Below are 50,962 nucleotides of genomic sequence, written 5' to 3'. Positions count from 1 at the left end.
CCGCTAGGTTATTTAGAAGCAAGCTTCTAAATAACCCCGCTCGACTTGCATGTATTAGGCACGCCGCCAGCGTTCGTCCTGAGCCAGGATCAAACTCTCCATTAAAGACCAACCGAAGTCGGTTTATAGAAAGAGCGATTAGCTCATGTTGAAACTGACGAGATAAAATATCTCATTGTTGATTTTGCGAACAAAATCAGTTTACTCACTCGTTGTTCAGTTTTCAAAGATCAAAACTTCATTCTCTCTTACTTCGTTTCACCACCGCGTCTCAGCGGCGACTTAAATAATGTAACACACAACCTCATTTTTCGTCAAGCATTTTTTTTAAAAATTTATTTTCTTGCTTGATGCAACACCCTTTATCCTGCTTTAGACAGTTCTAAATTATTCGTGTTGCTTAATGGGGCGAGTTATAACTTAGCACATATTTTACATACTCGTCAAGCTAAAATAATCATTTATATCTTTTAATCTCCTGTAAATTCTAAATCACATAAGAAAAAAGGAAGAAAAGATCATTTATCGACCTTTCTTCCTGATAAAATAACCTCCGCTCATCAAAGAAGGGAGTAGCGCAGTTCACGATTTTGTCCGCGATCCCTAAATTCCCCGACGGCTGATTCTCTAATAAGCGAACGATAAACCAGTTTACGGAGCACGACGGTAAGATCTAATTGTAGATTCTTGAGCTCAGGATGATTCATAAGTTCATCTATAGACCAAGGTTCCCGTCTGCTGCCTAATATACGGAATAGCAGAGAGGAGCACTCCTCCATTTTCGACATGACTGAAAATTCACAAGCAAGCAATACCAGTTCAACCCGTTGCTCCAGAGTCTCCGTACTTAATGTGAGCTCGTTATACAGTTTCTCAATTGTTCGATCCAGCGGCTGCACCTGAACCCATAAGTGAACCTTTGGATAAATCCCACGTTCAATGAGTTCAATAGACGCCCAATGATCCAGTGCCTTCAGAACACTTTGATAAGCGTCAATGATCCGCCCTTCCCGTACTGCTTTCTTACCCTGAACGTAATTGACTAGAAAGCGGGAGAACTCATGAAATCGCTTCTGCTCCCGCAGTGGATCGTTAAATTCAATAATTTCCTGTCTTAAAAGACGTACCCTGTCATCCCGTTCCCAGACCATACGACCTTCTAACACATAATCTATAATGTTGGCTTGTTCACCTGCGATAATCCAACCCTTCAAACAACTAAGCGTTGTGTACAACACTTGGCATTTTAATCCATTAATAAATAAGTGTTGTATAGATCGAACTGGCTCCCGGCCTTCTCCAATAATTAGAATGAGTTCATCAAAGTCATACAACATCGAACCGTGAAAATATTCTCCCGGTTTTCTGTACGAAATAACACCTATTGAATCTTCCTGCAACAATTCATCATGCATCAGGTTTAATTTGGTTAGCTGCACTTCACCCTCCATACCTGCAAGGCGGCTATAACCGCTAAATTGGATATTTGGATACATGTGATCATTTCTACATAAATAAGAGACTTCCTTCTTCAATTGTATAATTTTTTATCTTATTTAATTATTTCTTTCAGTGTTATCCAAGCGTCTTCATCTGCAAAGCTCCGACTCCACACACCAATTCCGCCCAGGTTCAGTGATTTGGCAAGTTCTACTCTTGCCTTCAGGGATATCTGATCCTCTAGCCAAATCTTTTTGACCACACCGTCTTCGGTATATTCGACATAATTCTGACCTTCAGAAGCTCTAAATTTGGGCTTCAACTTAAATTGGGCTACGATATCTGCTGCTGACTCCATACCAATTGATTTGGAGGTGACCTTAATCTTCCCTTCTTTGGGAGTCTCGGACCAAACGCGGGTATATAACGGAATACCTAAAACCACTTTTTGAGGCGGCACTTCGTCTTCCTGAATAATCCGCTGAATTGATGCTTCTGTCCATGGTAATGAGGCGACGGAACCAGCTTTTGGACTAGCCGCCCAATGCTCATCATACGCCATTACCATGAGATAATCTGTTATAGCACCCAATGCCTTTCGATCCAAGAAAACAGACCACATCTCACTTTGAGATTTAGGCGTAACATCAATGGACAGTATCAAATCATGTTCCCGGGCCATCGGTTTAAGTTCCCGCAAAAATTGGGTGACATTGGGGCCATCCTTCGTATGGACATTTTCAAAGTCAATATTAATACCATCCAGATCATTTTCTTGGGCAAGTGAGATCATCTGATCTACAATCGATTTTCGACGTTCAAAGGTAGATAGTGCCTCTGTTGTTATTTCGGGGTTAAAGCTGTTGCTCAACAAGCCCCATACCTCCATGCCCTTACGATGCGCCCAGCTGACATATGCCGGGTCCGCCTTGCTTTCTACAGTACCCTCATGATCAACGACGCTGAACCATGTAGGACTCACCACATTTACTCCAGGCATAGGGTCAAATTTGGAAGGATCAGGCTTACGATTATAGACGGCTTCCCAAGCGAGATTCACAGGTTTACCCTGCCAATGCTTCTCCGAGATTGACAAATCGTCCTTAACCGAAGGTATCACAAGTTCTTCTCCTTCAGAGATACAGTCTGACTTCATGTATCCTGCATAACCATTGTCTAACTGCACAAAATACCAATCGCCCTGTTGAGACCAGATGCGTACTTTTGTCTGCTGTGATACATCTGCCAAAATAAAAGATAGACTAGAGGCTTCTTTGCGTAAAGCAATTCTAGCATCCTGTTGCCCATCTTTCTTTTCTACACTACCTAGCTTGACCTTCTCTCCAGCTTTCATCAGAATGACAGCACCTGTTACAGGGTCTTCGTGGATGGATATACCATATACTTCACGTACAGCCTCAATGGGGATATATACCTCTCCACTGATTATCTGAGGGGCGGCGCTAAGTACATATGTTTTACCATTCAGTTCGCCTTGTGTCTTTGCAACATTCATATGGAGCAAGCTTTGTCTCGTTGCCATAATGACGGTTTGGCTGTCATCCTCATAACGAATGGTAGGGTCAATTTGACCTTGTATCAATTTAAGCGGCATCAGCATGTTCTTGCCGGAGCTTTGAGCTTCATATCCGGTCAACTTGCCTTTCATAAAAATAGGTCGGACACTCCCATGCCAATCGGGTTTCTCGTGAAGAGGATTACCATACCATACGACAGTAGTTGCGCATATAATCGCTGCGAATAATAGCAGGCTTGCCGCTCCTTTGAATCGAGAACGTTTACGGCGGCGTCTGGAATGATTTCTGGCCAATATTGAACCTCCATTGTAAGAAATTTTGATTTCTGTATTTTGTAACTTTAACAGATTACCTGAGACAAAAAACAAAGTGATTTAAACAAAAAAACGCGGTAAATCCCCACTTATGGGGAATTCCTCACGTTTCCAATCCATTACAATATATACATACCGCACTAAAAACTTTTATCCCTTATTTCGCTACGATTGTTTGTTACTACAAGCTTTGCATACTCCGTGTAACTCCATACGATGTCCATGCACCTCGAAGCCTGTTTCCAACGCGGCATGGCGTTCCACATCTGCCAAATACGGATAACTGAAATCTTCAATCTTTCCACATTTTTCACAAATGATGTGATAGTGCTCCGAAATATTGGCATCATAACGACTGGCGTTATCTCCATAGGTCAACTCATGTACCATACCCGCTTCTATAAACATCTTTAAGTTATTATAAACCGTAGCCACACTCATACTTGGAAACTTGGACTCAAGCGCACGATATATTTCATCTGCAGTCGGATGCCCCATAGATTCCATTAAATAGTTTAATATGGCATGGCGCTGGGGTGTTATGCGTACACCTGTCTTCTTCAGAAGTTCCAAAGCATGCTGGACGCGTGCTGCCATATATGTCCACCGCCTTATCCCTTACTTGCAATCCTATCAATTACCACGCATCTATTTACAATTCACTTCTAAAGCTACTCACATTGTACGGTCTACTCAAGAATCTTGTCAACGCGCCGTATTGTCGCCGGATGTCCGTACAGAAGTATCGGTCGCAGGAACTTCAGGTTCACCCGGAGAACTTCCAGTTGCATCGGGCGCAGTCGATCCTCCAGAATCATCCAAGTCAGGTAACGACGGCATCAGTAACTTTTTAATGGTTAAATTGCTGTTACCCTCTACGTTAATCACATATTTGCCATCCCCGTTTTGCCCTGAAATGCTTTTACTGTCTATCTTAAATGGAAAATCAGACTGAAGATTACCATAACTGCTTGAACCCTCTAACTGGAAATCTCCATTTGATGGAAGATCCAATACGATATCACCGACAGCACTGTATATTTTCCAATCTCCACCTACCCTCTCGCTATGCACTTTGATAGCGCCATTAAGCGAATTTGCATTCAGCTTGGCTGTAGAATTCAGCACATTCATGTCACCATTTTGAGTATCAACGGTAATATCCCCTTCCGAACGAGCGACCTGAATGTCACCTACCATAGTGTGGAGTGACAAGGCCCCTTCAATATCCCCTGCCTGCATATCGCCACGATTCGTGCGTACATCCACATCTCCGGAAATCCGATGCAATCTAATCTGACCGTTCAGGGTACCTCCTTTGACATTGCCGATAGCGTCATTAACTGTGAGATTCCCATTACCACTCTCAAGCCGGATGCTGTCGATAGCGTCTACTCCATTCAAGGTAATATTCCCGTTGGAGGTTCTAATCTGCATATTGAAGCGCCGATCCTCTGGTACGGTGATCAACATGTTCATACGAGGCTGACGTTTACTTGATGCTCCGTATGACTGTACCTCTGGACGAATCTGGATGGTCTTGCCGTCGGTAGAAGTCAGTGAAGAAGCTTGAGCAATCTTGTCCGCTTCGGCAGCAGGCGCTTGATCCACCCATAGAGTCCCACGTACCTCTATATTGGATACCGGCCGTCTGATCAGTGTTATATCTCCATTCACTGAATCAACTACTAAATCGGACGTTTGCATAGTTACCGGTACCAGCACACCGCCCATATCATACCGATTCTCTTTAGCCTGGCTAAAATCCATAGAGGCCGATGTCAGATTGAGACTAACCCGGTTCCACAGGTACATATAATGGTTTTGCTGGGTCACGATAAAAACCGAAGCAGCCACTACCAAAGCGGACAGAATCCCCTTTAAGTCAGGTCTAAAACGTCGTCCGTTGTCAGGCTTGCCCTCTTTGCGATAATACACGCCAAAAAAAATCAGATACTCCAGACCCCAAAGCACAAAGATTACAGGCCACCACACAAGGAGCTGAAGCATATATTCCGTGTTCTGAAGCACATCTACAATCAGCAAAATGCCTACAGCCATCAACAGAAGCGAAGAGGTGTAGCGGCCGACTCTTATTTTGCGGTGCACGCCTGCTTCACCCTCTTTCTTTCAACTTTTTACGTTTAAAGGATAGAAAGGCTTCCCTTAGAAAAAGGAATAAACCGATCATCATTAATATAATGGCCAGCGTCAGAAATCCATAATCTTCAAAGAAAATGCTTAACCAGCGAGGTTTCATGCGGAACAGAATCATAAGTCCACCGCCTGCCACCAGTAGCACTGCAAAAGCAAAACCTCTTTCCCATGCATAAAAAGGACTGCTTTGCTGACCTCTAGCATCCATTCGTGCATATTGATCCGGCTTGCGCCGATAACGAACCATGTAATCCGCTGACTGTAGTACATCATATACATTATAAAAATATAATACGGGTATGAACAATCCAAGCAAAATAAGTAATGGGATGTTAATCCTCAATCCATCTGAGGAAACATACAGCATCGCAAAAATATCTAGCAGGAGCAATACAATAAATGTAAGCCCCCTAATAAGTAGTCCTAAAAAAAGATGTCCCATTCCAGGTATCAGTGCTGCCATGATAATGGCAATTACTTTGCGAAATTTAGCGTATTGCAGACGCCCCCGCTGTTTCTGTCCATGTGGCTGTTCAGCCTGTCCGGACTCTCCCGACGGTAACGGTTGTTCCGAGTTCATGCCATCCTCCCCTTTGAATTCCATACGTAGCTCCGCTGAAAAATGCTTTGATGGTTACATAGTACCCCAATCAGATTTGATAGTAACTGTAAAAAAAAAGGGTTATGTTCACTCAACAGAGACTGCAGCTATATCTTCCCATTGTCGTAAATCAGCTGCAATACGTACCACATTAAAGTCATGTCGGGCCAGCACCTCTAGGGAAACCTCCATACTCTGACGATCCGGATGCAATTCATGAAATGGAACATGTTCATGTTCTTTAATCATAATTTTACGTATTTCCACTTTTTCTTGCTCTAAATAAGTCGAAATTTGATCGAGCAATCCGTGAGAGGACAATCCGTACAGTGTAATAAGATGAGGCTTGCGTCCACGCATATACCGAAGTTCTAATTTGTTGAACACCCATAAATTTAAAAATACGAGCACCGTTGCTGCTATAGAAGGTAAATAGAAGCCTGCTCCCACCCCAAGGCCAATGGCAGCTACGACCCAAATGGAAGCAGCCGTCGTGAGTCCAGTAATGGATTTACCTGTGAACATAATTGTACCTGCCCCCAAAAAGCCTACGCCAGTAATCACCGCCGTAGCCAAACGAGCTGGATCTATACGCACATTAGCTTCTTTAATAAAATCAGCAAAGCCGTAAATGGAGAGCAGCATAATCAGCGTCGAACCAAGACTGACCATAATGTGAGTCCGCAAACCAGCAGCGTGATTGGAACGTTCTCGCTCAAAGCCAATGAATCCACCGAGTAGCATGGACAGTAATAGCCGTAAAATGATATGTGAATCATCTATAATCCACGGATTATTCATTCGAGTCTCTCCTCCCGGTTGTGTCGTGCTTCCTTGTCCGGGCACGCGGTTTGTGAGTATTATTCCACGTTATGCAAATGGTAGGTGGTTAATTCCACACCTGGGGCCACTTCTGCCGCGGAAACGGGTCGAAAACCATGTTTTCGATAAAGTGTCACTGCAGGAGTGTTTAAAGTTCCTGTGGTGACGATAAACAGCGGGACATTCTGATACTCATTCAAAACATGCTTCATTAAGGAGTCCGCAATCCCTTTGCGAAAATGATCTGGATGAACCATCATACGTGTAAGGGTAAGCGAACCAGACGATTCAGACTGCACAGCTAGCGCTCCTAGCAGTTCATCATCCTCCAACCACCCATAAAAAGACTCTCCACAGCTTCTAAGTGTCTCCAATGTATCCATCAGTGGAGGAATCTCATCAAATCCAATCAGCTCAGCTTCCAGTCTATAAGCGACGTGCTGAAGACGCCATATCTGACTGACAATATCATCATCTTCCAATGAACATAGGGTAACCATGCTGTTTGCCCTCCTAAGGAAACTATAATATGTCATTACGATTCTGATACTTGTTCGATGCCCATACGTTCTCTGCACTTATGCAAAAGAGGCCTGTCCCTAAAAGACAAGCCCCTGTCATAACTATGCCATTAACGGTTCAACACTTCTGTCAGCAACTTATTAGCGAGACCCGGGTTGGCTTTTCCCTTGCTCTCCTTCATCACTTGACCGACCAAGAAGCCGATGGCCTTTTGCTTGCCAGCTTTGTAATCCTCGACCGATTGCGGGTTGGCTGCTACAACTTGCTCGACAATTGTCAGAATTGCACCTTCATCACTGATTTGCACAAGCCCTTTTTCTTCAACAATTTGCTGTGGCAGTTTATCACTTTCCAGCATTTCCTTGAAGACCGTTTTCGCTATTTTGCTATTGATCGTCCCCTTCTCCAGTAGTCCGATCATTTCACCCAAGCCCCGACCTGTCAATTTAACCTGCGACAGTTCTACACTGGCACTGTTTAAATAGCCGAGTAAATCTCCCATAATCCAGTTGGATACTGCTTTGGCATCCTTGGTGTACTGAAGACTATCCTCGAACAAATCAGCCAATGGTTTGGAGGACGTAATTACCTGTGCATCATACTCAGGTAATCCATATTCCGAAGTGTAACGTGTTTTGCGCTGGTCGGGTAATTCAGGAATCGAAGCACGGATACGTTCTTTCCACTCCTCATCAATATGCAGTGTAACGAGATCCGGGTCCGGGAAATAACGATAGTCGTGCGCCTGTTCCTTACCACGCATGGACAGGGTTTTACCCTGTGCCTCATCCCAGCGACGTGTTTCCTGTACGATCGTTCCACCTTCGTCCAGGGTCTGTTCTTGCCGGAACTGCTCATATTCCAGTCCGCGCTGTACGCCACGGAAGGAGTTCATGTTTTTCAGTTCCGCTTTGGTTCCCAGCTCTTTTTGACCATGCGGACGAAGACTGATATTGGCATCACAACGAAGCGAGCCTTCCTCCATCTTCACATCGGATACGTCACAATACTGCATAATGGCACGTATTTTTTCCAGATAAGCCTTGGCTTCTTCCGGCGAAGATATATCCGGCTCCGAAACGATTTCAACCAATGGTGTGCCGACCCGGTTAAAATCAACCAAAGACGCATAGCCACCATCAACATGGGTTAATTTCCCCGCATCCTCTTCCAGATGCAACCGGGTAATACCGATACGCTTGGTTTCACCGTTCACTTCAATATCAATCCAGCCGTTCTCGCCGATCGGTTGGTCATATTGCGAAATTTGGTAAGCCTTCGGTGAATCGGGGTAGAAATAGTTTTTGCGGTCAAACTTGCTCACATCAGCAATGGTGCAATTGAGCGCCATTGCCGCTTTCATCGCATAATCAACGGCTTGACGATTCAATACAGGCAATACTCCAGGATGTCCAAGACAGACCGGACATGTATGAGAGTTTGGCGGCGCTCCGAAGGATGTCGAGCATCCACAAAATATTTTGGACTTCGTATGCAATTCCACATGGACTTCAAGTCCAATGACCGTCTCATACTTCGATGTAGTTGTAGACATGAATAGGTTCCCTCCTTTTTGGCAAATTACAGCTGCGGACGCTGCTTGTGAAATTCAGTATTTTGTTCGAATGCATGCGCTACGCGCAGTACAGAAGACTCGTCAAAGGCTTTCCCGATTATTTGTAGTCCGACTGGCATTCCATCTGCAAGACCACAAGGAATACTGATCGCCGGCACGCCAGCTAAACTCACCGGAATCGTCAAAATATCGTTCAAATACATCGTCAATGGGTCATCCACTTGGGAGCCGATTTTGAAAGCGGTAGTCGGTGCAGTAGGTCCGATAATCACATCATATTGTTCAAATACACGATCAAAATCCTGTTTGATCAGTGTGCGCACTTTTTGAGCTTTCAAATAATAAGCATCGTAGTACCCGGAGCTGAGTGCATAGGTGCCAAGCATAATCCGACGCTTCACCTCAGGACCAAACCCTTGCGTACGGGACTGATGATACAGATCAAGCAGGTTATCTGGATTGTCAGCGCGCACACCATAGCGCACACCGTCAAAGCGGGCCAGATTGGACGATGCTTCGGATGAAGCCAGTAGGTAGTATGTCGCAACCGCATATTCCGTGTGCGGAAGAGATACCTCTTCCCATACAGCGCCCAATCCTTCCAGAGTTTTCAGTGCATCAAGCACCTTTTCCTTGACCTGTGGGTCTACGCCTTCACCAAGATACTCTTTAGGTACAGCGATACGAAGACCTTTTACATCTCCGGTTAAAGCGTTCAAATAATCAGGAATGTCTACCTTCGCAGAGGTGGAGTCCTTCTGGTCATAGCCTGCAATGGCTTGCAGGACATAGGCCGAATCCTGAACATTTTTTGTAATCGGACCGATTTGGTCTAAAGAGGAAGCAAAGGCCACCAGTCCAAAACGGGATACCAGACCATAGGTTGGTTTTAGGCCAACTACGCCGCAATAAGAAGCGGGCTGGCGAATGGAGCCGCCTGTATCGGAACCGAGCGTGAAATAAGCTTCACCCGCCGCAACAGCTGCAGCCGAGCCGCCACTGGAACCGCCAGGAACACGTTCTAAATCCCAAGGGTTACGTGCAGGGAAAAAGCTGGAGTTCTCGTTAGAACCACCCATAGCGAATTCGTCCATGTTCATTTTACCAAGTGTCACGGTTTGCGCTGCGCGTAACTTGCCAACCACTGTGGCATCGTAAACGGGATCAAAATTTTTCAAAAACTGACTGCCACATGTTGTGCGTAGCCCTTCCGTCACGATATTATCCTTAATACCAACCGGCAGGCCAAACAACAATCCTCTTTCCTCTCCTGAAATCAGCTGATCATCCAGCTGACGTGCGGATGCCCGGGCCTGTTCCTCGTCAACGGTAATATAGGCTCTGATCTTGTCTTCCCGCGCATCAATTGTCTCCAGAGCGTGCCCCACCAGATCACTCACGGAAATTTCCTTTTGATGCAGCTTGTTATGTATTTCCGGCAATGTGTTATTAAACAAGCTCAATTTGCATCCTCCTTTCAAATGTGAAATCTATTCCAGAACAGCAGGAACTTTAAACTGTCCATCTTCTTCTTCAGGTGCATTACGCATCACTTGCTCATGCGTCAAACTTTCGCGAACTTCGTCGTCCCGCATGACATTGCTGACGTGCAGCACATGAGTGGTCGGTTTTACCTGCTCCGTATCCAGCTCATTCAGCTTCTCCGCATAATGGAGAATGGCGTTTAATTGCCCTGTCATCGTTTCTTCCTCATTCTCGGTCAAATTCAACCGGGACAGCCTGGCTACGTGACGGACATCTTCCTTGGAAATGTTCATTCAAAACCCTCCTCATGTATATATAAAAATCCAATAAGCGACTGGAATCGGATTTTGCAAAATCCTGGTATCAAAAATGTTACACCGAACTTTGAAATAACGTTTTTAATTATAGGATAGAACCCTATACAATTCAATCTTTGACGCGGTACAGAAGCAGACTATACATTAATGAGGTAAATGTTACTAAAAGAATATAAAAAAAGCACCTTTCGGTGCTCTTTCAAGAAAACTATAGCAGCTGAAATCGTGCCCATTATATATTGTTAAAAAGAGTCGGCAACAGCCGATTCCTATATCCAAGCACGCAAATTAACTTGTTTGATAAAATCAGCCTGTGACAACAATTCTGCCGCGGTTTCTTCTTCCTCAGTCTCTACTGAATCATGACCACCATTCATCACATGTCTGAACAGCTTCTCATTATGAGTAGCAAGGGCGTAATCTATCAGCGCTTCACGCTCAATCCGCTCGGCTTCCAGCTTGAGAATACTTTCTTCCAGCTCGATGTCTCCGGATGGTACGAAAAAATTGCGATTCACCTTCGGTACGCGAATGACATAGTCAAAAGCATTGTCCGCATTACGGTCGTAAGCAATGATATAACCATGTTCGCCCACAGGAAGATTCTGCTCAAAAGCATCCGCGACGATCATAATTCTAGCTCCTAAATGATGCATCGTTAGCCCCCCCGTTTGTCTGAACTTATCTGCTAAGTCTACTAAAAAAAAGGTAGCTTGTCTATATCATCTATGTATCTTCATAATCGATCGTCTCCACGTCCAAATCTATGCTCATTAAGCCGTATATGCCAGTTTTGCGTAAGGGTTCTGCCCCGCCGTTTTACCTTTTTCCAAGTTATGATCTTCGGTTCGGAACCTACCACAACATCTTCAATATCTACTATTTCGGAAAGACGGAAACTGCCTTCGTTCTCACGTTGTACACCATATATATGTTTTCTTTTCATTCTTGCTCCCCCTTGTGATCTGATGGCCTCATGCCTCTTTATCCTCTTAATGGGCAAAAAAAAGAACGCAAACCGGGATTCATCCACAGCTTGCGTGCTTCGCGAGTTTAGTATGTAACTTTAATAAATTTATGTTAACAAAAATAAAAACCTTTGTCTATACATAATTTATATTTTGTTGTCGAATTGAGGCAAAACCTGTCACTTCTTTGATTTTGCCTCAATTAATTAACGTTTATCAAATTTACCGAATATACGGATTGTTGGCTTTCTCATAACCAATGGATGTTTTGGGTCCGTGACCAGGATAAACTGTAACGTCATCTCCAAGCGGAAACAACTTATTCTGAATGGAATCATACAAGTCGCGTTCCCGACCACCAGTCAGATCTGTGCGTCCGACGCCCTGACGGAATAGCACATCCCCCGAGAAAAGATCTTTGCCACACAAGAAGCTAACACTTCCGGGTGAATGCCCCGGTGTATGGAGCACCTTGAACGTGTGTCCGATTAGATTTAATTGCTGACCTTCCGCCAAATCATATTCGGCAGGTCCTGTCGAGATCGGTGGAGATGCCTCTGGCCACATCAGGGAGCCATTCAGCTTAGGAGATGTGAGCCAGTCTTGCTCCAAAGCGTGCAGATACACCGGGCATCCTTTCGCATTGCGAATCTCCTCCACCCCTCCAATATGGTCAAAATGGGCATGAGTCAGCAGAATAGCTTCAATGGTTAGAGACTCAATCGCTCTCAGCAAAGAACCCGGATTCATTCCTGGATCAATAATAACGGCGCGCTGTGGATCATCCCCTTGAAGCAAATAAGCATTCGTTTGAAGTGGACCCAGATTAAAGCTGCGAATTGATAAGGTCATAAGTTAAAATCCCGAGATCAGCTCGCGTAATTCCTGAACAATCACAGGATGGACCTCGGTTCCCTCCCCATATTTTTCAGCCATTTCTTTGCGAGCTACTGCAATTTTTTCTTGATAGTCATCGGCTTCCCGATCTGGATTTTCACGTTTGAATTCGATCATAATTTGTTGGACATGTGCAGGGCGTGGTCCCCAGTGGCCAAGTACATGACCTCCTGTATCCGCAAAAATCACAATCGGCACAGCACGTCCGCCCATTGTCAGGAAGTCGTCCATCAGCGCCTGATGATTTTCCAGAATCAATACTTCGGTTGGAATACCGCTATTCTCCAACGCGCGGAACACAACTGGCACATTGCGTACGACATCCCCACACCAGTCGGCAGCCAAAATAAGCACACGCAGATCATCACGATGGTTCAGGCTTTCAAAAAACTCCCGATCCTCTTCGCTGCTCCACACAAACTGATCGTATCCAGAGCGGAAGGCTTCTTTGTTCTTTTCCATGCCCTCCATAAATTGTTCAGGACTCAAGCCCTTGCCGAAATATTGCGATACGTTAGTACGGCTCATGTTATACACTTCCTTTTTTGTTTTTGGCTACAATCCATTTGATAACAAAATAAATGATCAAGAGCGCAAGAGCAACCAGCAAAATGGGTTTGATATAAGGTGCCGCCACTTCGTCAATTTGCTCCCACTTGTCTCCCAGCAGCATACCTAAATATATAAACAAAACAGACCAAGGTATAATCGCCAGCGTCGTCAAAATAATAAAGCGCCATACGTTCATTCGAGCCAACCCGGCAGGGATTGAGATCGCGTGACGAACAACAGGGATAAAGCGAGCTGTAAAAATGACCCCTGTGCCATATTTATTGAACCAGGCTTCAGCGTGGTCAACATGACTTTTTTTGATGAGTATGTATTTACCATACTTATCTAATACGGGTCTGCCGCCATAGCGTCCGATCCAGTAAATAAACAGCTGGGCCAGCACCCCGCCAATCGTTCCAAACACGACTGCGCCAAAAAAATTAATATGACCCGAGGACACTAAAAAACCGCCATAAGCGAGGACAATTTCACTTGGAATGACCTCCACCATCAAGCCTAGCATAATACCAAAATACCCAAGACTGCGAATGATCTCAAACAAATAATTAATGATACCAGATATATGGTCCATTTCTCTTCCCACTCCCTGCCTGTTTCTCTATTTTCATTAGTGTATCACAGCGGCAGAACACGCCGCCACTTCACGCAATTATGGAGGTCAGTGACCTCGGCTCCTGTGCCCGCATAAGTTGTGAGAGAGAGGAGGGGGTACAATATGCCTCCCGGCAAATTCCCCAAACATGACAATCCACAATCCCGTTTACCCACGGCTCGTGGTATCCGCCGCGCATGCAGCAAAGAGTTGTACCGAACCTGCAAACGTCTGCCTGTTCACATTGCCCCTGATCTGGTCAAGCAGGGCGAGGAGCTATACTGCCGCAAGGTTGCTGGACACCTCATCTGGATTGCAGAAAACCATAGTAATCGCAAACTACTGTGCGACTGGTGGGACGAAGATGTCAGCGAGGAGCTCGCGGCATTGTGGAAGGTGGATCGTGATGTCTTGTGCACAGCTTTTAGAAGTGCCTATGGCGGGTAGATGTTTGCGTACAGCAACCATGAACTGTAAACTACAAAAAAGTGGAGCCACCCTGTAGTGGCTCCACTTTTGCTATATTCTTAGCTGTGTGTCTGCTGCTGTCCCGCCCCTTCGGGAAGCAAATCCGCACAGGCACGTTCCAAATAAGGATCAGCATGTATAAAATCCCGAAATGCTGTATACTCACGCCACAGAACGGACCATTCTCCCGCTTGGCCTTTGACAGCACGAATCAGAATATTTTTAGGCGTATGCTCCATATCGATAAATTCCAAGAGCTGTGTCCGATACCCCATCATATCCAGCAGCTTGGCCCGGATTCCATCCGTTGCCAGTGCAGAAAAACGCTCTTTTAAAATGCCATGGGAGAGCAAAGGCTCCAATACCGGATTTTCCAGTTGGCTAAACAGCTCATGCTGGCAGCACGGAACTGATAAAATGACAGACGCTCCCCAGCGGACAGCCTTTTCCAGCGCTGCATCTGTTGCTGTATCGCATGCATGCAAGGTAACGACCATATCCACCTGCTCCAGTTCATTGTAGTCTGCGATATCTCCGACCAGAAACTCCAACTGTCGATATTGCAGCTTTTGAGCCAGAAGATTACAGGTTTCAATGACATCTGCCTTCAAGTCCAAACCGACAATCTGCAAAGGTCGTTTTTGCTGTACTGCCAAATAATGATATAAGGCAAAGGTCAAATACGACTTGCCGCAGCCAAAATCTACAATCGTCAATGGGCGGCCTACCGGAAGGCTGGGCAATACATCCTGCACCATTTCGAGAAAACGGTTGATTTGACGGAATTTATCGTATTTGCGGGCCAGTACCTTACCGTCCTCATTCATAATCCCCAGCTCAATCAGGAAAGGAATACGCTCTCCTTCCTCAAGCACATATTGCTTTTTGCGATTATGAGACAGATCGGCTTTACTTTTGCTCGGTGATTTTGTCAGAATGGATACTTTATATTTTTTACTGATTAGCACCTGGTAGTCTGCATCCTTGGCACATAGAAGTCCTTGGCGGAATGTGTCCTCAAACAAGGCAGTCATGCGCTCATTAGCTTCGTCAGGGGTCAGATTTTCATGAATGACTTTGTTGCTGTAATGAAAGGCAAACTGGTAATGCAGTTTGTTTTTCAATTCCACAGGTTTGATTTGTACTTTAGTAAAAGAAGCATCCTCACGTTTTCGCAGCTGACTCAGCGTTGCTGTTATGAGGGATCCTCCCGTGGTCAATTGGTATACAAGTTCGCGCAGTGAATCCAAAAGGTACATCTCACTTTCTTTCATGTAATTGGGTGATCTCGGACAAACCCTCGATGATTTCCTGGCGTGAAATTCCACCCCGTTCTAGCTCTGCATCGGTCTTATCCAGTAACTGACTGTAAAATATCTCAGCTTCTGATCTCAGCTCCGGCTGCTCCCATGCCAATCCAAACCAGACATCTGCGGCTTGGTCCAGCCTGTTTTCCCGCTCATAATGAACAGCTAACAGCTTGCTGGTTTCCGGAGAAAGTTCATATTCATGAAGCAGTTTTACGATACACGCTATTCGTTCAGGCAGGACCTGTAGATCACGAGTCGCGCCATTCAGATCGCTGTACAAATATAAATGAAGAGATTTCATTAAAATTCGTATGCCCTCGTCTAATCTGCTGGTCTCCATGTATATAACAGCTTCTTCTTCCAGAATGCGAGCCACTTGCTGAAGCTCATCCGCTTCCATCCCAGGGCCCATTCGGAAAAGCTCAATAATTTGTTCCGGCGGCAATCGTCTGAGCAAATCTGAACGAAGGCGAAACTGCTTGTTGAGTAGTTCATCTAGTTGTTTTAGCGCTTCAACGTGTTTATTTTCACGCCTCAGACCGAGCACCGATGCTACTGCTGATGTCAATTCTTCCATCATGCTAAGCAAATAATCTTTTCTAAGCAAGCCGTTCCCTTCCTTTCATCCTGATGCCTAGAGACCCAGCAACCCTGTCCCTTCTGATTGTAAGACATCCTTGTCTAAAAGCCAAATGCCGCCGACATGGCGTAAACTCATTTAGCACAATTACAAATCATTTATAGCATCAATGATCCGGCACTCAGAAAATCACGTATAACACGTAACATTCGGGTAGCACAGTGTTTTATAGCCGTCATGTGATCAACTTCAAATACAAGTATTCGAAAATTTGATATTGATTCTCCGTTAGTCTCATGTTATTTTTGTTTCATAAGAAACAAAAATAATATTTTTAAAATATTGATTCGCGAAATAAAATATAATATTTATTTTCTCTAGAAACAAAATTATGAGTTAATATTATACGGGAAGGATGTTGAAGTATGGGAAAACAATTTAGTTCGATACTACCGGAATATCAGGAGTTCATACAGCGGCAGCATATTTTCTTTGTAGGATCAGCACCTGTATCTGAGACGGGGCATGTAAATATTTCCCCCAAGGGCTACGATTCTTTTCGTATATTGTCAGATCATAAGGTAGCCTATCTCGACTTGTCGGGAAGTGGCAACGAGACAAGTGCGCACATTATAGAGAACGGACGGGTAACCATCATGTTCTGTGCATTTGAAGGCGAGCCCTGTGTATTAAGACTCTTTGGTACTGGCACAGTCGTGTTGCCCAATACAAAGCGTTGGAATGAGCTCTATCCTCTCTTCAATCCACTGCCTGGGGCAAGACAAATCATTGTTGTTGATGTTCATATGGTACAACATTCATGTGGTTTTGCAGTTCCCTTCATGACTTACACGAGCGAACGGGAAAAGCTGAAGGACGTGGCGATTCAGATGGGCGAAGAAGCACTTAAAAAGTATGCATACGAGAAGAATTTAGAGAGTATTGACGGTTTGCCGACGGCGTTTGCCTTGAACAAAAACTATATGACCTAGGCATTTTGCACATTAACCAATAGGAAGCAACAAGTCAGCAAAAAACCGGATCCCCTCTGATACCACATCAGAAGGTTCCGGTTTTTAGACTTACCTTACTCTACTTTTTCAAGTTCTGGTCTAAAAATGACAAGATGGCATTCGCTAATAACTGCGGTGCTTCGATCAAGCTCATGTGTCCAGACTGCGGTAGAGTAACCTGGGTTACCCCGGTTCGATCTGTTGTAAACGTCCGTGCTGGAGGAACCGCCTGATCCTGCTCCCCTGCTATTAAAAGAGCTGGCAATGCAGAAGCCGACAGCACATCCCGACGGTCCGGGCGCTCGCGCATAGCCAGTGATGCTCCTACGGCTCCTTGAGGAGGTGTTTTGTAGCCAATTTCTTTGACTTTTAGTAGTTGGTTCGGCATCGACTCCACATGTTCAGGAGCAAACAATCCTGGTACGAGTCCATCTACAAAGGTTGTAATCCCTTCCGTTTGAATGGTGGATACAGCCTTGTTCCGCTTTTCTTTACCTTCGTCCGTATCTGCATAAGCCGTCGAATGAATCAGTCCAAAGGCTGTAAGACGCTCTGCATGTCTCTGTACCGCGGAAAGGGCCAAGTAGCCTCCTAGGGAGTGGCCAAACCATGCAGCCTGTGGAATGTCCAACTGTTCCTGAAGTTTAAGCACATCGTCTGCCATTTGATCAATCGTGTAGGCTCCGAGTGGAGCATCGCTGCGTCCGTGTCCACGCAAGTCTGGAACAATACAACGATAGCTTGGGGATAGCAAGGGAACAACCTCATCCCAATAGGAGGAGCTTCCGCAAAATCCGTGCAATAGAATGATCGGATCTCCTTTTCCTTGTTCGGCATAGCAAATCGTCGTTCCTTCGCATAATACCTTTTCCATGTGGAACCCTTCTTTCTCTGTATATAATCTATTCGTTCTGAATATATTAGTAAGTAGAACATGCTGATGTATATTATTAAGCAGACCATCAATATCTGAAACGGTAACCCGCTGGAAAATCTTGCGAAGCTGTTTTTAAACCAAATTCACAAGCCGCTGCATCTGCAATATATGCAGCCATCGTCATGACCAGGTGAAGCGACGTCATCTGGAGTGTCCAGTACGGTTTAGCACTGCGCTCATTCACAATCGCTGCAACGCTATAATGCCCGACAGACGGCAGAGACAGACCAACCGATCGCGCAGGGGTTAGCGGTTCACGGGCAACAAGGAACATTCCCGTTGAGCCATGCTGTCCAAGACAAGCATCTATGGCGATCACATGATGATCTTGGGGAATACGCTCCAAGTATGAAACCAGATGATCCGCATCACAAGGCTCCGTCATTGTGCCAATCACATTCGGAAAGCCTTGCTCCTTGAGCATGGTGCCTACCAGTGGCCCGAGTGAGTCACCCGACGAGCGATCTGTACCGATACATACAAAAGTCAACTTATCTATAGCATGCTGATGTTGAATTTCTCGGAAAAACGGTGCGAGTCCGTCGCGATCTGTTTTCTCTACATTAGTAGGTTCTAAGGGTGAGCGACCGGATGTAGAAGCTCGATTATACAAAGACAACTTTGTCCATCCTCCTTCATTCAGTTGTATATCGGTAATCTGGCTATCAGTACATTCTACAACAAAAACATGATACAATACAGGCAACTTCCCCTGTTATGAAAGGATGGAACATTAACGATGGATTTGTCTGTACCGTCTCATGCCAACATTGAGTATATGATTGAGGGCATTAAAACCAAGCTTCGTATGGCGAGTGGTGCTGCTATGCAGGCTTCCGCTTTCTCGCTAGAGCAATACGAGGACATCCATGATGTCTACGATATGGTGATCAGCAAGCCTAACCTCAGCATTTCAGAGGTTGAAGCCATTGTCTCCGAACTGGGTAGATTGCGTAAGTCCTCCTAAACCAGCTTGTAGGACAGACAGCTTGGCTATTTTAAGTTTGTCACCATAAATAAAGCTCGTATCTCCGGTCGTCTTAACAGACGCACAAGGGATACGAGCTTTATTTTTTCGATGCATATACGTATTTTCATACACTTCTTCCTACCCATGGACACTTCAAGGCAAATCTACTAATACCAGTTCAGATATTTCCTCATTCCCTGTAGCTAGTATCTTTAATGTACAGGTTTTTTGAATTCGCGCGGCATCACCAGGTCTTAACTGAAATTCCCCATCCTGACACGTAACTTCGACATGACCGCTAATGATATAAATGTGAGTACGGCGCTCTTCTTGCTGCGGATATTCAAGCTGCTGTCCCTTTTCCAATCTACTCAGATACAGATTTATATCCTGTGCAATGGATAGCGCTCCCTCCACCTCTGAACCAGACACTACAGGCTGAAGTCGATTTAGGCGTTCACTATGCTTGAATCTTTGTACCTGACAAGAAGGCTGAAGGCCAGGACTCTCAGGTAGAAACCACATTTGCAAAAAGCGAACCGGTTTTTCATCCCCAGGATTTCGCTCCTCATGTTCAATCCCGGTGCCTGCACTCATAACCTGGATCGAGCCGCTTTTCAGATCCTGTTCGTGGCCCAAGCTGTCGCTATGATGCAGAAGACCTTCAATTACATAGGTGACGATTTCCAAATCATGATGCGGATGTCTTTTGAACCCTTGCTGCGGTTTAAGCTCATTATCATTATGGGCTAGCATACATCCAAAATGGGCATTGCTCGGATCTTCATAATCTGCAAACGAAAAGCTGAACTCACTATGAATCCATCCTTTATTTGAGGTATGTCTCTCTGCTGATGTCACTATTTTAATCATCCTTAACACCTCCATGGATTTCAGTTCCGTAAAGCAGCCCTTACTTCGTGATTCCTAATCCACTTCCGGCCCTGGCATTACAAACGCTGTAATACGATCCCTTTACCCCGCACTTATATGCGTCAATCAGCCTATTGTCTCTGTCTGATTTTGCTCTCCAGTTCATTATTCGTTAAGTTAATAGTACACAAAATCAATCTATCACAGCCATAAGGAGGCGATTTACTACATATGCTATCCCATGAACCTCAACGATTCCGATTCTTACCAAGCTATTTGCGTCGCAGTCTATCCGCATCTATGATCATGATCGCTGTCTTACTTCTCATTGCCTATTCAGTAAGATGGATTGGCACAGCTCCTTTTCTATATTGGGATGAGCGCATTCAAGATATTGTTTTTCCAGACACAGCTGCTGCTCATTACCAACTGCTACCCGTCGCCATCTTCATTACATCGTTAGGCCCATTCCGCATATCATTACTGATAGCAATCGGTACCGCAATCTTGTGCTGGGTCTATCTCCGTTCAAAAGCGTACTCCTTTGCCATCCTAAGCAGCTTTACCGCGATGTGGGTGCTAAATACGATCATAAAAGAATTTTTACAACGGGAACGCCCGTCTCTTCAACATTTGGTGGAAGTGGGGGGTTACAGTTTCCCTAGCGGTCATGCAATGATTTCCATGGGATTTTACGGAATGATATTTGCCATTTGGGCTATAGAACGAATGGTTCATAAGCGAACATTCTTCCTTCCGTGTGTTCTTGGTGCATTGCTCATTCTCTTGATTGGCCTCAGCCGTGTATATTTAGGAGTTCATTTTCCTACCGACATTGTAGGTGGCTATATTGCAGGTATGATCTGGCTGGTATTTACCGTTCCCGTGGTCTATTGGCAAGCGCGTCTGTGGCCTTCCTCCCCTTCATCTCTCCCCCGTCCATAAGCATTCTAAGATGGCTTTTTGTTTCACTTACGGTCACAACGTTTATATACGAAGTAAGCAAGGCGAAGAAATAACGAAAGCTCAGCATTCATCAAAAACATTATCGTTGTGTGAACTCAGGATAAAGGAGGCGATCCTTGTGTGGGGAATTGTCCTAAGTGTTGTAATGGCTATTATTATCGGATTGATTGGCGATGCACTAGCTGGTCATGAAATGCCTGGCGGCATTGCGGGCTCTATGATTGCTGGATTTGTAGGAGCTTGGCTCGGTGCCATGATTCTAGGAGACTGGGGCCCAGTCATCGGAGATTTTGCAGTTATTCCAGCCATACTTGGAACCGCATTGTTCGTGTTCTTGCTCGGACTTGTGTCCAAACTATTAAGAAGGGCTACCTAACATTTATATATATTTTTTATTCTATAAAAGGAGTGATATATCATGAGTAACATGGACAATCAAAATATGGCAAGCACTTCAGGTTTTGCAAAGGGTTTATTCATTGGAGGTTTGATTGGTGCTGCGGCAGCCCTGCTGTTCGCTCCAAAACCAGGCCGCGATTTGCGTAGCGATCTGTCCGAAAAAATGACCGTTGTCTCCGATAAAACCAAGGATGTCGCATCCGTAGTCAGCAGCAAAGCAACGGATTTGGCTAAAACCGTTTCCACCAAAACAGCAGATGTAGCCAAAACGGTAGCCGAGAGCAAAGATAACATCGTATCCAGCGTAACTAAAGCCTCTGCGGATGTCGCTAATGAAGCGGCCAAACCAGATAAAGAGGTTATGGATGCAACGGCTCAGGCAGCCAAGGACACTCAGAAGCAATTAAATGCAAATTCCTAAGAGGAACACATTCCGATTACAACCAAAATAAGCTCCAAACACTGAACAGCCAGCATGCAAGAAGCTGGCTGTTTTTAAATGATAGAAAGGCTGGGATGACCATGAACAAACCACACTCCTATGGAGATGATCTTGCCCGGAACAACAAGAGAACCTTTCACCCCCTGCAGACACAAGATCAACCAGACGAGGTTTCATCCAAGCAGACCTCACCTACTCATGTTAAAAAGCATGATCATGAAAGAGATTTTGATGTGAATGAACATCCTTTTGAGCTGCGCCATGAGGTTAAGCGGCTTAATAAACGCTTAGATCAAATTGCAGATACATTGGAAAAAGCAGAATTCAAAGATATTATAGAGAACTACTCCAGCACAAAAAGAAGAATTATCAGCAATCTGACGGCTGGGATTTCACGAGGTCTCGGCCTTACACTGGGTACAGTGGTCGTACTCGCCTTACTCGCTTGGTTGCTCAGCTTCCTGGTGCAGTTAAATCTTCCGGTCATCGGAGATTTCATCGCCGAATTGTTAGGATATATCAAAATGAGCCAAGGTACTAAGTAATTGTCCCTATCTCAATTAAAAACGATCCTTCGTAACCGGTAATAGACTCCTCAAAGAGCCTCTAGTTACGATGGATCGTTTTTTATTTGTAAATTGCAACAGCTGTAATCAGCCACTACAATTTGTTACGCTTGTTTGTTTTTAATAAATCTCCCGTCCACCCCTTCATCATCAGCCAGCCGTACATCCCCGCCATACTTAGTAGAGTAGCGATAATCACGAAGGTAAAGCCCCAACCTGTTTTAATCCAAGGCAGATTTTCAAAGTTCATGCCCCAAATAGCACCCACTACAGTGGCAGGTGTAAATACAGCGGTCACAATGGTGAGCGTCTTCGTAATCTCATTGCCCCTAAATGCGGAAATGGCATCATCTATGGAGATCAGTGTGTCGATTTCCTTTTCATAATGGCGGAAAAGTCCCTCCATCCGAGTGACACGGTACAATAACTGCTTAAAAAAGCGATTCTCCTCCAGCTTATCCAGATATGCTTCGCGGGAAGCCGTGACCAGCTCTGAAAAAGGGATGAACATATTGCTCCAATACAATAGCTCGAAACGCGCATTCAATATAGAATCCATCAGCGTACGTGCATTCCTTTTCTCCATGTCCTCTTCCAGTCTTCTCAGGTTGATCTCAAACTTATCCATTCCCGTATGAAAATAATGAAGCACGGCTCTCGCCAATACGAACATGCCGTCTGCTGCATCCTCACACTGTTCCAGCATGGTTTGGCGTTCCGCGGTATGCATAATTTCACGTGTATTTTGGTCTAGATTTAAGGTCACTAGCTTCTGGTCTAGGACTAGAAAATAAAACTTGTTGCAATTACGCTGACTGTCGATCTCCTCCTGAACGGAGTAGATCAACGATCCGCACATCAACGGCTGATTGCCATCTGGAAAGCGCACAGAAATAAAACTGGATGGAATGTCCTCTACCTTATCCAGCCACTCTGCGGCTTCTGGGAGCTTCTCCTTCAAGTGCTGTATGACTGAATCCTGCCAGTCCGCAGCACAGATATCCCACCATTCCCAGCCTCCACGAAAGGTAGAAATCTGTTCAAATGCTGTCATAGATTCCATCCTTTCTTTGTTTTTTCCGCTTTATAAAAAGGACACGCTTCCCTAATTGGAATAACGTGTCCTTACGATGGGACGTCAAATATTATAAGCCATGAATTCAGCGATCTTGTCATGAAATAGAGGAATTAGACATAATCTGCTTCAACTTTTCTGTTGCCCGCTTCTGAATACGGGAAACGCTCATCTGTGATACGCCCAACGTCTGTGCAATCGCACGTTGAGATTGACCGTCCTGAAATGCCAGAAGAAGTACTTTCTGTTCCTGCTCTTTCAGTTGGCTTAAAGCCTGCTGAAGATCCATCCGTTTTTCCACAGTGTCAAAATCGTTAGCATCTGAGCTAATAAGCTCACCTAACGTAGCTGCACTCTCTTCCTGAGATAATGGCGAGTCCAGTGAAACATAGTGGTAGCACTCACGGCCAGCAAGCACCTCGATCGTCTCCTCAACGGTAAGGTCCAAATACTCCGCAATCTCGTTCACATTGGGTGAGCGTTCTAATTTGACGGTCAGCTCATCAATGGCATGTTGAACAAGCGCACCCTTTTCCTTGATGCGACGAGGAACCTGTATGTACCAGGATTTATCGCGCAAATAATTTTTCATATGTCCCAGCATACTTTTCATAGCGTACGGCTCAAATGGGATACCCAAGCTGATATCGTATTGCTGGAGCAGACGTATCAAAGCCATCTGACCGGTCTGATATAAATCCTCGTATAAGTCCGGACGGTTACGGGATATCTTCCCGGCAGCCATCTTGACCATAGGCTCATACTTGCGGATCAGCACGGTAGCAATTTCGTTATCTTTGGTTTGCTGGTACTCCCAGATTAGACCAACGGCTTCATCCATCGACTCCGGGGGAGTTACCTTTTCATTCATACTGTTTCCTCACTTCTGGTCAGACGCTTTACCAACACCACTTCGGTGCCTTTTCCTGTCTCATTCAAGATATGAACATCGTCCATAAGCGCCTGCATGAGATAAAAGCCCAATCCGCCGATCTGCGCATCATTCAACTCCTTGTCATGCAAGGAAGCGATACGAGTCGGGTCCTCCACACGTTCAAAGCTCTCCCCTTCATCTTTGACACGAATGGACAACGAAGCTTCGTCAAATTCGAATGTTACTTCCACGACTCCTCCCTCATGACCATATGCATAGAGAACAGAGTTATTACAGGCTTCCGATACGGCCACTTTCATGTCTTCAATATCCTCATAAGAGAATCCCATTTTCGCGGCAATACCATATAAATTTAATCTTACAATATCAACAAAGTCAGCTGTGGCCGGCAAATTAAGAACTACTTTTTGAATTTGAGCATTCATTTCTTTTTCTTTCCTTTCCTATTGGGAATTCTCCTGGGGGGCAAAGAATTTGGCAATACCGGTCATATCAAACAGTTTTTGAATCTGAGGCGGTACCTCTTGAACCGTAAACCGGGACTCCATCCCATGCCTTGCTTTTAAAATGGATAACAAAATACCAATGCCTGTGCTGTCAATGTATTTAAGGTCTCTCAAGTTAACAATCAAATCCTGGCTGGATTCCCCCACTAAAGGCTCCATGACCAGACGGAAATCAGGTGCTACCGAAAGATCCAATTCTCCACTCAGATAAACGGTATTTACACCATCAGCTGTTTCTGTGATCGCATTGAACTTCTCATTTTTATTTGTATTCATAGGCCTACTCTCCCAAAAAAAGATTTCCCTACATACTAACCCAAAATACGAGCGTTTGAATCACGTTATAACTTTTTATACACCTGTCAAATACCACCAGCTAAGCTTCATTGATTCGATCCTTACCTGGCTGCATTGGAAAATGGTCCGGCGAATGCCGGAGCAACGCCTGTTTTACACTGCTGATTTTAACGGGCTTGCTAATATAATCGTTCATTCCAGCTTCAATACATCGGGGCTGAATCCCCTCCATGACGTTAGCCGTCATAGCGATAATGGCAGGTTGGGATCTTCCCGCCAGTTGTTCACGTACTCTCCCCGTACACTCCAGGCCGTCCATTACAGGCATCTGCAAGTCCATAAAGATATAGTCGTAGTCTTGATTCGCAGTGACCATATCAAGCGCCTGTTGCCCATCTGCTGCCACATCTGAAGCCAACCCGAGCTTATCCAGTATATTGACCATCAGCTTCTGGTTGATGGGATGGTCATCCACGACCAGTACAGGTTTACGGGTTGGGGGCTCCTGTTGTGGAATTTCCCAATCATGGCTGGACTCCCCCTCCAGTTCATTTTCCTTAGCAACGCCAAGCTTCATTGTAAAATGAAACGCCACACCCTGTTCTCCACTTGTATCCACACGGATATCTCCGCCCATCATATTCACTAAGGTTTTGCAAATAGCGAGTCCTAGACCGGTTCCACCATATTTGCGTGTCATTGAAGAATCCAGTTGGGAAAAGGGATGAAATAGCCTTCCAACCTTGGCAGGATCAATACCAATGCCTGTATCTTTTACAGAAAACTCAACGGTAAGCCCATTGTCGCTACGCTCTTTAACAGATGCGAAGACATATACCCCGCCCTGATCTGTAAATTTAACAGCATTGGAGACCAAGTTAATCAGTACTTGACGCAGTCTACCCATATCTCCATATAACACGGGAGGCATCTGTTCATCGAGAAAATAAACCAGTTCCAAATTCTTGCGGTTCACCTCTACGGTAAACAGGCTGAAAACTTCCTTGATACAGGAAACCAAATCAAATGGATATTCCTCAACCTCCATCTTGCCTGACTCCAGCTTGGTAAAGTCCAGAATATCATTAATGACTGCGACCAGCGCGTCCGCACTGCGACGGATGATATCGGCATATTCCTGTTGATCGTTTTGCAGCTCTGTCTCCATCAGCAGATCAATCATACCAATGACACCGTTCATAGGTGTGCGAATCTCATGGCTCATCATTGCCAAAAATTCGGTTTTGGCATTGGCAGCAATCTCTGCCGCCTCCTTGGCGGCAATCAATTCGCTGTTCATCTTTTCCAGCTCCTGCGTCTTCTGATGAAGCAGCATGGACTGTGTTTTCAAGCGCTTATTTGTTAGATACATTTGTACGAAGCCTTCAATTTTGGACTTGAGAATTTGAGGGATGAACGGCTTTACCATATAATCAATACCGCCCGCTGAATATCCCGCAAACAAATGCTCCGCTTCCTTGCTGTTAGCTGAAATGAAGATAATCGGAATATCCTTCGTCTTCTCTCTGGCCTTGATTAACTTTGCGGTCTCAATTCCATCCATACCCGGCATTTGCACATCGAGGACAACGAGTGCAAATTCATCTTTTAATAGACATCGCAACGCTTCTTCCCCAGATGTGGCCTTTACCAGATTATATTGTTCACTCTCCAGCACTGCCTCAAGAGCGAGCAGGTTCTCAGGTCTGTCATCTACCAGCAATATATGAATCGGTTCATGAAGCCCCATGGAATCCTCCTAAGCATCTCTATTTAATCTTCCGGTATATCTTCTCTACCCGGTCCAGCGGCTCGTAGGAATCACTATAATCGGTGAAATGTATGGATTCCTTGGCCCCAAGCACCAACACACCAAAATGACTCAAGCTATCGTAAAACAACCCATGTACGTGGTTGCGAAGTTCGTCGTTGAAATAAATCATAACATTCCGGCAAAAAATAACATTGAACTCGTTAAAAGACCGGTCTGTCGCTAAATTGTGCTCAGCAAAAATGATATTTTTTCGTAAAAAGGGATGAAACATCACCGAATCATACTTGGCTGTATAATATTCTGAGAACGATTGTGTGCCCCCAGATTCCAAATAATTTTTGGTATACAGCTTCATTCGGTCGATCCCATATACGCCTTCCTTCGCTTGCTGTAAAGACAGGTTATTCATATCCGTCGCATAAATACGGGCCTTGTCATATAAGCCTTCCTCATGCAGCAAGATTGCCATAGAATATACTTCCTCACCTGTGGAGCAACCTGCATGCCAGATTCGGATATACGGATACGTTCGTAAAATAGGAATGATTTTTCGCCTGAAATTTAGAAACAGCTCCGGGTCGCGAAACATTTCGGTCACCGGAATAGAAAGACTCTGTACCAGTCTATCAAAGGCACTGCGATCATGCAGCACCTTCTCCTGAAGTCCTGATATCGTGCTTACATTCTCGGACTGCGCATGATAATAAATACGCCGCTTGATCGAAGGCAGAGCGTAGTTACGAAAATCATAGCCGTACAGCCGATGTATACCTTCCAGCAACAGCTCAATCTCAATCATTTCCCGCTCATTGTCATTCGATTTCACTTCATTAGCAGCATTATCCGCCATATCCTTCGATGTCATAATCTCTCTCCAATTCCTAAATAGGTTTTGCCTGTATCGCTCTCAAACATGTGTCGTTTTATATTACCCATTTTTTTGGATTACGAATACAACCACACTCGCATTAATGATAAAAGCTGTTCGGTTTGAATCGGTTTTTTTACATAATCGGAAGCGCCCGCCTCAATACACTTGGAACGATCATCCTTCATCGCCTTGGCTGTCAGGGCAATAATAGGCAACTTCTCGAATTGTGGCATTAACCGAATACGTCGCATCGCTTCATATCCATCCATTTCAGGCATCATCATATCCATCAGCACCAGATCAAAATCTGGCGTCTGCTCAAGCATTTCCAGTGCTTCCCTTCCATTTTCAGCAAAGGTAACCTCCATACGATAGCTTTCCAGCACACTGGACAGAGCAAATACATTACGAATATCATCGTCTACCAATAATATTTTTTTGCCTTCAAACAGCTCTTCCTTGTTATAAAGCTTCTGCAGAATTTTACGTTTGTCCTCAGGAAGATTGGCCTCCACCCGATGCAGGAACAACGTAGTCTCATCCAAAAGTCGTTCCGGCGATTTGACATCTTTAATAATAATAGACTCTGCATATTTTCGAAGTTGTGTTTCTTCCTTACTATCCAGATCTTTGCCTGTATAAATAATGATCGGCAGATCGGTGAGCTGCTCATTTTCCCGAATGCGGTCCAGCAATTCAAAGCCTGTCATGTCACTGAGCATCAGATCCAGTACCATGCAGTCATACCGCTGGGTAGCCAGCTCGTTTAGTGCATCTTTACCTGTCGATACCGCCGTAATGGCGACATCATCATGGTCGATGAGCTCAATAATGGACTTGCGCTGATTATCGTCATCCTCGACTACAAGGAGGCGTTTTACCATTTGGTCCGTATACGATTTTATATGTGAAAATGCCTTATCCAGACTCTCCTTCGAAGAAGGCTTTTTGAGATAGGCAATCGCGCCCATCATCAAGCCCTGCTTCACATCATCAATGACCGAAATAACATGTACTGGAATATGACGTGTCGATGAGTTTCCTTTCAGCTCGCCCAAAATGGACCAGCCATCCATCACAGGTAACTGAATATCTAATATAATAGCGTCTGGCAAATAAGAATGAGCCATGTTCAGCCCATCGTCTCCTTTGAGAGCGATCAGCGCCTTAAAGCCTCGGCTACGGGCCATGTCGTACAAAATATTAGCAAAATTAATATCATCCTCAATAATCAGCAGCACTTTATCCTGCGGGGTAATCTCGTTTCGGTCATCACCCGGATGTATGTCCTCCGCTCCGCTCTTCGCAGGCATCTGATATACAGGTAAGCGTTCAGCAGGCATAATCATTGGAAGATCTGCTTCCGCTGAAGCAGCGACACCCTCAAAATCCGGATGTACATCTGTACTGTCAAGCGCCTCTCTCGAATGAGAATCCATATTCTTTTCGGTAGGCGTTTGTTCCGGCAAATACAGTGTGAAGCAACTGCCCTGCCCCTGCTCGGATTCCACCGTAATGGCACCGCCCAACAATTTGGAAAGCTCACGGCTGATCGACAGCCCTAGCCCTGTTCCCCCGTATTTCCGGCTAGTCGTACCGTCTACCTGTTGGAAGGCTTCGAAGATCAGATCTGTTTTGTCTGAAGCAATTCCGATGCCCGTATCACGCACAGATAGAGCCAGATAGGATTTTCGTGGATTTAGCATACCCGGAAGCTGCTCTCCATTTACCCGAGATACCTTGAAACTTATAGAACCTTCCGTGGTGAACTTAAACGCATTGGACAGCAAGTTACGTAAAATTTGTTTGAGACGATAACCGTCACTAACAATGGCATCTGGCAAGTTCTCTTCGATTTCGGTATGCAGTTGAAGCTCACGTTTGGCCGCGACCGGAGCAAAATTCTGTTCAACAAACAGCTCCAGCTCCTTCAAATGGACCGTTTCATGATTAATATCCATTTTTCCAGCATCCACTTTGGATAAATCCAGAATTTCATCAATCATTTTCAACAAATCCGCGCCTGACATATAAATGGTTTGTGCATATTCCACCTGTTTGGGCTTGAGATTGCCTTCCTTGTTCTCAGACAGTAGCTGAGAAAGAATGAGCAAGCTATTTAGCGGAGTACGCAGTTCATGCGACATATTGGCCAAAAACTCGGATTTGTATTTGCTTGTGATCCCCAGCTGCATCGCCTGCTGCTCCAACTGGGCTCGTGCACGTTCGATCTCATCGTTCTTTTCTTCCACTTCTCGAACCTGTTCTTCCAGTGCTCTCGTTTTGGCAATCAGTTCAGTATTAAAATGCTCCAATTCTTCCTGCTGACGCTGTAATAATTCCTCGGAACGCTTAAGCTCCTCTGTTTGCTGCTCCAAATTCTCGTTGGAACGCTTGAGTTCTTCTTGCTGAGTTTGTAGCTCTTCAGACTGACATTGCAATTCCTCGGTAAGTGCCTGCGATTCGCGCAGCAATTGCTCAACTCGCATCCGTCCCCTGATGTTATTCAAAATGATCCCTAAGCTCTCCACTAACTGAGCAAACAGCTTCGCTTCCAGATCACTGAAGCGATCCAGTGACGCTATTTCCACGGCACCAATGCATTCATCATCGAACATAATAGGGAAAATCATAATTCCCACAGGCTTACTTTCTCCTAAGGCGGAGCCAATGGACAAGTATCCTTCAGGCGCCTCTGTAATCAAGATCGGCTTACGATCCAGAACACACTGCCCAAGCAAACCTTCGCCCACCTGGATAACGTCTCTGATCGAGCCTTCGCCAGTCACCTTTGCATAGGAGCCATACAACTTGAATCGGTGGTCTTCTACATCTTTTCCTTGCAGGTAGATGGCTCCGTAACTGCCTCCCAAGATGGGCGTAAACTCACTAATGAACATCTGAGCAACCTGCTCCAGTGAATTCACACCACGAAACAGCTCAGTTAACCGAGCAGTATTGGCATTAAGCCAAGTTTGGTCCTTCTGCGTTTGAAGGACGGAATGCTCGAATTTCCTTTTTTCATCCAGGTCTCCAGCCAATTGTTGAAACACACGAGCAACCTCTCCGATTTCATCTTTGGAGGCCACACTCATCCGGCTGATAGCCCTGTACTTTCCCTTTCCAAAGCCGCTCATCATGAGGTTAACGGTATTTAGGCCTTTGGCAATGCTCGGGAGCACCCACAAAATAACCAGTAAGCCCATGATCAGACCAGCAGCCATCAGGATTGTGGTAATCTGCACAGATTCCTCATAGGCCCGATTGGCTTGCTTCATATCGTTATCAATTTCCCGATCTTGAAAAACGGCAAGAGTATTAATGCTGTTCATTGCCTCCTCTTGAGCAGGCAGTCCAGTGCTATTACGGAAAGCATTAGCTTCCTCAATACGATCTTGCCCCAATAAGGAAATGAGTCTCTCTTCGTAGTTTATGAAGTCTTTCCATGCAGCAGCCACCCGGTCAATCTGCTGTTGTTCTTCACTGGTGCCAGAATCCGTTTGCAGACTAGCCATCACTTTCGTACCCGCAGCGGAAAGATCATCGAGCTCGCGTTTGGCCTCACTGACAGAGGAGCCTGGATTCAAGATTAGATTGGCCACCACTTTAGCCATATCGTTCACCTGTCCGCGTATAGCTGTTGTTTTCCGGACCTTCACATATCGTTCTTGATAAACCTGGTTCAGCTGTTCATTCAGGCTCCCCATCCGGTCATAGCTGATTAGCGTCAGCACAAGGAGGATCGCCATAAGCGATCCAAAGCCAATCAGCAGCTTATTTCTGATTTTCATGCAAGCTCTCTCCCTCTTTCAGCGAAATCCAGATCAGGCACTTATCATCATCGCGATCCTGCGGCCCCCCGTCATTACGAAAAAATGCATCCAGCATCGCTTCTTCATTCCATTCCTCATACTTACGCAGACAAGCAGTCAGATACTCCAATTGTTCCTCATATTCACCTTCTACCGCCTCCAGCAAGCCATCTGTATACAAAGCGATATGCCCAGTTCCTTCGTAATAAATCGTGTGCATCTCTGCATCAATTTTATCAAACAATCCGACCGGGCTACACGCACGGTCTAATTTGGTTATACTGCCGTCCTGATTGAACAGCAAGCCGGGAGGATGCCCTGCATTTACATAGTCAATTCGCCGTGAACGAGTATCAATCACCATGTAAATCGCCGTAAAATAATACTGTACCAGTTGCTTGCCCAAATCCAGTTGATTAAAACGACGATTCAGCTCTTGTATGACCTTCTCTGGCTCCACATACGTGGTCACCGTATCCTTAAGTACAGACGCAATGAACATGCAAAACAGAGAAGAAGAAATGCCATGGCCCATCATATCGAGCAAAATGACGGCATATCTCCCTTCCCCTAGCGGATACCATGAATATAAATCCCCCGCCAGTTCAAAGGAAGGCTGGTACAGTGCATTCGCTTGCAGCATCGGGTCCTGAATGGCAGGACTCAGCACCGCCTGCTGCACCATCGCAGCCAGCTTCAATTCATCCTGGATTCGCTGATCCCGGTCCTTATGCCAGTCCTTTTCCTGCTTGAGACGCAAGGCAGATCGAATACGAGCCATTAGCTCTACCTTGTTAATCGGCTTCGTGACATAATCGACGGCTCCCACATCCAAGGCTTCGGCCAATTTTTTAGAATCGCCTACAGCGGTAACCATAATAATCGGAATATCTTTTAAATGTTCATATTCCTGCACAATACTGCAAGCCTCAATGCCGTCCATTTCAGGCATCATCATATCCAGCAGCACCAAATCAATATCCGAAGGACGGGGCCGGAGACTAATAGTACGGTCGCCGATTCCTAGATGCTCCAGCATTTCTGCGGCCGAGCTGGCAGAGATCACATCGCGATAATTTTCTTTTTTTAGTATTTCACGAATAATAATGACATTCGTTGGATTATCGTCAACAATTAGAATTCTCATTGCTCTCTCCTTATCTGTAACCCATGTATTATACTATACCTGCTTAGGGGGCAACACCCATGTTGATTGGAAATAGCGTTTCCGTAAGCAGGCATTCCAAAAACATAGATAAGGAATGAGGCTGAAGCCCCATTCCTTATCTATGTTTTTGGAGAACCCGCGAAACACTTGTGCTGCGGCCAACATCCTCTTTTTCAAATCTAAGCTTGTTTGATCCTATGATGAGCTGGAAATATCACGCTTTTTTCGCAATAACCAGCACTTTACCCTGATCTAATTCTTTTTCATAAAAATCTGCTTCCGTATCTGTAAAACCCAAGGAAGTGATTTTGGCACGGAGCTCATCACCACGGGAACGGAACAAATTCGCTAATGAGTCGAAAACGCCTTCTTCCTTAATCCCGATTTCCTTGGCAGCCACCGTATCGGCGATACGATCCGTCCGATCCTGATCATGAGCGAGCACGAACACATCCTCATAACGATAGCCCGTGTTACGCAACTCATTCACAGCTTCAACGGCTTGTACACCGTTCTCTACCACCTTGGCATAAGATTTATGATTGGTCTGATTCATGTTTCTCACGCTCCTTTAAGGATTGACTTCTCTGACTATTACACTTCATTCATCCATTTGAAACTTCCATATGATGTCACGCCTTGAAAAAATCGATCACCACTCCGTTTCATCAAAAAACTCAACATACTTCGGCTTATCAGACGTCTTATCCGTAAACACTTTGATCGCACGCTGCCCGCGTACATATACTTCTCCGTCTTCTGCCGTAAATTGCGAGCCGCCTAGCGCCTGATCCAGCGTTTTCCGTTGCAGTGGCAGCCACTTATCATTCACTTTGATTCGACCGGCAGCAGGATCTACATGCACATAAGAGACGACGTCATCACGCATACCTACCACGACATCCGGATATTGATATTCTGTAGAAAGCAGCAGCATATCCTTCTTGACTCGAAGTGGCTTGCCCAGTTTTTTTAATACATCCGCACGAGTATCATCCAGAGATATGCCATTTAAGGTCTGAAAATCAGCTGGCATAGCATGTGGAGCGGTTATCGTCTGAACAGCCCTTACCATATGCCCCGCTGTCTGCGGGGAGACGGTTTGCTGAACCGTATCCTGTCCGGAAAAGGGAGTGAGCAAACCAGCGGCTAGTAATAATGTCTTCATCATAATTCTCACCCTTTCAATGAATTTCCAATAGTTTACGGTTCAGCACTATACTACTGACGCATTTTCTGCCACACCCCAGCAGCGATGTCTACATAACCCAGCCAGTTTTTAGCCGGCTTGCCCGCAGGTTCCCCATAAGTGGCATTGTAGCTCTGAACCGTCCGCTCTGTTGCAGTCAAAGGTCTGTTCGATACCGTTGACTTGATTGCCTTCTCCGTTCCGGAAGTGCTGCTCGCAGTGCTTCGCGACTTCTGAAGCCGTGTCATTAACGCTGTTGAAGCCTGCTTGGCGGCCAGCGTCACTTCACTAAGTACCTCCCCCAGGTTTTTAACCGACTCCATCACTGGTTCCACTTGCTTCAATTTATGATCAACATCTGCGGTGATGTCATTTGCATGTCGAACCGTTTGTTTTACTTCATAACTCAGTTCATCGACTGTCTTTTGTACTTCCTGCAAGGTTTGAGTCACCTTATCCAGAGAACCTTGGGCTGCTTTCAAAGTCTTAATAAGGTAAATAACGAGAACGGCAAATGCGATAGCAATAATAAAAATGCTGACCTGTGTTAACATAGCGTAACCTCTCTTTCGTCTTTCACGATGATGTTTATGATTACTGCATAGTTACCCTCTACATTCGGACACGAAACAACGTCCAGACTGGTAGCTCCTTGTGCTACAATCGTTATGATTCACAGGCCCTTGCACCGTTTAAAACACCATATAATGATGGCACAGCCACGCTTAATCTGTAGAAGTCACCGTCATCTGCTACCACGCTCGATCAGGGCGCGAGTATGCCACATTATATACAATCAAAGGAGGATACAGAACATGCTGAAATGGTCGGCTTTATTCTTAGTTTTTGCTGTGATCGCCGGGATTTTAGGTTTTTTTGGTATCGTCGTCTCCGTAGCCGCTACAATCGCCAAAATGTTATTTGTACTATTTTTGGTGTTATTCGTTATTTCACTCTTTACCGGAAGAAAACGAGCCTCATAGACATTGGATGATTGCTACGCCCAAAAGTGTTATGTATCATATGCTTATCAAAAAAGGATGTTCCCACCCTGGTCAACAGAGTTGTGGAACATCCTTTTTTGATGCAACTTTTAACAGTGAACGGCGTTTCTATTGGATCACGCTGCCTCCAAACAGGAAACGATCCTGCCAAGGCTTGCTGAAATCCGTAACTTTTACACCACCGGCCGCTACAGAAAACGTATGGAGAAGCTTGTTGTCTCCCAAGTATACAGCTACATGCGTAATCGTTTGGGAGGAATTATCCAAGGACGTGTACGCCCCTGAAGATGCATTATAATTTGTAAAAAAGAGCAGATCGCCACGCTTCAGTGTAGTCATATCCGTATTCGGCTGGCTGTTCTGCTTGATCCACTCACCCTGTGAACGAGAATCTGCTGGAAGCTGGATACCTACAGCCTGACGGAAAATTTGGCGAGTAAATGCCGAGCAATCAAAAGTAGCCGTACTGTTGCGATCAGAACCATATTCATAAGGTGTTCCAAGGTAAGTCATACCTGTGTCAATAACCTGTTCAATTGCAGCCGCTGCATCACCAGAAGACAAGCTAACCGTCGATACAGGAGACGCTACCGCAGGTAGAGCAGTAGTATCTGAAGCTGGTGCAGCCGCAGAAGCTACTGCCTGCTGCACAACAACGCCTTCACCAATACGAATATATTGTGGAGATGAGCTGACATAGCCTACTGTACCGTCAGCAGTGGTGACCTTGAACCAATATGCGTTGCTTGAATCGGTAATCGTAACGACATCCCCTGTGTTCATATAGCCCAGAACCTCGGAAGAAGTGGATGCCTCCGCCCGCAAACGAACGGACGTTTGAATCGTAGCTTTCGTTTGACCGGCAGAACTATTCACTGAAGCCGAAGCCTCTTTAGTTGAAACATTTTTAACTGAAGCTGAAACAGTTTTAGCTGACTCTGAGGCTTCCGTTTTACGGCTGACAGGCGACGTGGCAGCAGCAGCGACGCTGGTAGCGCCAACTTTTATGTACTTGTCAGAGCTGCTTGTGTAGCCGGTTACTCCATCAGAAGTCTTGACCTTATACCAATAGTTGTTTGTTTTCTCCAATACCGTTACGGCCTCTCCCTGCTTCATAAAGCTGACTACATCGCCCGTAGTGGAAGGGCCAGATCTAAGCTTTACAGCCGCCTGGATAACCGCCTTCTGTCCTGTGGATGCTGTAGTCGATGCCGCTGCGTCACCCTGACCCGGCGCCACATGAATTGCTGCCAACAGCGCGGCTGACGTCATGAGCATTCCCATCACGCGTCTTCTCAATGTTGCACCTCCTGGCTGTTTTTACGAATTTGAAGAGCATAATTCCGACGAATATAGCCGGACATGCCTTCATTATAGTAAAAGCAGCAGGAAGAGAGATATAATCCAAACGTCACAAAAGATAGCGTGTACACCATTTTAGGTATAGGTCTAAAGTCACTTTTTATACTAATTATTTAATAATTAATCTATAATTTAGGTTCTACATGGACATGAACGTGCATCGTATTATGAACCTCTTGTAGACGTTCCTCAATCTGGTCGCTGATCCGATGTCCTTCGATCAAACTGAGCTGCGGATTGACCTCAATGACCACATCCACCAGCGCATGGTTACCGTGTACCCGTGCCTTAACGTCACGAATTCCCTCTACTCCAGGTATAAGAGCAATCGTACTCCGTAAGTCGGACAGTTCTTGCTCATCAAATCCATCAGTCAAGCTATGTGTGGAATCCCTAAATATCTCCCACGCTGTTTTACAAATGATGAACCCTACCACAATCGCCGCAACAGTATCCAACCACGGCAGCCCAAACTGTGCCCCGATAATGCCCACTGCTGCTCCAACACTGACAAGTGCATCCGATAGATTATCCTTGGCCGCCGCCAGCAACGCCTTGTTGTTGATTTGCCGAGCCAGCCTGTTATTGTACAGGTACACTCCCAACATAATCACTGCACAAATCACAGCCACACCCGCAGAGGTAATATCCGGTGTTTGCTTTCCTCCCTTAAAAATGCTTCCGATTCCGTCAATCAGCACCTGCAACCCAACGACAGCCATAATAAAGGACGCCAGCAACGCCGCGATCGTTTCGGCCCGAAAATGTCCATAGGTATGGTCGGAATCTGGTGGTTTCTGGGAGATTCTTAGACCGATTAATACAGCAACCGACACCACAATATCGGTGACATTGTTGAATCCATCGGCCAGCAACGCGCTAGAAGCAAATATATATCCGCTAATCAGCTTTAAGGCGGACAGCAAGAGATAAGCAGCAATACTCACCCACGCCCCTCGCTCACCTTTTCGTATTTCATCATAGACATTTACCACAACCGAGGACACTCCTTCAAATAGATAGTTTGCAGCATAGAGACCTGCCCAGAAATAAAAATAGCAGCATAGCTGCCGTCGTACCATTCTTTAAAATAAGCAGCACAGCTCTCCTCACACTACTCCTCAAACAAGCAGCAAAGCTGCTACTAAAAATAACAATTTCCCTTTGGATAACTGTTATTTTCAGGATAACAGACGTACTTTGTGTGGGTCTAGAGAAACAGTCTTTCCGCTCTACATCGCTGTAGGAACAACGAAAAAGTATTGCCAGGCACCATCCCTGTAGGTTACACAAAACAATTTTTCCTTTATGCAAAAAACAGACATTTTCCCTCCTGCCTTACTCCAGCGATGTGTTATCATTGTTGCCCTTGTCCCTTCTTTTAAAAACGTATAAAATGAGGACACAGCCGCGTTTTTCTTCAATCCAGCATGATTGACTTGAATCTGGCGGCAACAGGAGGAATTTATTCATGAGCGATGCTAACGAACCACGTAAAATTAATCTCGCAGATGCCATTCGGGAAAAGCTGGCACAAAAAAAACAGCAGTCCGGCGCTTCACAGCAGGGCGGCTTTCAAGGCGGTTCCACCAAAACACTGAAAAGCCAAAATACGAAGAAGCCGAACAACCAACGCCGTCGTACAGGCGGATCATAAGCCCCCCCTAGGCTATATAGGGTACCGAAGAGCAGGCAAGATCTATCTTACCTCATTCTCGGAACCGATTAAGCTAAGGGCACGGCACAAAACGAAAAAAGAGGAGTCTCCCGGCCATATCAATGGCCTGATGGAGCTCCTCTTTCGTTTATCTATTTGCTGAAATTAGCAGTTCGGATGTTAGCCGATTTCTACCGGGTACATGCGTTCACGTAATTTAGCGATTTCTTCATTTTCCAAGTATTCATCATAGCTCATCGTACGGTCGATTACGCCGTTTGGTGTAATTTCCACGATGCGATTCGCAATGGTTTGAATGAACTGATGGTCATGAGAAGTGAACAAAATAGTCCCGTCAAAGTCGATCAGACCATTGTTCAGCGCTGTGATGGACTCCAGATCCAAGTGGTTGGTCGGTTCTTCCAGAAGCAGTACGTTAGCACCGTTCAACATCATTTTCGCCAGCATACAGCGAACCTTTTCTCCCCCGGACAGTACACTTGCTTTCTTAAGCGCTTCTTCGCCTGAGAAAAGCATACGTCCCAAGAAGCCGCGCAGGAACGTTTCATCCTGATCCTTGGAATATTGACGCAACCAGTCCACAAGGTTCAGATCCACACCTTCAAAATAAGTGGAGTTATCTTTCGGGAAATACGCTTGGCTCGTTGTAATCCCCCAGGAAAATTCACCTTTATCCGCTTCCAGTTCGTTCATCAAGATCTGGAAGAGCGTCGTTTTAGGCAGACCATTCGGACCTACAAACGCAATTTTATCGCCTTTGTTCACAACCAGACTGAACTCGTTAAGCACTTGCTCGCCTTCCACGGTTTTGCTGACACTATCTACAGTCAGCAATTGTTTGCCCGCTTCACGCTCAGGCTTGAAGTTAATGAACGGATATTTACGGTTCGATGGACGGATGTCGTCCAGCGTAATTTTATCCAGTTGCTTTTTACGCGAAGTCGCCTGCTTGGACTTGGAAGCATTCGCAGAAAAGCGCTGAATAAAGGCTTGCAGTTCTTTGATTTTTTCTTCCTTCTTCTTGTTCGCATCGCGAGCCAGTGTAAGCGCAAGCTGGCTGGATTCGTACCAGAAGTCATAATTGCCGACATACATCTGGATTTTACCAAAATCAATATCCGCAATATGCGTACATACCTTGTTCAGGAAGTGACGGTCATGGGATACAACGATGACGGTGCCTTCATAGTCCATCAGGAAGTTCTCCAGCCACTGAATGGATTCGAGGTCCAAATGGTTGGTAGGCTCATCAAGCAGCAAATTGTTCGGACGACCAAACAACGCTTGTGCCAACAGAACGCGCACTTTGTCGTTGCCGCTCATCTCAGCCATTTTTTTGTCATGCAGATCACGCGGAATACCGAGACCGATCAGCAATGCAGCCGCATCCGGCTCGGCATCCCAACCGTTCAGCTCTGCAAATTCGCCTTCCAATTCACCAGCACGCAAACCGTCTGCTTCGGAAAACTCCGCTTTGGCGTACAGTGCATCCTTTTCCTTCATGATTTCATACAGACGCGTATGACCCATAATAACGGTTTCCAGAACCGGAAATTCATCGTATTCATAATGGTTCTGCTTGAGGACAGCCATCCGTTCGCCCGGTGTCATGTGAACCTCACCTGAATTGGCTTCGATTTCACCGGAAAGAATTTTCAAAAAGGTGGACTTACCCGCGCCATTCGCCCCAATCAGGCCGTAGCAGTTCCCAGGAGTAAATTTGATATTTACGTCTTCAAAAAGTGGGCGTTTACCATAACGAAGCGTTACGCCGCTTGTACTGATCATATAAGCATACCATCCTTATCATTAGTAAAGTGCTAAACACAAAATTACCGACGGCAATAGTATAACACACAAAAGATCGGATTCGAACCGTAGTCTAAGCAGAACTGTCTCTGAATCTCATTCAATATCTTATAAATAAAATAAAAAAATGCTTCTGTCTTCACGATTGTCACCTGACAAACCCCTCGACCAGAACCATTTTTATGTTTTAAATTCAATGAGATAACTCAAGGACAGATACCTTACACTCTCTCTGTACTTGTAAATGTTCGGAAGCTCCGACGCCTATCGGAATAAGATACATCCCCGCCTCCTCGTCCTGTCTTATGACTACTTTGACACCATAGACTGCCTGAATCAGTTCGGATGTAACGACCTCTTTAGGCGGACCATTCGCTATTATGCGTCCTTCCTTCATAGCGATCATCACGTCGCTATACCGAATAGCCTGATTAATATCATGCAGGACCATAACGATGGTCAGTCCGTGCTCCCGATTGAGCTGCCGAATAAGCTCCAAAATCTCAAGCTGGTAATACATATCCAGATAGGTGGTCGGCTCATCCAAAAATAAAATCGGCGTTCGCTGTGCCAAGGCCATCGCAATCCACATACGCTGCCGTTCTCCTCCTGAGAGCTGATCCAGTGTATGTGTTCTGCGTTCCTCCAGATTGGTGCAGGCTATAGCCCATTCGACTGCTTCCTCGTCCTCGTCCCGGCTGGTTGTGAACATGCTCTTATGAGGCAGTCTTCCGAAGCTGACAAGTTTTTCTACTGTCAGGTCGGAGGGAGCTTCGTTCTGCTGATGAACTACCGCTAATTGACGGGCCAGCTCCTTGGGCTTGTAGTGGGCTATCTCCTTGCCGTCCAGAATCACCTGGCCCATGCGAGGAACAGCATTGTTGGACATCACGCTGAGTAGTGTCGATTTGCCACATCCATTGGGGCCAATAATCGTAGTAATTCGTCCCCGCTCAATAACAGCATTGATCGCATGTAAACGGTCTGTTTTCCGATCATAGGAGAAGGTTATATCTTTAATGTCCATAGGTGCGATCCGCCTTTCTGATCAGGAATATTAGGAACGGTCCGCCAATGACTGCCATAATAATAGAGGCTGGAATTTCATTGGGAGCAAGCACCGTTCGCCCCAGTGTATCCGCAAGCAACAGCAGCAAACCGCCGCATAAGGCAGAGAACGGAATCAGCCACTTATGATCCGAACCAACCAGGTAGCGGGCACAATGCGGAACGAGCAGGCCGATAAAAGCAATCACCCCTGCGATAGCTGTAGCAGTCGCTGCAAGCAGCACTGCAATCACAGAAATCAAAAGTCGTGCGCGCGTCACGTTAAGACCCAAATTTTTAGCCGTTTTATCTTGAAGTGACAAGAAATTACACCAGGAGAAGACGAGCATGGCTAAAATTAGCCCAATCCCGCCATAGGTCACAATTACCTCAACATCTACCCATTTTTTCATAGACAAGGTTGAGGTGGTGACCTGATTAATGCTGGTGACCGCATAACTGCCCCGATAGTTAAACGACTGACCTAGGCCGGAAAAGATGGCGTTTACTGCCACCCCAATCAGAATAAGGCGGATGGGATGCAAGCCGGATTTCCATGAAAATCCGTAGACCATTAGACAGGCCAACGCACCGCCAATAAATGAAAAGAACGGCATCCAGAAATAAAGCGCGGGAAAGATGGTCACCGCGATCAGCGAGACCAAGGCCGCTCCCGAAGAAATGCCGATCACGCCAGAATCCGCCAGGGGGTTTTTCATGACAGCTTGCAGCAAAACACCCGCCACCGCAAGTGCTGCTCCCGCCATCACAGCTACGATAATTCTCGGTAGTCTGAGGTCCTTGACCACATTCACCTGATCATCTGTACCTGTCCACAATCCGGTCACCAACTGGCTCAAATTCACCTTGAGGCTGCCTGTCATCGCTGAATACAGTATGACAGCGACGAGTAAGACAATTACAACAATAAGGCTCCATAATTTTTTGGACATGTCATCAGCTTCCTTTAATTCGAAGGATACAGCATTTTCATCAGCTCATCCAGCGCAGAGCTTGCCGCTAAATTCCCTGTGGTGCCAAACAACGGTTCAGGCAGGTCATAAACATGCCCTTTTTTCACAGCGTTGAAATGCTTCCAGATATCGTTAGTTTTGAACTCTTCATCGAACATTTTTACGACCTCATCCGGCATCCCGTGTGCAGCACGCAAAATGATATCGGGGTTGGATTGCTGCAAGGCTTCGGTATTATGGGCTATAAACTCCACTTTCTCGCCTTGAACTACATTTGTTCCGCCTGCAATTTTAACCAGATCTCCAATATAGGAATGTTCGGTAGCCACCAGATAGCTTCCCGGAACACCCAGCAGAATTAGTACTTTAGGAGACTTCTTGCCTTTGATTTTTTGCTGAATCTCAGCAACTTTGGCATCCAAGGCCCCATTAATCTCTTTCGCCTTTTCAGCTTTATCAAATCGGTCTCCCAGCTTTTGAATTTCCTTTTGCATATTAGCAAGGCTTTCAAAATTCAAAAATTCAGCATTGATGTTCAGGTCCTTAAACTTGGGCTCCAAATCATATTTGAGTGTGGTCACCGATAGTACATCTGTAGGTTTTAAGGACATTACTTTTTCCATATCAGGACTCATTGGATTTCCCACATCAGGGACATCCTTGTAACGATCAGGTAATACTTTGGTGCTTGTCGGCTTGCCGGCCAAATCCAAGCCCAGCGCATCCGTAATTTCAGAAATGGCTACTGTAGTCGCCACAATACGTGGAGTTGCTGTTTTATCATTAGACGACTTTCCAGTTGCATCTGATGCTGCCGTTGAAGTCGAATCATCGCTAGGGTTCTGTCCAGCCTGTGCTCCCCCGGAGCATCCGGCCAGCAATAAGATCATAATGCCGATTAACATATAGAAAACAAACGATTTCTTTTGAGTCAAAGCTGCATACTGTTTCATGAAAATCCAATCACCTCAATTCAAAATATAGAGCAACAGCGTGGGTCCCAATTTTTCGGGTATGTAAATGCTGACAAGTCTTGATGCCGGGGCACCAAGACTTGCTCGCATACAAGCTTTGCTGTTATTCAGGCTTTATTGATGTCATAACCTGAGGTTATTTCACCTTTAGGCTTGCTTCATCAAATTGGAACTGAACCGTATACCAGTGATCATATGGTACTCCGCCAAGGACCAAACCAGGCACAATGACGTGTGTGTAAGCACTGATTTTCTGGGACAAGTCCCCTACCTCAAATTGGACGATACGTGTATCACCGGATGTCGAGATCACTTCCACATCTTTTAGGGTACCGTTTTGCTCCACTTGTAGGGTTGGCATCCAAGAGCTGTTTTTCAAAGAGACTTGGATATAACGCTTGTCTCCCTTTTCAATCAATGTGGCTGGTTTATCGAGATAACCATCCATAACGGACGCTTCATTTGTTTTGTCTTTAAATACGTTGTAATTGATCGTGTATTGCTTCTCGGAAGCCGTTTGAACTGGTTGCTCAACTGCTGGTTTTGCTTCAGCTACCGGTGTGGTCGTTTCTGCTGCTTTGTCCGTAGAAGCTGCTGTCGGTTCAGTAGCGGTTGCAGTTGTTGCTGCATTAACTCCCTCACCTTTGAGTGACGCACGGTCAAATTGAATCTGTCCGCCGAATTTCTCATTAAAAATGTACTTCTCAGGCAGATATACCTGTGTGTACACACTCAGCTTTTTATCCAGATCAGGTACTTCGAAGGCAATTGTGTGTGTATCCCCTTTTGTGTCGGAAGCCACAATCGTTGGATTAGCATAACGGCCCTCAAAGTCCGTTTGGAATAATTTCAAAGCCTGATTGTCCGTTACGGTTACATGGGCCTGGACCTTACCATTTTTCACAATCAACTTCGCCAGACTCTGTACAAATGGAGCCACCAAAGAATCCTTGTCCGTTCCGTTTGCAAGCACACGGAAGTTCACAGTGTACTCTCCATCGGCTAAGTTATTTTTCCCCTGTTCTACTTTGTCTGCTTTGGTTTCGTTGTGATAAGATACATTACTGGTATCGAATTTAAATTCAAAATCATATACCTTTTCTACTCGATCCTCCGCCTTGAAAACCATCGGCGCGCTACTTGCCACTTTAGGAGCTTCGTAGACAACCAGTTGACCTTTTACGTTGTTCTTAAAGTCACTCACACTGAAACGAACGTCCTTCGTATTACTTGCTGCATCTTCCCGGGTCACTTCTGCATCCTGATAACCTCCACTTGCGTTATCCCAAATGCGCAGCGCCTTAACTTCATTACTGTTTTGCAGCTTCAGACCTACAAACCGTTTGTCGCCTTCCACGACCAATTGCGCTGGTTCATTAGTGATGAAGCGTTGAGCCGGAGAATCAGATCCTGTGACACCATCTGGCAGCACAATGCTGAATTTTAATGCATATTTACCATTGGCAAGCTTGTCGAAATCCAATTTAACGATAGGATCAGCTGCCCCTGAAGAAGTAGGCTCCACAAAGCTGCGAATGGTAGCAGGCTCGAATTGGAACTGCACATCATATACGTGGTCGTAAGGGATGCCACCCAAATCCAATCCAGGTACGATGACATGCGTGTTCACTGTAACTTTATCTGAAAGATTAGCCACTTCAAATTGTACTGTTCTTGTATCTGCAGAGGTGGACTGTTCAACCACCTGAGCTTCAGAACCATTTACTTTAAACGTTTTAATCCAGCTGCTCTTGTCCATTTTAATTTGAATGATATTTTTACCAGACTGTTTTAACAGTGTAGCTGGCTTTTGCATATACCCATCCATCACAGATATTTCATTGCTTCCGTTTTTGAGTACGGAGAAATCAATGCTGTATCTGCCATTTTCAACTGGGGTTGTGGTTCCGTTATCCGGTCCTTTAGCTGTAATGCTGCTGCGGTCAAATTGAAGACGAAGCTTATGATCCATCTCATAAACCCCACCTGGATAGGTGGTGCTCACATGGACCTGTGCATTCAGAATAGCGTCCAAATCGGCTACTTTGAATTTCACAACACGTGTATTAGCATTCTTGTCCTCACTTACGATATCTGCATCTGCCAACGTTCCGTTTTGTTCTGTTTTAAACTCTGTCACGGTGGTGCTGTCTTTGATGGTAAAGGAGGCTTCATACTTGCCTTTTGATACCGTCAGCGTGGCCGGAGATAATAAATATTGCGCCATGGCCGATTTTTGATCTTTGATTGCGTGCAGCGCATCGAAATTGATCGAATACGTTCCATCAGCTAAATTCTTTCCGGGCGTGCCTGGTGTGCCTGGCGTCCCAGGATCAACCGGGGTTGGAGCATTCGTAATGCTGTTTTTATCAAATTGAAGACGAAGCTTATGATCCATCTCATAAACCCCACCTGGATAGGTGGTGCTCACATGCACTTGTGCATTCAAAATTGCATCCAAATCGGCTACTTTGAATTTCACAACACGCGTATTGGCTGTCTTATCCTCACTTACAATATCTGCATCCGTAAGTGTCCCGTTTTGCTCTGTTTTGAATTCTGTTACGGTTGTGCTGTCTTTGATGGTAAAGGAAACTTCTTTTTGTCCCTTGAATACCGTCAAAGTCGCTGGAGACAACAGATATTGTACCATGGTTGATGGCTGATCTTTGGTTGCGTGCAGGGTGTTAAAGTTAATAGAATACGTTCCATCCGCCAAGCTAGGTGATGTGGGCACAGATGCCAATTGAAGATCTACATTATAAGTATGCACGTAGCCCAGCTCAGGCCAGTTGATGCTTACCCATGCGCTTAACTTAGCAGGTATTTCTTTAACCTCGAATTCAATAACTCGTGTATTTGCAGTTTTGTCTTCACTTACTGTAGCAACATTAATTAATACTCCGTTTTGCTCTACCTTAAAGCCGTCAATTTGCTTACTGTTTTTCAAGGTAAAACGGACATACTTCTTGCCATTACGTTCAATCAAGGTGCCTGGTTTCTCTGTATACCCATCCATCATAGACTTTTCATTCGTTCCATCCTTCAAAAGAGTGAAGTCCAGATTGGATTTTGTTTCCGGAGAGGTTCCATTTTCTGTGATACTATTTTTATCGAACTGAAGACGAAGTTTATGATCCATCTCATAAACCCCACCTGGATAAGTCGTACTCACATGTACCTGTGCATTCAAAATCGCGTCCAAATCGGCTACTTTGAATTTCACAACACGCGTATTGACTGTCTTGTCCTCACTTACAATATCTGCATCCGTAAGTGTCCCATTTTGCTCTGTTTTGAATTCTGTTACAGTAGTGCTGTCTTTAATGGTGAAAGAAACTTCTTTTTGTCCTTTCGCTACTGTCAAAGTCGCTGGAGACAACAGATATTGCGCTATGGCTGATGGCTGATCTTTAGTTGCGTGCAGGGTATTAAAGTTAATAGCGTACGTTCCATCCGCCAAAGTTGTTGGTACAGGTACAGAAGACAGCTGAAGATCTACATTATAAGTATGCACGTAGCTAAGCTCAGGCCAGTTGATGCTCACCCATGCGTTCAGCTTGGCTGGCAGTTCTTTTACTTCAAACTCGATAACTCGTGTATTCGCATTTTGATCTTCACTTACAATAGAGGTATCGGTTAACACTCCATTTTGCTCTACTTTGAAGCCATCAATTTGCTTGCTATTCTTTAATGTAAACCGGGCATATTGTTTACCTCCACGCTCTATTAGTGACCCTGGTTTCTCTGTATACCCATCCATCATAGACTTTTCATCTGTTCCATCTTTCAAGAGGGTAAAGTCCAAATCAGCTAATTTTTCTCCTGTGCTAGGAGGCGTTACCGGCGGTGTCACTGGTGGAACGGTTGGATTCTCCGTTGAGTTTTTAAGTCTCAAACTGGAAGGATCAAACTCAATCCATTCCTTCACTAAACGATCCGGATCGGTATCTACATACCATGGAGAACTGCTGTTAAATCCAAACTCCGTATTTACATTTTGATGAAAATCATAAACATCGAAGCTAACAGTTCCCGAAGCTTTTCCGGAATCTACTTCTATTTTGGCGGGAACCGTTTCCCCGTTTTGTTCTACTAAAAATTTCGAAAGTCCTTGAGCCTCCGCAAATTTAAATGAAAAATGGTATTTTCCATCTTTAATGATCAAGTCTCCAGGATAGGTATAGTTTGTTTTAAAACTCGAGTCCTTGGTGATTCCGCTGACTGTCTTTCGTAAAGGCTTATAATCAATCAGGTATTCTCCATCTGCATAAGTCGCTTCAGTAGTAGTTATAGCATTGGTAGGCTCAACATATGGACCGGGCAGTTCTACCGGATACTCATAAGTAGCATACGTAGCACTAGTCACTGTAGTGCTTGAGTCAGGCAAATTCGACGAAGTGGATTCACCCTCGGGTGTTGCTCCTGCGTATGGTGAAAATAAAGAAAACAACATTAGAATAGCAGCGAATGTCGTAATATATTTGTTAAATCGGCTTTTCAAGGTGATGTATCCCCCTACTTAAAATATACTCATTTGGAGCTCTGGAACTGAGCTCCAAATGAGTATTCAATTCAAAATCATATTTTCAAAAAGAAACCCTTAGATATCGCTGTCGTCGAATTGGAACTGAACAACATAGTCGTGATCGTAAGGAATACCGCCAGTGTATTCTTTAGGTACGCTTACATGCAGTTTGACATTCAATTTTTGAGACGAGCTAGTTACCGGGAATTCAACTATTCTTGTATCGCCGGATGTGCTGACCACAGTCGCATTCACATACTGACCGTTTTGTTGAGTTTTAAATTCAGTAACCCAAGCACTTTTAGTAATAGCTACACGCACTTTGTATTGACCATTCGTAACAATCAGTGTAGCTGGTTTTTTCACATAACCATTGGTATCCATGTAAGATGGCTGAGTGGTTCCATCCTTATAAACGGTATAAGGCAATTGATACGTTCCATTAGGCAAAGCCGCGTTCGCTTGATTAGCTGAGAATGGGGCTAGTACCACAAAAACAAGCGCAGCCATCAATACAGTGAGCATTACTTTTTTCAGAGACAACTTCTCCATACGATTCATAATCATGTTCATGTTTTCAATCTCCTTTTACGTTTTATTTTGGATTAGATTTCGTCGAATTGCAGTTGTACATCGTACTTGCCTGTGTAGTTAACTACTGGGATTGTGATTTCAGCGTAAGCATTTACTTTTGCATTCAGGTCAGCTACTTCGAATTCCACTACACGAGTGTTGTTCGCCGTATTTGTGCTGACTACAGTCGCATCTTGCAGTACGCCATTTTGCTCTACTTTGAACGCTGTAATCAGATTGCTGCTTTTCACAGTCAGACGAACGACATTTTTGCCATTGGCTACCGTAACCTGAGCAGGCTTTGTCAGGTAGCTGTCTAATCGAGAAGTTTCATTGGTTTGATCCTTCAGAACGGTATAATCTACGTTATAAGTGCCGTCGGCTGCTGCTGCTTTAGCAGAGAGTGGAGCCATCAGTGCAAAAACAAGTGCTGTCATGATCAATGTTACGAATACCTTCTTGAAAGAAAATTGCTCAAAGCGATTCATTACCATATTCATATCTACACACACTCCTTCATTTTTTATGCTTGAATTTATGTTGATTTTATGAACGATAAAGATAGCTTGAATTTACTTTTTGGAAGATTTGGCTGATTTCGCTGACTGGACGGCTGCAACTTTTTTGATGCTTTTGGAATCAAAAGCGAAGCGGATCGTATAGTCATGATCGTAATTGTATGCAGGGACAGTAACATGAATTTTAGAGATCAACGGGCTGTTGACACTCGCAATTGGAAATTGCACGGTGCGAGTATCGGTTTTGGCATCCTTTTGGATGACTTTGGTATCGATGATTTTGCCTTTATAATCCACTTTAAACCCGGTTGTCCATTCGCTATGATTCAGCTTAATTTGCATGGTCATTTGACCTTTCTTTACATACAACTTAGCTGGTTTTTCAAAATAATCATTAGCCATGGACACCGAATCATTTTCTGCCTTGAGAATATTGTATTTGAGCGTGTATGTACCATCCGCCAATTTTGGAGAAGCCGCAGCGGCTCCTACAGATAACGAAGTTGGCCAAAAGCTCAGCACACTCACCAGCAGAAACACAGCAATAATTGCAGAATACCCCTTCTTCATTTTGACAGCAGTCCCTCCCCACGAGAATAAACTAATTGATTATCATTCTCAATTGATAATTTAAAAAAATAGCTCTTTTCGAGCTTGTCTCCCCACCTCTCTATTCCATAATTTCGCAAAATCAAGTAAACCCATCACCAATATATCTTACACTTTTCGAAAATGTCAATATGTATTTGTGTGTACGTAATCCCTTGATATATGCTATTTTTTAATAAAAATTTGTAGTTCCTTCTTCTATAATTCGAATGACTCTCTTTTATTTTTAGTTCAAAATTTATTTAAAAATTTGCTTTTTTCAATTGACAATCCTCAGTGATATTCATTATCATTCTCTTATACATAAATGAAAATGATTATCATTATTGTTCAACTTGAAAATTGCAGGAGGAATAACATGAAATCTTATGTGTTGTGGTCATCCGCAGCGCTTTTATTGGCAGTTACCGGATGTAGTAATGGTACCTCGACCGCAGATCACAAACCAGTCAGTGCTTCCGTATCTACCACTTCAAGCACGACAAGCGGCGCGACGATTCAAGTTACTGATTTCTCAAAACGGACGTTGGCGTTTCAAAAGGTCCCTCAACATATCGTTGCGCTCAGTAATGGCGATCTGGATATTATTTACGCATTGGGCGGGACAGCCGTGGGCAGGCCCAACTCCAATGGACCTTCGGTCGTACCTGCTGCTGAAAACGTTCAGCAAATAGGTTCCACTCATGAAGTAGATCTGGAGAAAATTACGATGCTCAAACCGGATGTCGTACTAGGCAACTATCCTATGAATGAAAAAGACATCCCAGCCATTGAAGGAGTCGGTTCACAGCTGCTGCTGACTGGGGCTAATTCAGTTAAGGATATCCAGTCACAAATTACGCTGTTCGGACAATTACTGCAAAAGCAGGACGGGGCCGTAAAGCTGAACCAACAAATTGACCAGCAAGTAGCCAAGCTGCAAAAAGAAACAGCCTCTACCTCCAAACCGAAGGTGTTGCTGGTTTACGGAGCCCCGGCCACGTACATGGCAGCGCTGCCGAATTCTCTAGGCGGAAACATTTTGGAAGTTGCAGGTGGCTCCAATATCGCTTCTGATTTTCCGGGCCTGCAAAATTTCCCGCAATATGCGCAGTTGAACACAGAACGCATCGTACAGGCTGACCCTGACTACATTTTCATCATGACTCATGGCAATACGGAAGAGGTTAAAGCCGCATTTATAAAAGAAATGCAGGAAAATGCAGCTTGGAACGGAATCCGGGCAGTCCAAAACAGCCAGGTCGAGGTTTTACCTTCAGATTTGTTCGGGACAAATCCAGGGACACGGGTCACTAAAGCGCTGGATTTGATGCACCAAAAGCTGTATCCGGCGAAATAGGCGATGGCGATGAACAAACTACAACGCGCCAGAAGACGCACCATCGCCTGGATTACCCTTCCGTTCTTATTGCTAGCCGTCTCTGTGTACGGTCTGGCCTACGGTTCGGTGTCGATTCCACTTCAAGAAATCAATCAGGTTTTGCTACATAATGATGAATCCACATATCGCACGATCCTAATGGATCTCCGACTCCCCAGAGTATTGGTAGGTTTATTGGTAGGCGCTTGTCTCGCAGCTTCAGGAGCACTTCTTCAAGGCGTCATGAAAAATCCATTGGCTGACCCAGGCATTATTGGTGTATCGGCTGGAGGTGGACTTGCTGCCGTTATTACGATGGTGATGCTTCCACAGCTTAGTTACCTTCTTCCGGTAACCGCCTTTTTGGGAGCCTTTCTGAGTGCGATCGTCATTTACCTGCTGGCTTGGGACCGAGGAGCTTCCCCTGTCAAAATTGTGCTGGCTGGCGTTGCGATCAACGCGTTGTTGGGCGCGCTCACCAACGGCGTGATGGTCATGTACAGCGACCGCGTACAGGCAGTACTTCCTTGGCTATCTGGCGGGTTAAATGGACGCAGCTGGCATCATCTGGAGTTCATGGCTCCTTACGCTATCATTGGCTTAATCGCCTCTT

52 protein-coding genes and 1 rRNA gene (1 of these 53 running past the window's edge) are annotated in these 50,962 nt (G+C 45.0%); 11 read left to right on the top strand and 42 right to left on the bottom strand.

Translation table 11 applies throughout. From position 1 onward, the window contains the following. The 16 genes from OIU26_RS19180 to OIU26_RS19105 form a co-directional block, all read right to left on the bottom strand. Positions 1-105 (bottom strand): 16S ribosomal RNA (locus OIU26_RS19180); the annotation flags it as partial. Between the two features lie 455 nt (positions 106-560). Then, complete coding sequence (locus OIU26_RS19175; protein ID WP_264217694.1) at positions 561-1,496, bottom strand: nucleotidyltransferase-like protein; 936 nt, start codon at positions 1,494-1,496, stop codon at positions 561-563. 56 nt (positions 1,497-1,552) lie between these two features. Further along, positions 1,553-3,271, bottom strand: coding sequence for a glycosyl hydrolase family 18 protein (locus tag OIU26_RS19170; protein WP_264217693.1), 1,719 nt, complete (start codon positions 3,269-3,271; stop codon positions 1,553-1,555). A gap of 186 nt (positions 3,272-3,457) precedes the next feature. After that, entirely contained in the window at positions 3,458-3,889 is a 432-nt protein-coding gene (locus OIU26_RS19165; protein WP_013373015.1) for a Fur family transcriptional regulator, read from the bottom strand. A 108-nt stretch (positions 3,890-3,997) separates the two neighbouring features. Continuing rightward, on the bottom strand, positions 3,998-5,401 hold the full coding sequence (locus tag OIU26_RS19160; protein ID WP_264217692.1) for a DUF4097 family beta strand repeat-containing protein: 1,404 nt from the start codon (positions 5,399-5,401) through the stop codon (positions 3,998-4,000). 7 nt (positions 5,402-5,408) lie between these two features. Next, entirely contained in the window at positions 5,409-6,053 is a 645-nt protein-coding gene (locus OIU26_RS19155; RefSeq protein WP_165082480.1) for a hypothetical protein, read from the bottom strand. Between the two features lie 84 nt (positions 6,054-6,137). Beyond that, positions 6,138-6,851, bottom strand: coding sequence for an MgtC/SapB family protein (locus tag OIU26_RS19150; RefSeq protein ID WP_264217691.1), 714 nt, complete (start codon positions 6,849-6,851; stop codon positions 6,138-6,140). A gap of 59 nt (positions 6,852-6,910) precedes the next feature. Continuing rightward, a complete protein-coding gene (locus OIU26_RS19145) occupies positions 6,911-7,372 on the bottom strand; it encodes a GNAT family N-acetyltransferase (RefSeq protein ID WP_013373019.1) in 462 nt (153 codons plus the stop codon). A gap of 131 nt (positions 7,373-7,503) precedes the next feature. Further along, positions 7,504-8,949, bottom strand: coding sequence for an Asp-tRNA(Asn)/Glu-tRNA(Gln) amidotransferase subunit GatB (gene gatB / locus OIU26_RS19140; protein ID WP_013373020.1), 1,446 nt, complete (start codon positions 8,947-8,949; stop codon positions 7,504-7,506). 26 nt (positions 8,950-8,975) lie between these two features. Continuing rightward, the gene (gene gatA / locus OIU26_RS19135) at positions 8,976-10,433 is read right to left on the bottom strand and encodes an Asp-tRNA(Asn)/Glu-tRNA(Gln) amidotransferase subunit GatA (protein WP_025675437.1); all 1,458 of its coding nucleotides are present in this window, start codon (positions 10,431-10,433) and stop codon (positions 8,976-8,978) included. Between the two features lie 27 nt (positions 10,434-10,460). After that, positions 10,461-10,748: an Asp-tRNA(Asn)/Glu-tRNA(Gln) amidotransferase subunit GatC gene (gene gatC / locus OIU26_RS19130; RefSeq protein WP_013373022.1), complete on the bottom strand. Its 288-nt coding sequence runs from the start codon at positions 10,746-10,748 to the stop codon at positions 10,461-10,463. A 293-nt stretch (positions 10,749-11,041) separates the two neighbouring features. Beyond that, complete coding sequence (locus OIU26_RS19125) at positions 11,042-11,428, bottom strand: hypothetical protein (RefSeq protein ID WP_016324719.1); 387 nt, start codon at positions 11,426-11,428, stop codon at positions 11,042-11,044. A gap of 80 nt (positions 11,429-11,508) precedes the next feature. Further along, positions 11,509-11,718: a hypothetical protein gene (locus tag OIU26_RS19120; RefSeq protein WP_165082484.1), complete on the bottom strand. Its 210-nt coding sequence runs from the start codon at positions 11,716-11,718 to the stop codon at positions 11,509-11,511. Between the two features lie 244 nt (positions 11,719-11,962). Beyond that, positions 11,963-12,592, bottom strand: a complete 630-nt coding sequence (locus tag OIU26_RS19115) for an MBL fold metallo-hydrolase (RefSeq protein WP_264217690.1) — start codon at positions 12,590-12,592, stop codon at positions 11,963-11,965. Positions 12,593-12,595: 3 nt separating this feature from the next. Further along, positions 12,596-13,165, bottom strand: a complete 570-nt coding sequence (locus OIU26_RS19110) for a thioredoxin family protein (protein ID WP_013373026.1) — start codon at positions 13,163-13,165, stop codon at positions 12,596-12,598. 1 nt (position 13,166) lies between these two features. Next, on the bottom strand, positions 13,167-13,781 hold the full coding sequence (locus OIU26_RS19105) for a DedA family protein (RefSeq protein ID WP_264217689.1): 615 nt from the start codon (positions 13,779-13,781) through the stop codon (positions 13,167-13,169). Positions 13,782-13,925: 144 nt separating this feature from the next. Between OIU26_RS19105 and OIU26_RS19100 the strand changes: the two genes are divergently transcribed. Further along, on the top strand, positions 13,926-14,249 hold the full coding sequence (locus OIU26_RS19100) for a hypothetical protein (RefSeq protein ID WP_025675428.1): 324 nt from the start codon (positions 13,926-13,928) through the stop codon (positions 14,247-14,249). An 80-nt stretch (positions 14,250-14,329) separates the two neighbouring features. Here the strand turns inward: OIU26_RS19100 and OIU26_RS19095 are convergent, their stop codons facing one another. Together OIU26_RS19095 and OIU26_RS19090 are read right to left on the bottom strand one after the other, a co-directional pair. Then, positions 14,330-15,544, bottom strand: coding sequence for a class I SAM-dependent methyltransferase (locus OIU26_RS19095; RefSeq protein WP_264217688.1), 1,215 nt, complete (start codon positions 15,542-15,544; stop codon positions 14,330-14,332). Continuing rightward, positions 15,531-16,187 (bottom strand): DUF6483 family protein, encoded by a 657-nt coding sequence (locus OIU26_RS19090; RefSeq protein ID WP_264217687.1) that lies wholly within the window; start codon positions 16,185-16,187, stop codon positions 15,531-15,533. Before OIU26_RS19090 ends, OIU26_RS19095 begins: the two co-directional genes overlap by 14 nt. A gap of 398 nt (positions 16,188-16,585) precedes the next feature. Here OIU26_RS19090 and OIU26_RS19085 point away from each other — a divergent pair, with 398 nt between their 5' ends. Next, on the top strand, positions 16,586-17,152 hold the full coding sequence (locus tag OIU26_RS19085) for a pyridoxamine 5'-phosphate oxidase family protein (protein ID WP_044786238.1): 567 nt from the start codon (positions 16,586-16,588) through the stop codon (positions 17,150-17,152). A gap of 100 nt (positions 17,153-17,252) precedes the next feature. Here the strand turns inward: OIU26_RS19085 and OIU26_RS19080 are convergent, their stop codons facing one another. Both OIU26_RS19080 and yyaC read right to left on the bottom strand, forming a co-directional pair. Beyond that, the gene (locus OIU26_RS19080) at positions 17,253-18,047 is read right to left on the bottom strand and encodes an alpha/beta fold hydrolase (RefSeq protein ID WP_264217686.1); all 795 of its coding nucleotides are present in this window, start codon (positions 18,045-18,047) and stop codon (positions 17,253-17,255) included. Positions 18,048-18,135: 88 nt separating this feature from the next. Continuing rightward, positions 18,136-18,729 carry a spore protease YyaC gene (gene yyaC, locus OIU26_RS19075; RefSeq protein ID WP_436449169.1) on the bottom strand — a complete coding sequence of 198 codons (594 nt, stop codon included), beginning with the start codon at positions 18,727-18,729 and terminating at the stop codon, positions 18,136-18,138. A 120-nt stretch (positions 18,730-18,849) separates the two neighbouring features. Here yyaC and OIU26_RS19070 point away from each other — a divergent pair, with 120 nt between their 5' ends. Further along, positions 18,850-19,077 carry a DUF1128 domain-containing protein gene (locus OIU26_RS19070; RefSeq protein ID WP_013373034.1) on the top strand — a complete coding sequence of 76 codons (228 nt, stop codon included), beginning with the start codon at positions 18,850-18,852 and terminating at the stop codon, positions 19,075-19,077. A 156-nt stretch (positions 19,078-19,233) separates the two neighbouring features. Here OIU26_RS19070 and OIU26_RS19065 read toward each other — a convergent pair whose 3' ends face one another. Continuing rightward, the gene (locus tag OIU26_RS19065; protein ID WP_264217684.1) at positions 19,234-19,953 is read right to left on the bottom strand and encodes a pirin family protein; all 720 of its coding nucleotides are present in this window, start codon (positions 19,951-19,953) and stop codon (positions 19,234-19,236) included. 231 nt (positions 19,954-20,184) lie between these two features. Between OIU26_RS19065 and OIU26_RS19060 the strand changes: the two genes are divergently transcribed. The 4 genes from OIU26_RS19060 (at position 20,185) to OIU26_RS19045 (ending at position 22,305) form a co-directional block, all read left to right on the top strand. Beyond that, positions 20,185-20,898: a phosphatase PAP2 family protein gene (locus OIU26_RS19060; RefSeq protein ID WP_264217683.1), complete on the top strand. Its 714-nt coding sequence runs from the start codon at positions 20,185-20,187 to the stop codon at positions 20,896-20,898. A gap of 139 nt (positions 20,899-21,037) precedes the next feature. Next, positions 21,038-21,295, top strand: a complete 258-nt coding sequence (locus OIU26_RS19055; RefSeq protein ID WP_165082502.1) for a GlsB/YeaQ/YmgE family stress response membrane protein — start codon at positions 21,038-21,040, stop codon at positions 21,293-21,295. Between the two features lie 42 nt (positions 21,296-21,337). Next, positions 21,338-21,739, top strand: coding sequence for a YtxH domain-containing protein (locus OIU26_RS19050; RefSeq protein ID WP_264217682.1), 402 nt, complete (start codon positions 21,338-21,340; stop codon positions 21,737-21,739). Between the two features lie 95 nt (positions 21,740-21,834). Beyond that, positions 21,835-22,305, top strand: a complete 471-nt coding sequence (locus OIU26_RS19045) for a DUF5665 domain-containing protein (protein WP_090738246.1) — start codon at positions 21,835-21,837, stop codon at positions 22,303-22,305. 115 nt (positions 22,306-22,420) lie between these two features. Here OIU26_RS19045 and OIU26_RS19040 read toward each other — a convergent pair whose 3' ends face one another. The 11 genes from OIU26_RS19040 to OIU26_RS18990 all read right to left on the bottom strand — a co-directional run bounded on the left by OIU26_RS19040 (position 22,421) and on the right by OIU26_RS18990 (position 34,467). Continuing rightward, positions 22,421-23,380, bottom strand: a complete 960-nt coding sequence (locus OIU26_RS19040) for a magnesium transporter CorA family protein (RefSeq protein ID WP_013373040.1) — start codon at positions 23,378-23,380, stop codon at positions 22,421-22,423. Between the two features lie 118 nt (positions 23,381-23,498). Continuing rightward, entirely contained in the window at positions 23,499-24,272 is a 774-nt protein-coding gene (locus OIU26_RS19035) for a sigma-70 family RNA polymerase sigma factor (protein WP_013373041.1), read from the bottom strand. Further along, entirely contained in the window at positions 24,269-24,721 is a 453-nt protein-coding gene (gene rsbW, locus OIU26_RS19030) for an anti-sigma B factor RsbW (RefSeq protein ID WP_013373042.1), read from the bottom strand. The genes OIU26_RS19035 and rsbW overlap by 4 nt, the downstream gene beginning before the upstream one ends. Before the next feature lie 18 nt (positions 24,722-24,739). Further along, positions 24,740-25,078 (bottom strand): STAS domain-containing protein, encoded by a 339-nt coding sequence (locus OIU26_RS19025; RefSeq protein WP_013373043.1) that lies wholly within the window; start codon positions 25,076-25,078, stop codon positions 24,740-24,742. Positions 25,079-25,178: 100 nt separating this feature from the next. Next, positions 25,179-26,849: a response regulator gene (locus OIU26_RS19020; protein WP_137079256.1), complete on the bottom strand. Its 1,671-nt coding sequence runs from the start codon at positions 26,847-26,849 to the stop codon at positions 25,179-25,181. Between the two features lie 19 nt (positions 26,850-26,868). Then, a complete protein-coding gene (locus tag OIU26_RS19015; protein WP_025675409.1) occupies positions 26,869-27,738 on the bottom strand; it encodes a CheR family methyltransferase in 870 nt (289 codons plus the stop codon). A gap of 80 nt (positions 27,739-27,818) precedes the next feature. Then, complete coding sequence (locus OIU26_RS19010) at positions 27,819-31,535, bottom strand: response regulator (protein ID WP_264217681.1); 3,717 nt, start codon at positions 31,533-31,535, stop codon at positions 27,819-27,821. Then, positions 31,519-32,703: a fused response regulator/phosphatase gene (locus tag OIU26_RS19005; protein WP_264217680.1), complete on the bottom strand. Its 1,185-nt coding sequence runs from the start codon at positions 32,701-32,703 to the stop codon at positions 31,519-31,521. Before OIU26_RS19005 ends, OIU26_RS19010 begins: the two co-directional genes overlap by 17 nt. 235 nt (positions 32,704-32,938) lie before the next feature. After that, positions 32,939-33,280: a general stress protein gene (locus OIU26_RS19000; protein WP_013373048.1), complete on the bottom strand. Its 342-nt coding sequence runs from the start codon at positions 33,278-33,280 to the stop codon at positions 32,939-32,941. 96 nt (positions 33,281-33,376) lie between these two features. Next, on the bottom strand, positions 33,377-33,895 hold the full coding sequence (locus tag OIU26_RS18995) for a hypothetical protein (RefSeq protein WP_264217679.1): 519 nt from the start codon (positions 33,893-33,895) through the stop codon (positions 33,377-33,379). 50 nt (positions 33,896-33,945) lie between these two features. Further along, positions 33,946-34,467, bottom strand: coding sequence for a DUF948 domain-containing protein (locus OIU26_RS18990; RefSeq protein ID WP_013373050.1), 522 nt, complete (start codon positions 34,465-34,467; stop codon positions 33,946-33,948). A 261-nt stretch (positions 34,468-34,728) separates the two neighbouring features. On the opposite strand from OIU26_RS18990, the gene OIU26_RS18985 reads away from it, so the two are divergent. Then, complete coding sequence (locus OIU26_RS18985; RefSeq protein ID WP_013373051.1) at positions 34,729-34,896, top strand: DUF1328 domain-containing protein; 168 nt, start codon at positions 34,729-34,731, stop codon at positions 34,894-34,896. A 129-nt stretch (positions 34,897-35,025) separates the two neighbouring features. Here OIU26_RS18985 and OIU26_RS18980 read toward each other — a convergent pair whose 3' ends face one another. Together OIU26_RS18980 and OIU26_RS18975 are read right to left on the bottom strand one after the other, a co-directional pair. Continuing rightward, entirely contained in the window at positions 35,026-36,216 is a 1,191-nt protein-coding gene (locus OIU26_RS18980) for an SH3 domain-containing C40 family peptidase (RefSeq protein ID WP_264217678.1), read from the bottom strand. A gap of 188 nt (positions 36,217-36,404) precedes the next feature. Continuing rightward, entirely contained in the window at positions 36,405-37,274 is an 870-nt protein-coding gene (locus OIU26_RS18975) for a cation diffusion facilitator family transporter (RefSeq protein ID WP_264217699.1), read from the bottom strand. A 476-nt stretch (positions 37,275-37,750) separates the two neighbouring features. On the opposite strand from OIU26_RS18975, the gene OIU26_RS18970 reads away from it, so the two are divergent. After that, on the top strand, positions 37,751-37,936 hold the full coding sequence (locus OIU26_RS18970) for a hypothetical protein (protein WP_007432127.1): 186 nt from the start codon (positions 37,751-37,753) through the stop codon (positions 37,934-37,936). A 180-nt stretch (positions 37,937-38,116) separates the two neighbouring features. On the opposite strand, the gene OIU26_RS18965 is transcribed toward OIU26_RS18970, so the two are convergent. The 8 genes from OIU26_RS18965 to isdC form a co-directional block, all read right to left on the bottom strand. Next, positions 38,117-39,745: an ABC-F family ATP-binding cassette domain-containing protein gene (locus tag OIU26_RS18965; RefSeq protein WP_013373057.1), complete on the bottom strand. Its 1,629-nt coding sequence runs from the start codon at positions 39,743-39,745 to the stop codon at positions 38,117-38,119. Between the two features lie 214 nt (positions 39,746-39,959). Beyond that, positions 39,960-40,793, bottom strand: a complete 834-nt coding sequence (locus tag OIU26_RS18960; RefSeq protein ID WP_264217677.1) for an ABC transporter ATP-binding protein — start codon at positions 40,791-40,793, stop codon at positions 39,960-39,962. After that, on the bottom strand, positions 40,783-41,766 hold the full coding sequence (locus OIU26_RS18955) for an iron ABC transporter permease (protein WP_264217676.1): 984 nt from the start codon (positions 41,764-41,766) through the stop codon (positions 40,783-40,785). The genes OIU26_RS18960 and OIU26_RS18955 overlap by 11 nt, the downstream gene beginning before the upstream one ends. Positions 41,767-41,780: 14 nt before the next feature. After that, on the bottom strand, positions 41,781-42,740 hold the full coding sequence (isdE, locus tag OIU26_RS18950) for a heme ABC transporter substrate-binding protein IsdE (RefSeq protein WP_264217675.1): 960 nt from the start codon (positions 42,738-42,740) through the stop codon (positions 41,781-41,783). 157 nt (positions 42,741-42,897) lie between these two features. Then, entirely contained in the window at positions 42,898-47,265 is a 4,368-nt protein-coding gene (locus OIU26_RS18945) for an NEAT domain-containing protein (protein ID WP_264217674.1), read from the bottom strand. Positions 47,266-47,364: 99 nt separating this feature from the next. Next, positions 47,365-47,862 (bottom strand): NEAT domain-containing protein, encoded by a 498-nt coding sequence (locus tag OIU26_RS18940; protein WP_040102878.1) that lies wholly within the window; start codon positions 47,860-47,862, stop codon positions 47,365-47,367. A 32-nt stretch (positions 47,863-47,894) separates the two neighbouring features. Then, positions 47,895-48,362, bottom strand: a complete 468-nt coding sequence (locus OIU26_RS18935) for an NEAT domain-containing protein (RefSeq protein WP_264217673.1) — start codon at positions 48,360-48,362, stop codon at positions 47,895-47,897. A 72-nt stretch (positions 48,363-48,434) separates the two neighbouring features. Further along, positions 48,435-48,950: a heme uptake protein IsdC gene (gene isdC / locus OIU26_RS18930; protein WP_264217672.1), complete on the bottom strand. Its 516-nt coding sequence runs from the start codon at positions 48,948-48,950 to the stop codon at positions 48,435-48,437. A 397-nt stretch (positions 48,951-49,347) separates the two neighbouring features. Between isdC and OIU26_RS18925 the strand changes: the two genes are divergently transcribed. Further along, positions 49,348-50,328, top strand: a complete 981-nt coding sequence (locus OIU26_RS18925; RefSeq protein ID WP_165082524.1) for an ABC transporter substrate-binding protein — start codon at positions 49,348-49,350, stop codon at positions 50,326-50,328. Positions 50,329-50,337: 9 nt separating this feature from the next. Continuing rightward, positions 50,338-50,962: the 5' portion of a FecCD family ABC transporter permease gene (locus OIU26_RS18920; protein ID WP_264217671.1), read on the top strand. Its footprint extends 374 nt past the window's final position; 625 of the gene's 999 nt are visible here — the first part of the coding sequence; it begins with the start codon at positions 50,338-50,340; its stop codon lies beyond the right edge, outside the window.

Origin of the sequence: Paenibacillus sp. BT-177, from assembly GCF_025846815.2 — a bacterium.
Classification (GTDB): Bacteria; Bacillota; Bacilli; order Paenibacillales; family Paenibacillaceae; genus Paenibacillus; species Paenibacillus polymyxa_C.
Note: the sequence above shows the minus strand (reverse complement) of the source record. Positions and strands in the feature narration are given on the sequence as shown.

Excerpts from the sequence above, each read along its gene's own strand:
- OIU26_RS19175 (WP_264217694.1), bottom strand. The coding sequence starts at position 1,496 with ATGTATCCAAATATCCAATTTAGCGGTTATAGCCGCCTTGCAGGTATG.
- OIU26_RS19165 (WP_013373015.1), bottom strand. The coding sequence starts at position 3,889 with ATGGCAGCACGCGTCCAGCATGCTTTGGAACTTCTGAAGAAGACAGGT.
- OIU26_RS19155 (WP_165082480.1), bottom strand. The coding sequence starts at position 6,053 with ATGGAATTCAAAGGGGAGGATGGCATGAACTCGGAACAACCGTTACCG.
- OIU26_RS19150 (WP_264217691.1), bottom strand. The coding sequence starts at position 6,851 with ATGAATAATCCGTGGATTATAGATGATTCACATATCATTTTACGGCTA.
- OIU26_RS19145 (WP_013373019.1), bottom strand. The coding sequence starts at position 7,372 with ATGGTTACCCTATGTTCATTGGAAGATGATGATATTGTCAGTCAGATA.
- gatB (WP_013373020.1), bottom strand. The coding sequence starts at position 8,949 with ATGTCTACAACTACATCGAAGTATGAGACGGTCATTGGACTTGAAGTC.
- gatC (WP_013373022.1), bottom strand. The coding sequence starts at position 10,748 with ATGAACATTTCCAAGGAAGATGTCCGTCACGTAGCCAGGCTGTCCCGG.
- OIU26_RS19125 (WP_016324719.1), bottom strand. The coding sequence starts at position 11,428 with ATGCATCATTTAGGAGCTAGAATTATGATCGTCGCGGATGCTTTTGAG.
- OIU26_RS19120 (WP_165082484.1), bottom strand. The coding sequence starts at position 11,718 with ATGAAAAGAAAACATATATATGGTGTACAACGTGAGAACGAAGGCAGT.
- OIU26_RS19115 (WP_264217690.1), bottom strand. The coding sequence starts at position 12,592 with ATGACCTTATCAATTCGCAGCTTTAATCTGGGTCCACTTCAAACGAAT.
- OIU26_RS19110 (WP_013373026.1), bottom strand. The coding sequence starts at position 13,165 with ATGAGCCGTACTAACGTATCGCAATATTTCGGCAAGGGCTTGAGTCCT.
- OIU26_RS19105 (WP_264217689.1), bottom strand. The coding sequence starts at position 13,781 with ATGGACCATATATCTGGTATCATTAATTATTTGTTTGAGATCATTCGC.
- OIU26_RS19100 (WP_025675428.1), top strand. The coding sequence starts at position 13,926 with ATGCCTCCCGGCAAATTCCCCAAACATGACAATCCACAATCCCGTTTA.
- OIU26_RS19095 (WP_264217688.1), bottom strand. The coding sequence starts at position 15,544 with ATGAAAGAAAGTGAGATGTACCTTTTGGATTCACTGCGCGAACTTGTA.
- OIU26_RS19085 (WP_044786238.1), top strand. The coding sequence starts at position 16,586 with ATGGGAAAACAATTTAGTTCGATACTACCGGAATATCAGGAGTTCATA.
- OIU26_RS19080 (WP_264217686.1), bottom strand. The coding sequence starts at position 18,047 with ATGGAAAAGGTATTATGCGAAGGAACGACGATTTGCTATGCCGAACAA.
- OIU26_RS19070 (WP_013373034.1), top strand. The coding sequence starts at position 18,850 with ATGGATTTGTCTGTACCGTCTCATGCCAACATTGAGTATATGATTGAG.
- OIU26_RS19065 (WP_264217684.1), bottom strand. The coding sequence starts at position 19,953 with ATGATTAAAATAGTGACATCAGCAGAGAGACATACCTCAAATAAAGGA.
- OIU26_RS19060 (WP_264217683.1), top strand. The coding sequence starts at position 20,185 with ATGCTATCCCATGAACCTCAACGATTCCGATTCTTACCAAGCTATTTG.
- OIU26_RS19050 (WP_264217682.1), top strand. The coding sequence starts at position 21,338 with ATGAGTAACATGGACAATCAAAATATGGCAAGCACTTCAGGTTTTGCA.
- OIU26_RS19045 (WP_090738246.1), top strand. The coding sequence starts at position 21,835 with ATGACCATGAACAAACCACACTCCTATGGAGATGATCTTGCCCGGAAC.
- OIU26_RS19040 (WP_013373040.1), bottom strand. The coding sequence starts at position 23,380 with ATGACAGCATTTGAACAGATTTCTACCTTTCGTGGAGGCTGGGAATGG.
- OIU26_RS19035 (WP_013373041.1), bottom strand. The coding sequence starts at position 24,272 with ATGAATGAAAAGGTAACTCCCCCGGAGTCGATGGATGAAGCCGTTGGT.
- rsbW (WP_013373042.1), bottom strand. The coding sequence starts at position 24,721 with ATGAATGCTCAAATTCAAAAAGTAGTTCTTAATTTGCCGGCCACAGCT.
- OIU26_RS19025 (WP_013373043.1), bottom strand. The coding sequence starts at position 25,078 with ATGAATACAAATAAAAATGAGAAGTTCAATGCGATCACAGAAACAGCT.
- OIU26_RS19020 (WP_137079256.1), bottom strand. The coding sequence starts at position 26,849 with ATGGGGCTTCATGAACCGATTCATATATTGCTGGTAGATGACAGACCT.
- OIU26_RS19015 (WP_025675409.1), bottom strand. The coding sequence starts at position 27,738 with ATGACATCGAAGGATATGGCGGATAATGCTGCTAATGAAGTGAAATCG.
- OIU26_RS19010 (WP_264217681.1), bottom strand. The coding sequence starts at position 31,535 with ATGAAAATCAGAAATAAGCTGCTGATTGGCTTTGGATCGCTTATGGCG.
- OIU26_RS19005 (WP_264217680.1), bottom strand. The coding sequence starts at position 32,703 with ATGAGAATTCTAATTGTTGACGATAATCCAACGAATGTCATTATTATT.
- OIU26_RS19000 (WP_013373048.1), bottom strand. The coding sequence starts at position 33,280 with ATGAATCAGACCAATCATAAATCTTATGCCAAGGTGGTAGAGAACGGT.
- OIU26_RS18995 (WP_264217679.1), bottom strand. The coding sequence starts at position 33,895 with ATGATGAAGACATTATTACTAGCCGCTGGTTTGCTCACTCCCTTTTCC.
- OIU26_RS18990 (WP_013373050.1), bottom strand. The coding sequence starts at position 34,467 with ATGTTAACACAGGTCAGCATTTTTATTATTGCTATCGCATTTGCCGTT.
- OIU26_RS18985 (WP_013373051.1), top strand. The coding sequence starts at position 34,729 with ATGCTGAAATGGTCGGCTTTATTCTTAGTTTTTGCTGTGATCGCCGGG.
- OIU26_RS18970 (WP_007432127.1), top strand. The coding sequence starts at position 37,751 with ATGAGCGATGCTAACGAACCACGTAAAATTAATCTCGCAGATGCCATT.
- OIU26_RS18965 (WP_013373057.1), bottom strand. The coding sequence starts at position 39,745 with ATGATCAGTACAAGCGGCGTAACGCTTCGTTATGGTAAACGCCCACTT.
- OIU26_RS18960 (WP_264217677.1), bottom strand. The coding sequence starts at position 40,793 with ATGGACATTAAAGATATAACCTTCTCCTATGATCGGAAAACAGACCGT.
- OIU26_RS18955 (WP_264217676.1), bottom strand. The coding sequence starts at position 41,766 with ATGTCCAAAAAATTATGGAGCCTTATTGTTGTAATTGTCTTACTCGTC.
- isdE (WP_264217675.1), bottom strand. The coding sequence starts at position 42,740 with ATGAAACAGTATGCAGCTTTGACTCAAAAGAAATCGTTTGTTTTCTAT.
- OIU26_RS18940 (WP_040102878.1), bottom strand. The coding sequence starts at position 47,862 with ATGAACATGATTATGAATCGTATGGAGAAGTTGTCTCTGAAAAAAGTA.
- OIU26_RS18935 (WP_264217673.1), bottom strand. The coding sequence starts at position 48,362 with ATGAATATGGTAATGAATCGCTTTGAGCAATTTTCTTTCAAGAAGGTA.
- isdC (WP_264217672.1), bottom strand. The coding sequence starts at position 48,950 with ATGAAGAAGGGGTATTCTGCAATTATTGCTGTGTTTCTGCTGGTGAGT.
- OIU26_RS18925 (WP_165082524.1), top strand. The coding sequence starts at position 49,348 with ATGAAATCTTATGTGTTGTGGTCATCCGCAGCGCTTTTATTGGCAGTT.